This window comes from Lentzea sp. NPDC051213 (assembly GCF_044455585.1).
In the GTDB taxonomy this organism is placed as follows: domain Bacteria; phylum Actinomycetota; class Actinomycetes; order Mycobacteriales; family Pseudonocardiaceae; genus Lentzea.
Genome location: NZ_JBITEX010000006.1, coordinates 1 through 55,492, shown reverse-complemented (window position 1 = coordinate 55,492; position 55,492 = coordinate 1). Strand labels below are relative to the sequence as shown.

Annotated in this window: 57 protein-coding genes and 1 rRNA gene (1 of these 58 cut by a window edge); 40 read left to right on the top strand and 18 right to left on the bottom strand. The window is 69.1% G+C overall.

Annotation, left to right across the window (positions count from 1 at the left end):
• The 8 genes from ACIA8G_RS26395 to ACIA8G_RS26360 all read left to right on the top strand — a co-directional run.
• Positions 1-704: the 3' portion of an acyl-CoA dehydrogenase family protein gene (locus tag ACIA8G_RS26395; RefSeq protein WP_396421336.1), read on the top strand. 442 nt of this gene lie to the left of the window's left edge; the window shows 704 of its 1,146 coding nt (coding positions 443-1,146); the start codon falls outside the window, past its left edge; its stop codon occupies positions 702-704.
• A 10-nt stretch (positions 705-714) separates the two neighbouring features.
• On the top strand, positions 715-1,884 hold the full coding sequence (locus ACIA8G_RS26390; RefSeq protein WP_396421335.1) for an acyl-CoA dehydrogenase family protein: 1,170 nt from the start codon (positions 715-717) through the stop codon (positions 1,882-1,884).
• Positions 1,885-1,899: 15 nt separating this feature from the next.
• Complete coding sequence (locus ACIA8G_RS26385) at positions 1,900-2,613, top strand: MaoC/PaaZ C-terminal domain-containing protein (RefSeq protein WP_396421334.1); 714 nt, start codon at positions 1,900-1,902, stop codon at positions 2,611-2,613.
• 75 nt (positions 2,614-2,688) lie between these two features.
• Positions 2,689-4,251: a phytoene desaturase family protein gene (locus ACIA8G_RS26380; RefSeq protein WP_396421333.1), complete on the top strand. Its 1,563-nt coding sequence runs from the start codon at positions 2,689-2,691 to the stop codon at positions 4,249-4,251.
• A gap of 26 nt (positions 4,252-4,277) precedes the next feature.
• The gene (locus ACIA8G_RS26375) at positions 4,278-5,024 is read left to right on the top strand and encodes a tryptophan 2,3-dioxygenase family protein (RefSeq protein ID WP_396421332.1); all 747 of its coding nucleotides are present in this window, start codon (positions 4,278-4,280) and stop codon (positions 5,022-5,024) included.
• A complete protein-coding gene (locus ACIA8G_RS26370) occupies positions 5,011-6,108 on the top strand; it encodes an aminotransferase class V-fold PLP-dependent enzyme (protein ID WP_396421331.1) in 1,098 nt (365 codons plus the stop codon). Before ACIA8G_RS26375 ends, ACIA8G_RS26370 begins: the two co-directional genes overlap by 14 nt.
• Positions 6,105-7,079 (top strand): methyltransferase, encoded by a 975-nt coding sequence (locus ACIA8G_RS26365; RefSeq protein WP_396421330.1) that lies wholly within the window; start codon positions 6,105-6,107, stop codon positions 7,077-7,079. Before ACIA8G_RS26370 ends, ACIA8G_RS26365 begins: the two co-directional genes overlap by 4 nt.
• 61 nt (positions 7,080-7,140) lie before the next feature.
• The gene (locus tag ACIA8G_RS26360; RefSeq protein ID WP_396421329.1) at positions 7,141-7,524 is read left to right on the top strand and encodes an SsgA family sporulation/cell division regulator; all 384 of its coding nucleotides are present in this window, start codon (positions 7,141-7,143) and stop codon (positions 7,522-7,524) included.
• Here ACIA8G_RS26360 and ACIA8G_RS26355 read toward each other — a convergent pair.
• Entirely contained in the window at positions 7,417-8,169 is a 753-nt protein-coding gene (locus tag ACIA8G_RS26355) for a GntR family transcriptional regulator (RefSeq protein WP_396421328.1), read from the bottom strand. The two genes, ACIA8G_RS26360 and ACIA8G_RS26355, sit on opposite strands and share 108 nt — an antisense overlap.
• A 117-nt stretch (positions 8,170-8,286) precedes the next feature.
• Here ACIA8G_RS26355 and ACIA8G_RS26350 point away from each other — a divergent pair, with 117 nt between their 5' ends.
• The 9 genes from ACIA8G_RS26350 to ACIA8G_RS26310 all read left to right on the top strand — a co-directional run bounded on the left by ACIA8G_RS26350 (position 8,287) and on the right by ACIA8G_RS26310 (position 17,816).
• Complete coding sequence (locus tag ACIA8G_RS26350; protein ID WP_396421327.1) at positions 8,287-9,240, top strand: asparaginase; 954 nt, start codon at positions 8,287-8,289, stop codon at positions 9,238-9,240.
• Positions 9,241-9,668: 428 nt separating this feature from the next.
• On the top strand, positions 9,669-9,959 hold the full coding sequence (locus ACIA8G_RS26345) for a hypothetical protein (RefSeq protein WP_396421326.1): 291 nt from the start codon (positions 9,669-9,671) through the stop codon (positions 9,957-9,959).
• A gap of 145 nt (positions 9,960-10,104) precedes the next feature.
• On the top strand, positions 10,105-10,527 hold the full coding sequence (gene msrB / locus ACIA8G_RS26340) for a peptide-methionine (R)-S-oxide reductase MsrB (protein WP_396421325.1): 423 nt from the start codon (positions 10,105-10,107) through the stop codon (positions 10,525-10,527).
• A 246-nt stretch (positions 10,528-10,773) separates the two neighbouring features.
• On the top strand, positions 10,774-11,649 hold the full coding sequence (locus ACIA8G_RS26335) for a TIGR04222 domain-containing membrane protein (protein ID WP_396421324.1): 876 nt from the start codon (positions 10,774-10,776) through the stop codon (positions 11,647-11,649).
• A 90-nt stretch (positions 11,650-11,739) separates the two neighbouring features.
• Entirely contained in the window at positions 11,740-12,591 is an 852-nt protein-coding gene (locus tag ACIA8G_RS26330; protein WP_396421323.1) for a TIGR04222 domain-containing membrane protein, read from the top strand.
• Positions 12,592-12,614: 23 nt separating this feature from the next.
• Positions 12,615-13,385, top strand: a complete 771-nt coding sequence (locus tag ACIA8G_RS26325) for a TIGR04222 domain-containing membrane protein (RefSeq protein WP_396421322.1) — start codon at positions 12,615-12,617, stop codon at positions 13,383-13,385.
• Positions 13,385-14,203 carry a DUF692 domain-containing protein gene (locus ACIA8G_RS26320; protein WP_396421321.1) on the top strand — a complete coding sequence of 273 codons (819 nt, stop codon included), beginning with the start codon at positions 13,385-13,387 and terminating at the stop codon, positions 14,201-14,203. The genes ACIA8G_RS26325 and ACIA8G_RS26320 overlap by 1 nt, the downstream gene beginning before the upstream one ends.
• A gap of 1 nt (position 14,204) precedes the next feature.
• Positions 14,205-14,567, top strand: a complete 363-nt coding sequence (locus tag ACIA8G_RS26315) for a hypothetical protein (protein ID WP_396421320.1) — start codon at positions 14,205-14,207, stop codon at positions 14,565-14,567.
• A 165-nt stretch (positions 14,568-14,732) separates the two neighbouring features.
• On the top strand, positions 14,733-17,816 hold the full coding sequence (locus ACIA8G_RS26310) for a S8 family serine peptidase (RefSeq protein ID WP_396421319.1): 3,084 nt from the start codon (positions 14,733-14,735) through the stop codon (positions 17,814-17,816).
• A gap of 3 nt (positions 17,817-17,819) precedes the next feature.
• Here ACIA8G_RS26310 and hemQ read toward each other — a convergent pair whose 3' ends face one another.
• From hemQ to hemE, 3 genes are read right to left on the bottom strand one after another with little or no spacing between them, the layout of a single operon-like run.
• Positions 17,820-18,512: a hydrogen peroxide-dependent heme synthase gene (gene hemQ, locus ACIA8G_RS26305; protein ID WP_396421318.1), complete on the bottom strand. Its 693-nt coding sequence runs from the start codon at positions 18,510-18,512 to the stop codon at positions 17,820-17,822.
• Positions 18,513-18,535: 23 nt separating this feature from the next.
• Positions 18,536-19,963, bottom strand: a complete 1,428-nt coding sequence (gene hemG, locus ACIA8G_RS26300) for a protoporphyrinogen oxidase (RefSeq protein WP_396421317.1) — start codon at positions 19,961-19,963, stop codon at positions 18,536-18,538.
• The gene (hemE, locus tag ACIA8G_RS26295) at positions 19,963-20,997 is read right to left on the bottom strand and encodes a uroporphyrinogen decarboxylase (protein ID WP_396421316.1); all 1,035 of its coding nucleotides are present in this window, start codon (positions 20,995-20,997) and stop codon (positions 19,963-19,965) included. Before hemE ends, hemG begins: the two co-directional genes overlap by 1 nt.
• 72 nt (positions 20,998-21,069) lie before the next feature.
• Here hemE and ACIA8G_RS26290 point away from each other — a divergent pair, with 72 nt between their 5' ends.
• A complete protein-coding gene (locus ACIA8G_RS26290; RefSeq protein WP_396421315.1) occupies positions 21,070-21,612 on the top strand; it encodes a DUF3000 domain-containing protein in 543 nt (180 codons plus the stop codon).
• Positions 21,613-21,804: 192 nt separating this feature from the next.
• Here ACIA8G_RS26290 and ACIA8G_RS26285 read toward each other — a convergent pair whose 3' ends face one another.
• Positions 21,805-22,944, bottom strand: coding sequence for a dipeptidase (locus ACIA8G_RS26285; protein WP_396421314.1), 1,140 nt, complete (start codon positions 22,942-22,944; stop codon positions 21,805-21,807).
• A 318-nt stretch (positions 22,945-23,262) separates the two neighbouring features.
• Here ACIA8G_RS26285 and ACIA8G_RS26280 point away from each other — a divergent pair, with 318 nt between their 5' ends.
• The 3 genes from ACIA8G_RS26280 (at position 23,263) to ACIA8G_RS26270 (ending at position 25,846) form a co-directional block, all read left to right on the top strand.
• Positions 23,263-23,916: a response regulator transcription factor gene (locus tag ACIA8G_RS26280; protein WP_181320591.1), complete on the top strand. Its 654-nt coding sequence runs from the start codon at positions 23,263-23,265 to the stop codon at positions 23,914-23,916.
• A gap of 70 nt (positions 23,917-23,986) precedes the next feature.
• Positions 23,987-25,237 (top strand): HRDC domain-containing protein, encoded by a 1,251-nt coding sequence (locus tag ACIA8G_RS26275; protein ID WP_396421313.1) that lies wholly within the window; start codon positions 23,987-23,989, stop codon positions 25,235-25,237.
• 111 nt (positions 25,238-25,348) lie between these two features.
• Entirely contained in the window at positions 25,349-25,846 is a 498-nt protein-coding gene (locus ACIA8G_RS26270) for a GNAT family N-acetyltransferase (protein WP_396421312.1), read from the top strand.
• Between the two features lie 90 nt (positions 25,847-25,936).
• On the opposite strand, the gene ACIA8G_RS26265 is transcribed toward ACIA8G_RS26270, so the two are convergent.
• Positions 25,937-26,425, bottom strand: coding sequence for an HIT family protein (locus tag ACIA8G_RS26265; RefSeq protein WP_396421311.1), 489 nt, complete (start codon positions 26,423-26,425; stop codon positions 25,937-25,939).
• Between the two features lie 109 nt (positions 26,426-26,534).
• Between ACIA8G_RS26265 and ACIA8G_RS26260 the strand changes: the two genes are divergently transcribed.
• A complete protein-coding gene (locus ACIA8G_RS26260) occupies positions 26,535-29,717 on the top strand; it encodes a S8 family serine peptidase (RefSeq protein ID WP_396421310.1) in 3,183 nt (1,060 codons plus the stop codon).
• A 51-nt stretch (positions 29,718-29,768) separates the two neighbouring features.
• Here ACIA8G_RS26260 and ACIA8G_RS26255 read toward each other — a convergent pair whose 3' ends face one another.
• The 3 genes from ACIA8G_RS26255 to ACIA8G_RS26245 are packed head-to-tail and all read right to left on the bottom strand — an operon-like array spanning position 29,769 to position 31,761.
• Positions 29,769-30,554 (bottom strand): hypothetical protein, encoded by a 786-nt coding sequence (locus tag ACIA8G_RS26255; RefSeq protein WP_396421309.1) that lies wholly within the window; start codon positions 30,552-30,554, stop codon positions 29,769-29,771.
• Positions 30,551-31,057 carry an RNA polymerase sigma factor gene (locus tag ACIA8G_RS26250; protein ID WP_396421308.1) on the bottom strand — a complete coding sequence of 169 codons (507 nt, stop codon included), beginning with the start codon at positions 31,055-31,057 and terminating at the stop codon, positions 30,551-30,553. The genes ACIA8G_RS26255 and ACIA8G_RS26250 overlap by 4 nt, the downstream gene beginning before the upstream one ends.
• A 41-nt stretch (positions 31,058-31,098) precedes the next feature.
• On the bottom strand, positions 31,099-31,761 hold the full coding sequence (locus ACIA8G_RS26245) for a MerR family transcriptional regulator (RefSeq protein WP_396421307.1): 663 nt from the start codon (positions 31,759-31,761) through the stop codon (positions 31,099-31,101).
• Between the two features lie 104 nt (positions 31,762-31,865).
• Between ACIA8G_RS26245 and ACIA8G_RS26240 the strand changes: the two genes are divergently transcribed.
• From ACIA8G_RS26240 to ACIA8G_RS26225, 4 genes are all read left to right on the top strand, one after another.
• The gene (locus tag ACIA8G_RS26240; protein WP_396421306.1) at positions 31,866-32,711 is read left to right on the top strand and encodes a hypothetical protein; all 846 of its coding nucleotides are present in this window, start codon (positions 31,866-31,868) and stop codon (positions 32,709-32,711) included.
• Entirely contained in the window at positions 32,708-33,157 is a 450-nt protein-coding gene (locus ACIA8G_RS26235) for an ABA4-like family protein (protein ID WP_396421305.1), read from the top strand. Before ACIA8G_RS26240 ends, ACIA8G_RS26235 begins: the two co-directional genes overlap by 4 nt.
• A 92-nt stretch (positions 33,158-33,249) precedes the next feature.
• Positions 33,250-34,464, top strand: a complete 1,215-nt coding sequence (locus ACIA8G_RS26230) for a thiolase family protein (RefSeq protein ID WP_396421304.1) — start codon at positions 33,250-33,252, stop codon at positions 34,462-34,464.
• Positions 34,461-36,569: a 3-hydroxyacyl-CoA dehydrogenase NAD-binding domain-containing protein gene (locus ACIA8G_RS26225; protein ID WP_396421303.1), complete on the top strand. Its 2,109-nt coding sequence runs from the start codon at positions 34,461-34,463 to the stop codon at positions 36,567-36,569. The genes ACIA8G_RS26230 and ACIA8G_RS26225 overlap by 4 nt, the downstream gene beginning before the upstream one ends.
• 45 nt (positions 36,570-36,614) lie before the next feature.
• Here ACIA8G_RS26225 and ACIA8G_RS26220 read toward each other — a convergent pair whose 3' ends face one another.
• On the bottom strand, positions 36,615-36,932 hold the full coding sequence (locus tag ACIA8G_RS26220) for a hypothetical protein (RefSeq protein ID WP_396421302.1): 318 nt from the start codon (positions 36,930-36,932) through the stop codon (positions 36,615-36,617).
• 59 nt (positions 36,933-36,991) lie between these two features.
• Here ACIA8G_RS26220 and ACIA8G_RS26215 point away from each other — a divergent pair, with 59 nt between their 5' ends.
• Positions 36,992-37,534, top strand: a complete 543-nt coding sequence (locus ACIA8G_RS26215) for an HAD domain-containing protein (protein ID WP_396421301.1) — start codon at positions 36,992-36,994, stop codon at positions 37,532-37,534.
• On the opposite strand, the gene ACIA8G_RS26210 is transcribed toward ACIA8G_RS26215, so the two are convergent.
• Genes ACIA8G_RS26210 through ACIA8G_RS26200 form a run of 3 tightly spaced genes read right to left on the bottom strand, consistent with a single transcriptional unit; the run spans position 37,485 to position 38,692 of the window.
• Positions 37,485-37,988 (bottom strand): DUF2199 domain-containing protein, encoded by a 504-nt coding sequence (locus ACIA8G_RS26210; RefSeq protein ID WP_396421300.1) that lies wholly within the window; start codon positions 37,986-37,988, stop codon positions 37,485-37,487. The two genes, ACIA8G_RS26215 and ACIA8G_RS26210, sit on opposite strands and share 50 nt — an antisense overlap.
• A gap of 18 nt (positions 37,989-38,006) precedes the next feature.
• Positions 38,007-38,417: a type II toxin-antitoxin system VapC family toxin gene (locus ACIA8G_RS26205; RefSeq protein ID WP_396421299.1), complete on the bottom strand. Its 411-nt coding sequence runs from the start codon at positions 38,415-38,417 to the stop codon at positions 38,007-38,009.
• The gene (locus tag ACIA8G_RS26200) at positions 38,405-38,692 is read right to left on the bottom strand and encodes a type II toxin-antitoxin system Phd/YefM family antitoxin (protein WP_396421298.1); all 288 of its coding nucleotides are present in this window, start codon (positions 38,690-38,692) and stop codon (positions 38,405-38,407) included. Before ACIA8G_RS26200 ends, ACIA8G_RS26205 begins: the two co-directional genes overlap by 13 nt.
• Positions 38,693-38,826: 134 nt before the next feature.
• Between ACIA8G_RS26200 and ACIA8G_RS26195 the strand changes: the two genes are divergently transcribed.
• Entirely contained in the window at positions 38,827-40,521 is a 1,695-nt protein-coding gene (locus tag ACIA8G_RS26195) for a glycoside hydrolase family 5 protein (protein WP_396421297.1), read from the top strand.
• On the opposite strand, the gene ACIA8G_RS26190 is transcribed toward ACIA8G_RS26195, so the two are convergent.
• Positions 40,476-41,210, bottom strand: a complete 735-nt coding sequence (locus ACIA8G_RS26190) for an arylamine N-acetyltransferase (protein WP_396421296.1) — start codon at positions 41,208-41,210, stop codon at positions 40,476-40,478. The two genes, ACIA8G_RS26195 and ACIA8G_RS26190, sit on opposite strands and share 46 nt — an antisense overlap.
• Positions 41,211-41,227: 17 nt before the next feature.
• Between ACIA8G_RS26190 and ACIA8G_RS26185 the strand changes: the two genes are divergently transcribed.
• From ACIA8G_RS26185 to ACIA8G_RS26160, 6 genes are all read left to right on the top strand, one after another.
• Positions 41,228-42,052 (top strand): DUF72 domain-containing protein, encoded by an 825-nt coding sequence (locus ACIA8G_RS26185; protein WP_396421295.1) that lies wholly within the window; start codon positions 41,228-41,230, stop codon positions 42,050-42,052.
• Between the two features lie 39 nt (positions 42,053-42,091).
• Complete coding sequence (locus ACIA8G_RS26180; protein ID WP_396421294.1) at positions 42,092-42,448, top strand: peptidase inhibitor family I36 protein; 357 nt, start codon at positions 42,092-42,094, stop codon at positions 42,446-42,448.
• A gap of 119 nt (positions 42,449-42,567) precedes the next feature.
• Positions 42,568-44,970 (top strand): AAA family ATPase, encoded by a 2,403-nt coding sequence (locus ACIA8G_RS26175; RefSeq protein WP_396421293.1) that lies wholly within the window; start codon positions 42,568-42,570, stop codon positions 44,968-44,970.
• Positions 44,967-45,353, top strand: coding sequence for a hypothetical protein (locus ACIA8G_RS26170; RefSeq protein WP_396421292.1), 387 nt, complete (start codon positions 44,967-44,969; stop codon positions 45,351-45,353). Before ACIA8G_RS26175 ends, ACIA8G_RS26170 begins: the two co-directional genes overlap by 4 nt.
• An 8-nt stretch (positions 45,354-45,361) precedes the next feature.
• Positions 45,362-46,201, top strand: a complete 840-nt coding sequence (locus ACIA8G_RS26165; RefSeq protein WP_396421291.1) for an exonuclease SbcCD subunit D — start codon at positions 45,362-45,364, stop codon at positions 46,199-46,201.
• Positions 46,198-48,822, top strand: a complete 2,625-nt coding sequence (locus ACIA8G_RS26160) for an AAA family ATPase (RefSeq protein ID WP_396421290.1) — start codon at positions 46,198-46,200, stop codon at positions 48,820-48,822. Before ACIA8G_RS26165 ends, ACIA8G_RS26160 begins: the two co-directional genes overlap by 4 nt.
• Here ACIA8G_RS26160 and ACIA8G_RS26155 read toward each other — a convergent pair.
• Entirely contained in the window at positions 48,803-49,258 is a 456-nt protein-coding gene (locus ACIA8G_RS26155) for a very short patch repair endonuclease (RefSeq protein WP_396421289.1), read from the bottom strand. The genes ACIA8G_RS26160 and ACIA8G_RS26155 overlap by 20 nt on opposite strands.
• A 49-nt stretch (positions 49,259-49,307) precedes the next feature.
• Between ACIA8G_RS26155 and ACIA8G_RS26150 the strand changes: the two genes are divergently transcribed.
• From ACIA8G_RS26150 to ACIA8G_RS26135, 4 genes are all read left to right on the top strand, one after another.
• Positions 49,308-49,940 (top strand): hypothetical protein, encoded by a 633-nt coding sequence (locus tag ACIA8G_RS26150; RefSeq protein ID WP_396421288.1) that lies wholly within the window; start codon positions 49,308-49,310, stop codon positions 49,938-49,940.
• Between the two features lie 285 nt (positions 49,941-50,225).
• On the top strand, positions 50,226-51,119 hold the full coding sequence (locus tag ACIA8G_RS26145) for an ImmA/IrrE family metallo-endopeptidase (RefSeq protein ID WP_396421287.1): 894 nt from the start codon (positions 50,226-50,228) through the stop codon (positions 51,117-51,119).
• A gap of 21 nt (positions 51,120-51,140) precedes the next feature.
• Positions 51,141-52,274 carry a hypothetical protein gene (locus ACIA8G_RS26140; protein ID WP_396421286.1) on the top strand — a complete coding sequence of 378 codons (1,134 nt, stop codon included), beginning with the start codon at positions 51,141-51,143 and terminating at the stop codon, positions 52,272-52,274.
• A gap of 62 nt (positions 52,275-52,336) precedes the next feature.
• Positions 52,337-53,257, top strand: a complete 921-nt coding sequence (locus tag ACIA8G_RS26135; RefSeq protein ID WP_396421285.1) for a hypothetical protein — start codon at positions 52,337-52,339, stop codon at positions 53,255-53,257.
• Here the strand turns inward: ACIA8G_RS26135 and ACIA8G_RS26130 are convergent.
• Positions 53,230-54,030, bottom strand: coding sequence for an SDR family NAD(P)-dependent oxidoreductase (locus ACIA8G_RS26130; protein WP_396421284.1), 801 nt, complete (start codon positions 54,028-54,030; stop codon positions 53,230-53,232). The genes ACIA8G_RS26135 and ACIA8G_RS26130 overlap by 28 nt on opposite strands.
• 98 nt (positions 54,031-54,128) lie before the next feature.
• On the opposite strand from ACIA8G_RS26130, the gene ACIA8G_RS26125 reads away from it, so the two are divergent.
• Positions 54,129-54,500, top strand: coding sequence for a nucleotide pyrophosphohydrolase (locus ACIA8G_RS26125; RefSeq protein WP_396421283.1), 372 nt, complete (start codon positions 54,129-54,131; stop codon positions 54,498-54,500).
• Entirely contained in the window at positions 54,497-55,087 is a 591-nt protein-coding gene (locus ACIA8G_RS26120; protein WP_396421282.1) for a hypothetical protein, read from the top strand. The genes ACIA8G_RS26125 and ACIA8G_RS26120 overlap by 4 nt, the downstream gene beginning before the upstream one ends.
• Here ACIA8G_RS26120 and ACIA8G_RS26115 read toward each other — a convergent pair.
• Both ACIA8G_RS26115 and rrf read right to left on the bottom strand, forming a co-directional pair.
• The gene (locus tag ACIA8G_RS26115) at positions 55,084-55,248 is read right to left on the bottom strand and encodes a hypothetical protein (protein ID WP_158102645.1); all 165 of its coding nucleotides are present in this window, start codon (positions 55,246-55,248) and stop codon (positions 55,084-55,086) included. The genes ACIA8G_RS26120 and ACIA8G_RS26115 overlap by 4 nt on opposite strands.
• A 152-nt stretch (positions 55,249-55,400) precedes the next feature.
• Positions 55,401-55,492: ribosomal RNA gene (gene rrf, locus ACIA8G_RS26110) — 5S ribosomal RNA — on the bottom strand; the annotation flags it as partial.

Below are 55,492 nucleotides of genomic sequence, written 5' to 3'. Positions count from 1 at the left end.
GGGTGATCAACGGCCGCAAGGTCTTCATCACCAACGGCACGTGGGCCGACGTCGCGCTGGTGTTCGCGCGCACCGGCGGTCCCGGCCCCAGGGGCATCAGCGCGTTCCTCGTCCCCACCGGCACCGCCGGCTTCACCGCCACCGAGATCAAGGGCAAGCTCGGCATGCGCGGCCAGGCCACCGCCGAGATCACCCTCGAGGACGTCGAGGTGCCGGACGACGCCCTGCTGAGCGAGGAGGGCTTCAAGCTCGCGATGGGCTCGCTCGACAAGGGCCGCATGTCCGTGGCCGCCGGATGCGTCGGCGCCGCCAGGGGTGCGTTCGAAGCCGCGCTCAAGTACGCCAAGGAACGCGAGCAGTTCGGCAAGCCCATCGCGGGCTTCCAGCTCGTCCAGGAACTCCTGGCGGACATGGCCGTGGAAACCGACGCCGCCAGGCTGCTGACCTGGCGTGTCGCCGACCTCGCCGACAGGAACCAGCCGTTCAGCACCGAAGCGAGCATGGCCAAGCTCTACGCCAGCGAGGCGGCCGTCAAGGTCGCGAACAGCGCCATCCAGGTCTTCGGCGGCTACGGCTACATCGACGAGTACCCGGTGGGCAAGTACCTGCGGGACACCCGCGTCACCACCCTCTACGAGGGCACCAGCCAGATCCAGAAGTTGCTCATCGGTCGCGCGCTGACCGGCATCAACGCGTTCCAGTAAAGGAAAAGACATGGACTTCACGCTCGACGAGGAGCAGAAGGAAATCCGCGACTGGGTCCGGACCTTCGTGCGCAAGGAGATCATCCCGCTCGAGCCGGAGGTGCTGCGCCGCGAACGCGCCGGCCAGCCCGGTCTGCCGAAGGAGGAGCTGAAGGCCCTCCAGGACAAGGCGAAGCAGGCCGGCTTCTTCGGGGTGCTGACGCCGCAGGAGTACGGCGGCATGGGCCTCGGCGCGATGATGACCGCGCTCATCGAGGCCGAGCTCGGCCGCAGCTTCGTGCCGTTCCGGTTCGGCGGGTACGCGGACAACATCCTGTTCCACGGCAACGAGGAGCAGAAGCAGCGCTACCTGCTGCCGACGATCTCCGGCGAGCGCGTGTCGTGCTTCGCGATCACCGAGCCCGGCGCCGGCAGTGACGCCAAGGCCATCCGCACGTCCGCCGTCAAGGACGGCGACGAGTGGGTGATCAACGGCGAGAAGACGTTCATCACGCAGGGCAACGAGGCCGACTTCGTGATGGTCTTCGCCATCACCGACAAGGAGAAGGGCGCCGACGGCGGCGTCACGTGCTTCCTCGTCGACCGCGACATGGGCTGGAAGTCCGAGCCCATCCCGACCATGGGCCAGTGGGGTCCGGCGGCGCTGGTGTTCGACAACGTCCGGGTGCCGCACGAGAACATCCTCGGCGAGGAGGGCAAGGGCTTCCACCTCGCGATGCAGTGGATCGGCCAGGGCCGCTACCTGCTGCCCGCCCGCGCGCTGGGAAGTGTCGAGCGGCTCGTGGAGATGTCGATCGAGCAGGCCAAGAACCGCGTCACGTTCGGCCAGCCCATCGCCGAGTACCAGGCCATCCAGTGGATGATCGCCGACTCCGCGGTCGAGATCGAGGCGCTGCGCTGGCTCGTGCTGCACGCCGCGTGGCTCGTCGACCAGAAGCAGGACTCGCGGCAGGCGCAGTCCATCGCGAAGCTCTACGGCGGCATCAAGGCCAACGAGATCGTCGACCGCGTCCTGCAGATCCACGGCGGCATGGGCTACACCCGCGAGCTGCCGATCGAGCGCTGGTACCGCGAGCTGCGGCTGCTGCGCATCTACGAGGGCACCGACGAGATCCAGCGCCGCACGATCGCCCGCAACCTGCTCAAGGGTCACGCGAACGTTCGCGGCACACTCGGATAGAACTAGGTTGGGGTGGTGCTCAGCCACGACATCCTCGGCGTCGTCGAACGACAGGTCCGCACCTGGTCGGCCGACGACGCCGAGGTGTACGCGGCGGCGGTCGGCGGCTACTCCCCCGCGTTCGCCATCCCGCTGCTCCAGCACGGCGGCCCGCAGCTGGGATTGACCGGCGCCGACATGACCCAGGTCCTGCACGCCGAGCAGTCGCTGTGGCTGCACCAGCCGTTGCCCATGAGCGGATCGGCGGTCGTCACCAAGACCGTGACGGACATCTGCGACAAGGGATCCGGCGCGCTCGTCGTGAGCACCTGGGAGTCGGCATACGCGTCGACGCGGTCGTCGTGCTTCGTCAAAGGCGAGGGCGGATTCGGTGGCCCGCGCGGGGAAACCCGGAAATTCGCCGTGCCGGACGCGGAGCCGCGGGTGAGCTTCTTTCGCACAGCGCCGAACCAGGCGTTGCGTTATCGGGAGACCGGCGACGTGAACCCGATGCACGACGACCCGGAATTCGCGCGGAGAGCAGGCTTCCCAACGCCTATCCTGCACGGCCTCTGCACGCTCGGAATCACCTTGCGCGGCAAGGACTTCACCGAGCTGCACGTTCGCTTCACCGCCCCCGTCACGCCCGGCGACGAGCTGCGGATCGAGCATTGGGACAGCGGCGAGTTCCGCGCCTCCGTCGGCGACCGGTTCGTGCTGATCGGCGTCAGCTCAAATACGTTCGGATAAGAACGAGATTCGCATTCGAGTTCCGATGAACGGAATTCAACCTATCGAGCGCACGTATGTGGCTACTTTGAAAATGTGAGCACTTATGACGCGGTTGTGGTGGGTGGAGGGCACAACGCGCTCGTAACGGCTGCGTGCCTGGCACGGGCCGGCCGGAGTGTGGTGGTCCTCGAAACCAATGACAGGGTCGGTGGGTTCGTCCGCACCGACGAGTTGACACTGCCGGGTTTCCGGCACGACACCTATGCGACGGCCATGCCGTTGTTCCTTTCCGGTGCCGCGTGGGCGGATCTCGGCACGGATCTCACGGCGGTGGGACTGGAGTTCCGCAACACGACCAAACCGACCGGCGTCTCGCTGCCGGACGGTTCGGCGACCTTTCTCTCGACCGACGTCGAGGCGACGATCGCCGAGTTCGAACGGCTCGCCCCCGGTGACGGCGCGGCCCTCGCGGCGTTGCTGGACGAGTTCGCGCCGCTGGCCGGACCGGTGTTCGGGCTCTTCGCCCAGGACCTGGCGGGGGCGCAGCCCCAGATCCGGGAATTGATGGGCGGCGACAACGGGTTCTCCGAGTTCGCGCACCTGTTCACGATGTCCGCGCGGCACCTGCTGGAGGAGCGCTTCCGCTCACCGCTCGTGCGCGCGATGTTCGCGCCGTGGGCGACGCATCTCGGCCGCGGTGTCGACGACGCGAACAGCGGCCTCTGGGTGATCCTGGTGCTGCTCGCGCTCCAGGCGGCGGGCATGCCGACCCCGGCGGGCGGCGCCGAGCAGCTCGCCCTCTCCCTGGGTGCGCTGATCACCAAGAACGGCGGCGAGATCCGCACCGGCACGACCGTCCGCAAGATCGTTCTGGCGCACGGCCGCGCGACCGGGGTGGAGACCGAGGACGGCGAGTTCATCGGCGCCACGACGGTGGTCGCGAGCGTGAACCCCGACCAGCTCTACCTGAAGCTCCTCGCGCACGAGCCGGACGCGGTGCCGCCGCTGATCCGCACGCAGGCGCAGCGGTACCGGTACGGGCTGGGAGCGGTGCAGGTGCATCTCGCGCTCTCCGAACCACCCTGCTACCCCGAACCGCTGGCCGGCGTCGGGCAACCGCACTTCACCACCGGGCTCAACGGGGTGTCCAAGGCCATCAACGAGGCCGTGCGCGGCCTGCTGCCCGCGTCGCCGACGATCTCCTTCGACTCGCCGTCAGAGCTCGACCCGTCCCGCTGCCCCGAGGGCAAAGCCGTGGCACGGCTGCAGATCCTGGAGGTGCCGGCTGTGCCGCGCGGTGACGCGGCCGACGAGATCGGCGTCGACGGCGAGTGGACCGAGGACGTGAAGAACCGCTTCGCGGACCGGGTCGTCGAGATCGCCGGGCAGCACGTGCCGAACCTGCCCGACGTGGTGCTCGGCCGGTACGTCATCTCGCCCAGGGAACTGGCGGCGCACAACGTGAACAGCGGCCCCGGCGCACCGTACGGCGGCATTCACGACCTCGCCGGGAGCTACGTGTTCCGGCCGTTGCCCGGCCAGCCCAGTCACACGACGACGGTGCCCAACGTGCACCTCGTCGGCGCGGGAACCTGGCCGGGTCACGGCGTGAACGGCGGTTCCGGCCACATCGTGGCCCGCAAGCTGCTCGACTGACCCCGTTCCTGGGAAGGAGCGTGCCCATGTCCCCAGCCGGCGATCTGCGCGACGCACTGACCGGCCCGCTGTTCAACCAGGTGCTCAAGAAGTGGGTCGGCGAAGGCAACACCGACTACGAGAGATACCTGCGCACCAGCGAACTGCTGGCGCTGCAAGGCGAACCCGACGAGCTGTCGCACCCCGACGAGCTGATGTTCCAGGTCGTGCACCAGGCGCAGGAGCTCTGGCTCAAGCTGCTGACGCAGGAGCTCGCCGGGGTGGTCGAGGACCTGGACCGCGACGCGCTGTGGGAGGTCGTCACCAGGCTGGACCGGGTGGTGCGGATCATGACCTGCCTGCACCAGGAGATGGGCGTGCTGGAAACCATGCCGCCGCAGGCGTTCCAGGTCGTCCGGCACAACCTCGGCGAGGGCAGCGGCCAGGAGTCGCCCGGCTTCAACGCCGTGCTGACCGCGGCCGGGTACGTCAACGACGCGCTCGGCCGGCTGCTCGCGCGCCGGGAGGTGAAGCTGATCAACGTCTACGGCGGCGCGGCCGACCTCACCACGATCTGCGAGCGGCTGCTGGACTTCGACGAGGGGTTCCAGCGCTGGCTGATCGCGCACTACCTGCTGGTGCGGCGCACGATCGGTGTCGGCCGCGAGACGGTGTCGCTCGACGGCATGCCCGCGCGGGTGCTGCTGGGCCGCATGACCAAGCCGCTGTTCCGCGAGCTGTGGACCGTGCGGGACGAGATGACGGCGGGCTGGAGGCCTCGTGCTGCGCGATGAGTTCCCGTTGCTCGGCACGTGCGTCTACCTGAACAGCAACTCGACCGGCGCCCAGCCGCGCGGGGTCAGGCAGGTGCTGGACGACTACTGGGCGACGATCACGTCGTGGCGCGACTCGGCGTGGGGCGGGTGGCTGGAGGCGATGGCGGGCTACCGCGACGCGCTGGCGGATTTCCTCGGCGCGCCAAGGGGAACCGTCGTCACGGACGTCAACACCTCGACGTTGCTCGGCCGGGTCGGCACGTGTCTCGACTTCACCGGGCGCAACCGGGTGGTGCTGAGTCACCTGGAGTTCCCGTCGATGCCGTTCCTGTGGCGGGGTTTCGCCCGCTACGGCGCCGAGGTCGTGGTCGCGGGCGGGCCGGGTCCGGCGTTCGACGAGGACGCACTGGTGGCCGCGATCGACGAACAGACCCGGATCGTGTGCGTGTCGCACGGCAGCTACACGACCGGCGCGCTGATCGACGTGACGCGGATCGTGGCGCGGGCAAAGGAAGTCGGCGCGCTCGTGCTGCTGGACGCGTTCCAGACCGTCGGTGTCGTTCCGGTCGACCTGGCCGCGTCAGGCGTGGACTTCGCGGTGGGCGGTGCACACAAGTGGCTTTGTGGTGCGCACACGGCGTTCCTCTACGCCCGCCAGGATCTCCTGCCGGAACTGCGACCGGCCGCGACGGGCTGGTTCGCCTCGGAGTCACCGCTGTCGTGGGCGCCGCCGACGCAGTGGGCACCGGACGCGCAACGGCTGGCGAGCGGGATGCCGGTGCCGTTGACCGCGATGATGTCGCGGGTCGGGCTCGACCTCTTCGCGTCCGTCGGTGTCGCGCAGATCCGGGCGCATTCCCTGCGCTGCACGGACCGGATCATCGAACGGGCCGACGAGGCCGGGATCGCCGTCGTGACGCCGCGGGAGGAGACGCGCCGCGGCGGGGTGGTCGTGCTGAGCTTCCCCGGCGACCAGGCCGTGCACACGCGCCTCGACGCGGCCGGGATGGTGTGCAGCTACCGCGGCGGTCTGCGGATCGCCCCGCACGTCTACAACACCCTCGACGAGGTCGACCGGTTCATGGACGAGGTGGTCGCATGACGCCGCGCGCGTTGCTGAGCCTGCTGTTCAACGGCTCGAAGGCGGTCGACGTCGTCAGGACCGCGCTGGACCTGGGTGTGCTGGCCGCCGTCACACCGGGCCCGGTGACGCTGGCCGAGGTGGCCCGCGACCTCGGCCTGGTGCCGCTGCGGCTCTACAAGCTGATGGACTGCCTCGAGTCCCTCGGTTTCGTGACGCGACAGCAGACCTCGGCCTCGACCCTCGACACCGTCTACCGCGCCGCCGACGGAGCCCTGGAGGCCGCGCGCGAGGTGTTCGGGCCGGGTTCGCAGGAGCTGGACCGCGACACTTACGACTGGCGCGCCCTGCAGGGCCGAATACCCGAATTGCTGCGCGGCGAATGGAGTACACCGAATGAGGTGTTCAGCTGGCCGCCTGATGACGTAGCGGGCTTCGAACAAAGCATGCGGGCAGGCATCGGGCCATTCATCGAGACCTTCCGCGCCGCGAAGTTCTTTCGGGATTCTGTCAGGTGGCTCGACGTCGGTGGCGGTGATGGCACGCTTGCCGCGGCAGTGGTGACGGAAATGCCCGGATTGCGAGCGGACGTCTACAACTTGCCCGAGGTCGGGCCGCTGGTGGACACCTCGGCCGGAGTGGGGTTCGTGCCCGGCGACTTCCTGGCGGACTCCTTGCCGTCCGGCTACGACGTGCTGTCGTTCGTCCGGGTGCTGCACGACTGGCCCGCCGAGACGGCCGAGTTGTTGTTGCGCAAAGCATTCACAGCTCTCCCACCGGGCGGCGCGGTGGTCGTCTGCGAGGAGTTCCGCGACTCGGAACGCCTGGCCAGGCAGTTCTTCTGGTCGTACTTCCTGATCGGCGTCGACAGCTGTACGAGCATGCTCCGCGAAACCGCTTGGTACGAACGGGCTATGGCCGAGGTGGGGTTCACCGGCATCCAGGTTCTCCCAGGTCCCGTGGAATTGGTAATCGCAACGCGCCCGGCGTGAACCATTTCGGTGCCAATTGCGTGAGTACTGCTGAACACCGGCGAACACCAAGGGAGAACTGATGCGGGTCGCATCGCGCACCGTCTTCGACTTCGTCCGACCGAACGGCACCACCGCTCCGGTGGAGACCGAGCTGGTCTACCAGTCGGACGACCCGTTCGCGGTGACGATGAACTTCCACGCCGGCGGCGCGGTGGCGACCTGGATCATGGGCAGGGACCTGCTCGCCGAGGGCCTGGGCGGCCCGGCGGGCGCGGGTGACGTGCGGATGCGGCCCTACGCGGGCCGCGTGCTGGTGCTGGAACTGGTCTCCGACCGGCACCTCACGGTGTTCCGGTTACCGCTGGCGACGCTGCGGAAGTTCCTCGACGCCACCTACCGGCTCGTGGCGCCCGGCACCGAGGTGTTCGACGCCGACGCGTTCCTCAGCGCGGTCCTGCGCTGACAGGCTCGTCAGCATCTGCGCGCACACCCGCGAGAGGTGCCGCCGCATCACCGACGACGCGAGCGCCGCATCGCCGTCCGCGATCGCGCGGACCAGTTCGTCGTGGTCGTCCATCGACGCGTGCTGGTGCGGCGGGTCGTCCTCCATCGCGCTGCGCAACAACACCACTCGCTGCTGCACGAGCCGCACCTGCTCGGTGATGCGCGGACTGCGGGCCGCGTCCAGCAGCGCCTGGTGGAACGCGAGGTCCAGCCGGTACGGGAACTGCTGCCCCGCCTTGTAGTTGCGCCGGCTCTCCGCGCACACCTGCTGCAGCCGCACCAGGTCGACGTCGGTGCGCCGGGACGCCGCCAGCTCCGCCGCCGCGCACTCCAGCGCTGTGCGCAGCTCGAACAGGGCCCGGACGTCGTCGGCGTCGCACTCAGGCACGAACGCACCCCGGTGCGGCACGAGCGTGAGCAGGCCTTCGGACGCCAGGTGCCGGATCGCCTCGCGCAACGGGCCACGGCTGATGCCGAGCTTCTGCGCGACCTCGACCTCGTTCACCCGCGAGCCTGGAGGAATCGCCCCGGTCAGCACCTGCTCACGCAGAACGTCGACGGCCTGTCCGGCCAGACTGAGGTGCAGCGGAGTCGGAGGTGTCACGTTCGTCTCCCGATCTGGACGGCACCGGCCGCCCTCCCGCTAAACTAGCGAACATGTCAACTGTCGACAGTTGGCAGTTAGTCGACAGGTTCGAACCGGAGCAGCGGGAGGGGCGACATGGGTCACGAGGTTGTGGCAGAGGTCTGGCGCGGCGACTTCCTGGAGTCCGTGCACCACGGCACCGTCGTCGCGACGGACGCAGCCGGTTCCCCCACGCTGACCGTGGGCCGGCCGGGCGACGTCGCGTTCCCGCGCTCGTCCAACAAGCCCCTCCAGGCCCTCGCCATGCTGCGCAGCGGCCTCGACCTCGACGGCGAGCTGCTCGCGCTGGCCTGCGCCTCGCACTCCGGCGAGGACTTCCACGTCGAGGGCGCGCTGCGCATCCTGGCTCAGGCCGGTCTGGACGAGGACGCCCTGCAGTGCACGCCCGACCTGCCGCTCGGTGACGAGGCCCGCGCCCAGCACCTCGCCCGCGGCCTCTCCCCCGCGCCGAAGTACATGAACTGCTCCGGCAAGCACGCCGCCATGCTCGCCACCTGCGTCGCGAACGGCTGGCCGACCGAGAACTACCTCGACCCGACCCACCCGCTGCAGGTCGCCACCCGCGCCACCATCGAGGACGTCGCGGGCGAGCCCGTCGCCCAGGTCGGCGTCGACGGCTGCGGCGCCCCCATCTTCGCCATCAGCCTGACCGGCCTGGCCAGGGCGTTCGGCCGACTGGCCAGCGCGCCCGAGGGCACCCTCGAACACCGCGTGGCCGCCGCCATGAACGCCTACCCGCAGTGGGTCGGCGGCACTGGCCGCGACGTCACCGTGCTGATGGACGCCCTGCCCGGCGTCGTCGCCAAGGACGGCGCCGAAGGCGTCTACGCCGTGGGCCTGCCGACCGGTGAAGGCGTCGCCCTGAAGATCGCGGACGGCTCGTCGCGGGCCCGCGCGGTCGTCATCGTCGCGGTGCTCAAGCGACTCGGCGTGGACGTCGGCAAGGTCGAGGACCTCGCCACCGTGCCCGTCCTGGGCCACGGGCGCACTGTCGGCGCCGTCAAGCCCGCACTCGCCCTGGCTGGGTGACCGCACGCGGGTTGATCCGAGGTTGACTGGTCCACCTGCGTGTTGACTGGTCAACATGTGTACGGACTGGTCAACATGTTGATTCCAGTCAACATGCCAATCAACATGTCCACCTCGGCGTCAACATGTCCTGTACACACGTTGACGCTCCACCTGGCCGTCAACATGGACACCCGACCGTCAACATGGACACCCGGCCGTCAACGTGGACTCCACACCGTCAACGTGGACAGCCCCGTCAACGTGGACTCCACACCGTCAACGTGGACAGCCCCGTCAACGTGGACTCCACACCGTCAACGTGGACAGCCCCGTCAACGTGGACAGCACGCCGTCAAGCCCGCAGTCGCGTTGGCGGGTTGACCGGTCGCCCGGCGTCAACACCTCGTTCACTTCGATCCCAAGTCCCTGGCGATAAGCTGGGGGTTATGGGCGATTCGAAGGACGAGCGCGAGAAGTTCCGGGAGGAACTGATCGGCCTCGACCCCCACGATCCCGAGACGAAGGCGTTCGCCGAGCACCTCGGCCGGATGCAGCGGCAGCGCCCCGGTTACACCGTCGAGGGCTACCTGGAGGGCGTGCAGGACTTCGCGGACTCCGCGAACCGCACGACCGGGCACCGGCGGCTGGTCGCCGTCCTCGTGGTCGGGCTGATCCTGCTCGGCGTTCTGCTGACGGTCTGGTTCGCGCTGGGCGACATTCTCGTGCTCATCTTCTGAGCTCACCTTCTGCGCACATCTCCGAGATCAACTCCGGGGATTTCTTCTGCCCCAAACGAAAACGACTCCTTAACGGGGTCTTACGGCGAGGCGCGCACCGCGGCCGCCGGGAAGCCCAGCGCCGGAACCGGCGTTATAAAGGGTCATGGAACCTGTTGTCGGCGCCACCCCCAAAGTCGTGCGTTCCGAAGAGGAATGGCGCGCCCAGCTGAACCCCGCCGAGTACGCGGTGCTGCGCCAGGCAGGCACCGAGCGTCCGTGGGTGGGCGAGTACACCGAGACCAAGACCGAAGGCGTCTACGAGTGCCGTGCGTGCGGTGCGGAGCTGTTCCGCAGTGACACCAAGTTCGACTCGCACTGCGGCTGGCCGTCCTTCTTCTCGCCCCTGGCCGGAGACTCGGTCATCCTGCGTGAGGACCGCGCGCTCGGCATGGCCCGCGTGGAGGTGCTCTGCGCCACATGCCACAGCCACCTCGGGCATGTTTTCGAAGGTGAGGGGTATCCCACGCCGACAGACCAGCGGTACTGCATCAACTCCGTCTCCTTGAAACTCGTTCCGTCCGAATAGGAGACTGGGTCCTAGTCCGGCCGGTCGGGCTGGACGAACCTGGGAGGCAACAATGATCTTCTTCGGAACCGACGGTGAAGGCTCCGGCGGAGTCGACGGCGGCTCGTCCAGCTGAGCCCCAACCGCCAGAAGATGGCAAAAAGCGGACAACCCTAAGGCTTCGTCAACAAGCCTTGTGAGGCTGTGGCCCGCACCACACCATTGACGCACCAAGCAGGTACTTGGGGCAGTCAGGGGGTGGGTCGCATGAGGCCTTGGGGATTGTCCGGACCGGAGTTCCTTCAGCTGTACTGGATCGGGCTGGCACTCGCAGTGGTGGTCGCGATCATCGTTCGGGTACGCGTGCGGGCGGGTCACAGCAACCAGCCCGTGCGCTCCCTCGACATGGACGAGCTCGCCTATCTCTCCGGCGGGCCGCGGCGGGTCGTCGAGACGGCCGTCGCACGCTTGCTCACCGCTGGTGAGCTGCGGACTTCACGCCGTGGCGCCGTTCAGGCCACGGCCAACTCGCAGTCGGTCAACCCGGTGGACCGGGCCGTCATGGCCGACAGTCAGCGCTACTCCACGCGCACGGTGAACGTGATGATCCCGTCTGTCGCCACGGACACCGCGGTCACCTCGATCGGGCAACGCCTCGAGGACATGGGCCTCGTGGTCAACCCGGACATGGCGAAAAGCGCTCTGCGCAAGGGATCCATCGCGTTGTGGGTACTGTTCGCGATCGGTCTCGCACGCTGGGTGAACGGCATCGCCCTCAGCGCCAACGTCGGATGGCTGACGCTGCAGCTCGTCCTCACCGCGGTGCTGATCTTCCTGCTCACCCGGCGCGGCAAGCTCGTGCGCACGACCAAGGGGGATCGTGTGCTCGACGCCGCCCGCGACTCGGGGAGCAGGACGACGGACCAGGGCGTGCTCGTGGGCGCGGCCGGACTGGTCGCACTCGGTGGCCTCGCCGTCTACCCGGACCTGGAGGTGCGCAGTTCGCTGCTCGCCTCGTACGCGGGCTCTTCCACGTATTCCAGTGGCACCGCGTGTTCGGTGGGCTCCTCGTCGTGTTCGGGCGGAAGCAGCTGCGGCGGAGGGGGCGGCGGCTGCGGCGGAGGGTGCGGCGGCGGAAGCTGACCCGCTCACCGGTCCGTTTCACGTAACAGGAGGAACCCGGGGGTAGATCTCACGTCGAAGATGCACTGGCACCAGTGAAGGGGAGTGCTGATGGCCAAGTCTTCGACGACCACGGGGTTGTCCGTGGAAGAGATCGGGTTCCTCGCAGGGGGACCGGGCAGGGCGGCGGAAGCCGCGCTGGCCCGGCTGATGGACGGCGGTCTCGTGCGCGTTTCCCGCGAGGGACTCGTGACCGCCGTCTACCAGAACGGATACGGCGCCACGACCGCGATCGAGGCCTACCTCCTCGCCGGGATCAACGGCTCGAGCCGTCCGATCAGTCAGGTGGTGCGGGCCGCGGCCGGCAGCCAGGAGATGGGTTCGCTGCGACGCGGTCTCGTCGACCGCGCGATGGTGCGCCGCCAGTGGGGCAAAGCACGCGGTGGCGCGAACGCGTTCCGCACGCTGTTGTTCCTCCTGGCCGTCGCCTCGGCGGTCGCGGGCGGTGTGTTCGACAAGAACCTCTGGGCGCTCTCGGCGGTCCTGGTCTTCTTCGTGTTCCTGATGCGGGACAAGGGCATGCTCACGCCGATCGGCAACGGCGCATTGAAGTACGCGGCCAGGAACGTGCGTGGACGGGTGGACGCGGTGGCGGTGCACGGCCTGCGCGGAACGACCCGCGGCCAGCGGATCTCCGACCTGTACGGCCTGCCGGCCAACGTGATCCACTTCGCCCCGCCGGCGCACGGCAAGATGAAGTCCACTTCGAACGGCTGCAGCACCGTGTACGAGCACCACCACTACAACTGCGGTGGCACCTCGTCGTCCTGCTCCAGCAGCAGTTGTTCGAGCAGCAGCAGTTGCGGCAGCAGCTCCAGCAGTTGTTCGAGCAGCAGCAGCAGCAGTTGCAGCAGCTCGAGTTGTAGTAGCAGTAGTAGTAGCTGCAGCAGTTCCAGCAGTTGAGGGGGAAACCGATGGTCACACCGATGACCGCGCAGGGGACGCAGTTGTCGCCGGAACAGATCGGCTACCTGGCCGCCGGACCCGGCCGGGCCGCCGAGACCGCGCTGGCCAGGCTGCTCGACGCCGGCCTGGCGCGGGTGGGCCGCGACGGGCGGGTGTCCGCCGTGCACCAGAACAACTACGGCGCGACCACGCGGGTCGAGACGCGCATGCTCACCTACCTGCGGAACCCGGTCCGGTTCGACTCGGCCGTGAAGACCGCCGCGAACGGCTTGGAGATGCAGTCGCTGCACCAGCAACTGCTCGACCAGAAGCTCATGCGGAGCCCGCGACGCCGCCACATGTTCTGGTGGATCTGGCTCGTGTTCGCGGGTGGCCTGTGCGTTCTCGCCATCGGACTGCCAGGGGCCCTCATCGGCGCGCTGGGCTTCCTGCTCCTGGCGCTGTGGTTGCGCGGCCGGGGCCCGATCACCAAGGCGGGCCGGGAGGCGCTGCGGCCTGTGGCCGCGAGCGACCGGGTGCTCGCGGTGGCGCTGTACGGCTTCCGCGGCAAGATCGCGAGCCAGCACGTCGGCGATCTCTTCGAACTCCCCCAGAGCGTCGTCAAGATGATTCCGCTCAAACGCAAGAGGAAGTCCTCTTCGGACGGTGCCGGGTGCGGGGCGGCGATCGCCGCGTGCAGCAGCTGCGGCAGCGGATGTGGTAGCGGTGGTTGTGCGTCGAGCAGCAGCTGTTCGTCCGGTGGCAGCAGCTGCGGTGGTGGCGGAGGCTGTGGCGGCGGAGGAGGCGACTGATGGCGGGAATCACGGACCTGGGCGTCGGCATCGGCTGGCGCTCGGAGATCGACCTGACCGTGGAACGGCTGACCGGCGTGGACTTCGTCGAGGTCGTCGCCGAGAACCTCCACATCGGACACCTGCCGGAGTCGGTGACGATCCTGCGCGAGCGCGGCGTCCCGGTGCTCCCCCACGCCGTCTCGCTGTCGCTGGGCGGTGCCGAGAAGGTCGACCTCACCCGCGTCGAGCACCTCGGCAGGATCGCCGAGGCGGTGGACGCGCCGATGGTGAGCGACCACGTGTGCTTCGTCCGCGCGGGCGGGCTCGACTCCGGCCACCTGATGCCGGTGCCGCGCACCAAGGACGCGCTCGACGTGCTCGTCGCGAACGTCAAGCTCGCCCAGCAGAACCTGCCCGTGCCGCTCGCGCTGGAGAACGTCGCCGCGCTGCTGGAGTGGCCGGACGGCGAGCTGTCCGAGGGCCAGTTCCTCGCCGAGCTCGTCGACCGCACCGACTGCTGGCTGCTGGTCGACGTCGCGAACCTCTACGCGAACGCCCGCAACATCGGCACGGATCCGGAACGGTTCCTTGACGAGATTCCGCTGGAGCGATTGGCTTACGTGCACGTGGCCGGTGGCGTCGACAACGGCGCCGTCTACCACGACACACATGCCCACGCCGTGTTGCCGGAAGTGCTCGGCGTACTCGACGAACTGTGTTCCCGCGTCACACCGCCCGGCGTTCTGCTGGAACGCGACGACAACTACCCGTCCGACACCGAAATCGCGTCCGAACTGGCCGCGATCCGCGCCGTCGTGGACAAACATCGTGACTGAAATGACCGGCGGGAATGATCCTTCAGCGGCCCGCGAAAGGCTTGCCGCCCGTCAGGCAGAGCTGCTGAATGCTTTGCTCGCGAAAGGACCTGTCCCGGCGGGATTCGACGAACAACGCTTCGACGTCGAGCGTCGCGCGTTGCTGTCGAAACGCCGCGGCATCGCGCGGACGCTGGGCCCGGAGGTCGCCGACGAGCTCGGCGACCGGTTCCGGCCGCTCTTCGACGCCTACGCGGTCGACCATCCGCGCCGTTCAGGCTCCCGCGCGCGCGAGGATGCGGCCGCGTTCGCGGAATGGTGCCGTGCCTCCGGAGAACTGTCAGCGAAACGCAAGGCGCGCTGGAAGTTCTGGCAGTCGAACTGACGGGCGAACAAAAGTCCACCAAGAATCCCCCATTCAGCCCTGTGTGACCCCCGCCACCATCGATACGTTCAAAAGTGTCGGGGGACCTTTTTAACATTGCCGTAGAAGGCCTTCCGGCCTGCGCGGACCACAGCGCGCAGAAATTCGAACCATGAGGGGATTCGAATGCGCGGTAAATCCACAATGCTGGGCGCCGCCTTCACGGCGCTCGCACTGACCGCGGTACCGCCGACACTGGCGTCAGCGGCACCACAGGCGAACACGATCCAGAAGGCGGTCGACGAGGTCACACTCGTGACCGGCGACAAGGTCCTGGTAGGACAGGACAGGCAGGTCATCGCCATCCAGCCCGGTGAGGGCCGCAAGGGCATGACCTTCAAGACCCACCGCGGTGCCGACGGGCACACGATGGTCGTTCCGAAGGACGCGTTCGGGCCGTTGGCGGCGGACCGGCTCGACCGCAGACTCTTCGACGTCACCACGTTGCTCGAGTTCGGCTACCGGGACCGGATGCCGTTGATCGTGGACGGTCAGGCCAGACTCGGCGCCCGCTCGGCGAACGACTGGAACGCTCTCAAAGCGACGACCGACTCCGGTGAGAAGGTCTGGCTCGACGGCATCCGCAAGCCGAGCCTGGACCGCAGCGTCGCGCAGATCGGCGCACCGGCCGCGCACCAGCGCGGCATCACCGGCACAGGCATCAAGGTCGCCGTCGTCGACACCGGCATCGACCAGAACCACCCCGATCTCAAGGGCAGGGAGATCGCGGAGAAGAACTTCACCAGCGACCCGGACAACACCGACAACGTCGGTCACGGCACGCACGTCGGCTCGACCATCGCGAGCGTCGGGTCGCGCTACGGCGGCGTCGCCCCCGGCTCGCAGCTGCTCGACGCGAAGGTCTGCGTCGAGTTCGGCTGCCAGGAGTCGTGGATCCTCGACGGCATGCGCTGGGCGGCGGAGCAGGGCGCCCAGGTCGTCAACATGAGCCTCGGCGGCGGTGACGGCCCGGAGATCGACCCGCTCGAGCAGGCCGTCAACGACCTGACCGCGAAGCACGGCACGCTGTTCGTCATCGCGGCGGGCAACGCGGGTGCGACGGGCTCGGTCAGCTCGCCCAGCACGGCGGAGGCCGCGTTGTCGGTCGGCGCCGTGGACCGCGACGACAAGCTCGCTCCGTTCTCCAGCAAGGGCCCTCGCGTCGGGGACAGCGGCCTCAAGCCCGAGGTGACCGCACCCGGCGTCGGCATCGTCGCCGCCAAGGCCGGCACCACCGAGCACTTCGCGGCCAGCGGCACGTCGATGGCGACCCCGCACGTGGCGGGCGCCGCGGCCCTGCTGCGCCAGCAGCACCCGGAGTGGACGCCCGCACAGCTCAAGTCGGTGCTGGCCACCACGGCCAAGCCGACGCCGGGCGTGAGCGCGTTCGACCAGGGCGCCGGCCGCATCGACGTGGCCAAGGCGATCAACCAGGTGCTGACCGCCGACGTCGTCGCGGTCAACCTCGGCCTGCACGAGTGGCCGCACGGTGACGACAAGCCGGAGACCAAGTCGATCACCTACAGCAACCCGACCGACGCGGCGGTCACGCTCGACCTCGCGCTCAGCACCAGCGCGCCGTCGGGCATGTTCTCGCTGGGCGCCTCGAAGGTCACCGTGCCGGCCAAGGGCACCGCGGCCGTCAAGGTCACCGGTGACAGCCGCGTCGGCACCCTGGACGCCGCGTACTCGGGCGAGGTCGTCGCCACGTCGGGTACGCACACCGTCCGCACGCTCGTCGGCATCGACCGCGAGGTGGAGAGCTACGACCTCACGATCGACATGACCGACCGCGCCGGGCAGGACCCGGAGAGCTCGCTGACGTTCATCGACGGCCTGGACAGCCGGTCGTTCAAGGTGATCTTCAGTGCGGGCGACCAGAAGATCCGCATGCCCAAGGGCCTCTACGCGCTCGACACGACGATCCCCAACGGCCAGGGCGCGGACATGCTGTTCCAGCCCACGGTGAAGCTGACCGGCAACCTGACGATCAAGCAGGACGCCCGCCTGGCGCAGCCGTTGTCGGTGCAGGCGCCGGAGCCCCACGGCGACTTCACCGTCGGTGTACTCAGCTGGAAGCGCACGCACAACGGGCAGTCGATGCAGGCCGCGGTCATCAGGTTCGGCGGCTTCGACGGGCTGGCCGCCGCGCAGATCGGCGGACCGCTCTCACCGAAGGAACTGGCTTCGCTCGCGGTGCTGCACGCCAACACCACGGCCGATCCGCACACGTTCTACCGGCTGGCCTACCCGGTGGCAGGCAGTCTGCCGAACGGGCTGACGCGCGCGCCGAGCAAGAACGAACTGGCCCGCGTCGAAGCCACCATCGGTGGTCTCAAGCCGGACAGCCTGGCGTCCAAGGGCGAGCTGCCGTTGTCCGAGCACGGCCTGAGCGGTGGCACGGCCCTCTACCCGGTCGCGGTGGGCGCCAAGGCGGTCGATTACGTGACGACCGAAGACATGCGCTGGCAGTCCGTCCTGAGCATCCGCCACGGCAGTGGCGCCCAGGAACGCCAGGTCTCCGGGCTCCGCACGTACGAGGCGGGCAAGACCCACCAGGAGAACCTGAACCGGCCGGTGTTCTCACCGGGTCTGCCCGAGGGTCCGTACCCGTTCGCCGAGCGGTTCGGCACCCAGCTCTACCTCGGGGTGCCGCTGTTGAGCGACTCGACCCACGGCGACGGAGCGTCCACTGTGGACGTCGCCAGGTCCGCCCTGTACCGCAACGGCGCGTTGATCGGTGAAGCGGCCGCTCCCGCTGCCGTCTTCAACAACGTGCCGCTGGCCGAGGGCGACTACCGCGCCGAGATGAGTCTCGACCGGAGCTCGCAGTTCGAGTTCAGCACCAAGGTGTCCGGGACGTGGACCTTCAAGTCCAAGGGCACCGAGGGCAAGCTCGACACGTTGCCGCTTTCGGTCGTGCGCTTCGAACCGAAGCTCGACGGGAACGGCGCGGTGCCCGCGGGCACGTTGCAGCGCGTCGGTCTGCTCACCCAGTCCCAGGGCGACACGGGCAAGGTGCGCGTCACCGGGGTCGAGTACTCGCACGACGACGGCAAGTCGTGGCGCCGTGCGGGTGTGGTCGGCAACAGCGCGTTGATCTACCACCCGGCGAACGCGCAGTGGACCTCGTTGAAGGCCACTGCGACGGACGCCAAGGGGAACACCGTTGAACTGACGGTGATCCGGGCCTACAAGGTCGGTGCCTGATTTCTAGGGCAGGTTGGTAACCAGCTCGGCGGCCGGGACGCGGGTGCCCGTGTAGAAGGGGATCTCCTCACGCACGTGCAGCCGCGCCTCGGTGCCGCGCAGGTGCCGCATCAGGTCGACGATGCGGTGCAGCTCGTCGGCCTCGAACGCGAGCATCCACTCGTAGTCGCCGAGCGCGAACGACGCCACGGTGTTCGCGCGCACGTCCGGGTAGTCGCGGGCCTCCTTGCCGTGGTCCGCCAGCATCTTGCGGCGGTCCTCCTCCGGCAGCAGGTACCACTCGTAGGACCGCACGAACGGGTAGACGCAGACGTACTTGCGCGCCTCTTCACCCGCGAGGAACGCGGGGATGTGGCTGCGGTTGAACTCCGCGGGCCGGTGCAGCGCGACCTGCGACCAGACCGGCGTCGAGACCTTGCCGAGCGGGGTGCGGCGGAAGCCCGTGTAGGCGGCCTGCACCTGCTCGATCTCCTCGGCGTGCCACCAGATCATGTAGTCCGCGTCGGCCCGCAGACCGGCCACGTCGTAGACGCCGCGGACGACGACGCCCTTGCCCTCCAACGCGTCCAGGTAGTTCTGGGTCTCCGAGGCGGCGGCCGAACGGTCCTCCGGCAGCTTGCCGGGTTCGACCCGGAACACCGACCACATCGTGTAGCGGATGGTGTCGTTGAGCTCGTTGTAGTTCAGGCGCGCCATAGGTCCATCTTGGCACGACCGGTTCAGCGGCGAACGCGGCCCAGCAGGTGGGCTGCGACACGGGCGGCGGCCGCGTCGGCGGTGGCGATGCACGCGGGCACGCCCACGCCGTGCAGCGTGGCGCCGGCCACGGCTAACCCCGGCACGTCGCCGATGCCCTTCTCGATGGTGTCCACCAGGTCGACGTGCCCGACGCCGTACTGCGGCAGCCCGCCGCCCCACCGCTGCACCACGTAGTCGATCGGCGCGGCCTTGACGCCCGTCAGCTCGAGCAGGTCGTTGCGCACGGCCTTGACCAGGTCAGCGTCGCTGCGCTGCAGCAACGCCGTCTCGCCGTGCCGCCCGACCGAACCGCGCACCAGCACGGGTTCCCCGTAGTGGGCCCACTTGCGGCTGGAGAAGGTGAACGCCTTGGCGGTGAACGCGGTGATGCGGTCGCTGTAGCGCTCCCCCTCGGCGATCAGCACCCCGGAGCGGTCCGGCAGCGCGGTACCCGGCGGCAGCGCCAGCGCGACCACGGCCATCGAGGCGACCTCGACCTTGCCGTACGCGGCGGACACCTGCGGCGCGATCTCCGACAGCAGCTTGCGGGCGCTCGGTGCGGGGACGGCGAGCACCACGCCGTCGCACTCGAGGTACTCCGGCGTCGCGGCCGAGCCGATCTCCAGGCGCCAGCCGGCGCCCAGCCACGTCAGCACGCGGACGGGCAGCCCCAGGCGGATCTCCGGCTTCGCGACCTCGGCGAGCCGGTCGACGAGCGCCGAGACACCGTCGTTCAGCGTGGCGAACACGGGCGGACGGGCCGCGCGTGGTTGCGGCGGCGCGGGCATCATCATCGCCGCGGCCGCCAGCAGTGAGCCGACGCCCTTGTCCAGCAACGTCGCGATCTGCGGCATGGTGGCGCGCAGGCCCAGCTCGTCCGCGCGGCCCGCGTAGACGCCGCCCAGCAGCGGGCTCACCAGGCGGTCGGCGACCTCCGGGCCGAACCTGTCCTTCATCAGCCCGCCGACGGCGACGTCGCCGCCCCTGAGCTCGATCGGCGGCAGCGTCGGTTCCATCTCGACCCGCAGCGCGCCCTCGGACGACAGCATGTGCCGCACGGTCTCGACCGACGCCGGGATGCCCATGAACGTGTGCGCGGGCAGCTGGTGCGTGCGCCCCGCCGCGTGCACCGAGGCCTTCGCGGACGTCGGGTGCACGACGTGGCCGGTGAGCCCGACCTCCTCGATCAGCTCCTGCGCCTCCGGCTTGCGGTGCAGGAACGCCTCCGCGCCCACGTCGAACCGCACGCCGGCCAGCTCGACCGTGCGCAGCTTGCCGCCGAGGCGGTCGGACTGCTCGATCACGGTGATCCGCGCCGCCGGCCCGAGCAGCATCCGCAACCTGTGCGCGGCAGCCAGGCCGGAGATGCCTCCTCCGACAACAGCGACGTGCGGCGCTCTTCCGTGCATTACAAGCTGTGGATCAGTTCGACGGTCCGGGTGATGATCTCCGGATCGGTGTCGGGCAGCACGCCGTGGCCGAGGTTGAAGATGTGGCCGGCGGCGGCCTTGCCCTCGGCGTGGATGCGGCGGACCTCGGGTTCGAGGGCCTCGAAGCCCGCGAAGAACAGCGCCGGGTCGAGGTTGCCCTGCACGACCGGCTTCGGCAGCTCGGGAGCGGCCTGTTCGAGCCGCGCGACCGCCACGTCGAGGGGGACGCGCCAGTCGACGCCGACGACGTCCGCGCCGGCCTCGCGCATCGCGGGCAGCAGTTCGCCGGTGCCGACGCCGAAGTGGATGCGCGGCACCGTCGTGATCGTCTCGAGGACGCGCTTCGAGTGCGGCAGCACGAACTCGCGGTAGTCGCGCTCGGACAGCGCGCCCGCCCACGAGTCGAACAGCTGGACCGCCTGCACGCCCGCGCCGAGCTGCGCGTGCAGGAAGGCCGCCGTGACGTCGGCGATCTTGGCGAGCAGCGCGTGCCACAGCTCGGGGTTGCCGTGCATGAGCGCCTTGGTGCGCTCGTGGTTCTTGCTCGGCCCGCCCTCGACCAGGTAGCTCGCCAGCGTGAACGGCGCTCCGGCGAACCCGATCAGCGCGACCTGCTGCGGGAGTTCCTTCAGCAGCAACCCGATCGCGTCCGCGACCGGCTGGACCTGCTCGGCGTGCAGCTCGGGGAGCCTCTGCACGTCTTCGAGCGTCCGCACCGGGTTCGCGACGACCGGGCCGGTGCCCGCGACGATGTCGAGGTCGACACCGGCGGCCTTGAGCGGCACCACGATGTCGGAGAAGAGGATCGCGCCGTCGACGCCGTGCCGCCGGACGGGCTGCATGGTGATCTCGCAGACCATCTCCGGGTCCATGCAGGCGTCGAGCATCGCGGTGCCCTGACGAAGTGCCCGGTACTCGGGCAACGACCGTCCCGCCTGCCGCATGAACCAGACAGGGGTGTGCGACGGGGTGCCGCCACTTGCGGCCACGAGGAGGGGTGCTTGGTTCGTCATCTCTCTTTCATGGTCCCACGTCTCGGCGTGCCGCCATCACTCGGCCGGATTGCGAGGCATACAGTCAGTTGCGTGACCGAGCCGGAAATCTTCCGCCGGGCGGTGGGGACGCTCAAGTCGGTTCGCACCAGGCCCGAGATCGAACTCACCGAGGTTCGCCCACCGCAGCGGCTCGCGCCGTGGGCGTACGCGCTGACGGCTGAGGTCACCGGCCCGTCGGACGAGCTGTCGACCGGGAGGCTCGTGCTGCTGCACGACCCGGACGGCGACGAGGCGTGGGGCGGTGTCCTGCGCGTTGTGGCGTACGTGCGCGTCGAACTGGACCACGAGCTGGCGTCCGATCCGCTGCTGCCCGAGGTCGGGTGGTCGTGGCTGACGGAGGCGCTCGAGCAGTCCGGTGCCGGGTTCACCGCGCTGGGCGGGACCGTGACGCAGACGTCGTCGGCCCGGTTCGGCGACATCGCCGGGCCCGCGCGGACGGACGACCTGGAGCTGCGCGCGTCGTGGACGGCGCTCGACGGTGAGCTGGCCGAGCACGGCACGGCCTTCTACGAGCTGATGGCGACCGCGGTGGGTCTGCCGCCGGTGGGGGTCACGCTCTTCGGACAGCGCTAGTGGTGTGGCGCGAAACGTTGCCGGTGAATTCGCGGTCAGACGGACGCATCGTGGTGCCGCCCCCGCGTCCTCATACTGGATGTATGGGGGCGCGGGGGCGGTGCCGCGAGGCGCCCTGCTGAGCGTGAATACACCGCCAACGTTTCGGGCCGCACCACTAGCCGTCCTGGGGTGACCCCCCCTCCGGCCGTCCTAGTCCGCGTCGCGGAGCACTCGCAGGATGTTCGCGCCCGCGAGCTTGGTGCAGTCGTCCTCCGACCAGCCCTTGTCGAGCAGCGCGCCGATGAGGTTCGGGTAGGTAGAGACGTCCTCGAGCCCCTGCGGGAGCTCCTTCACGCCGTCGTAGTCGCCGCCGAGCCCGAGGTGGTCGATGCCGACGACCTCGCGCGCGTGGTCGAGGTGGGCGACGACGTCGTCGATCGTGACGGCCGGCTTCGGCTCGCCGGTCCACGCCTCCACGAACTTCTTCCTGGCGTCCAGGTCAGCGTGCTTCTCACCGGCGGCCGTCATCGCGTCACGAAGGGCTGCGTCCCATTCAGCGACACGGGGTGACACGAAGTCTGGGACAAATGTGATCATGGCCACACCGCCGTTGGACTTCAGCCTCACCAGGACGTCGTCGGGAATGTTGCGCGGGTGATCCGCAACGTGGCGGCACGACGAGTGGCTGAAGATGACGGGCTTGACGCTCGTGTCGAGCGCGGCGTGCATCGTGCTCGGCGCGACGTGGCTCAGGTCGACGAGCATGCCGATGCGGTTCATCTCGCGCACGACCTCGTGGCCGAACTCGGTGAGCCCGCCGTGTTCTGGCTGGTCAGTGGCGCTGTCGGCCCACGGCGTGTTGTCGTTGTGGGTGAGCGTCATGTAGCGGACACCCAGCCGGCGCAGTGCGCGCAGCACACCGAGTGAAGAGTTGATGGAATGTCCGCCCTCGGCCCCGAGGAGGGAGGCGACACGCCCGGACGCGAAAACTTTTTCAGCCTCTGCGGCACTGGTCGCGATGCCGAGGTGATCCGGGTACCGCTCGGCGAGCTCGTAGACCAGTTCGACCTGCTCCAGCACCGCCGTGACAGCGCCGTCGGAAGACAGCCGGCACGGAATCCAGACGGACCAGAACTGCATGCCGAGGCCGCCCTCGCGCATTTTCACGATGTCCGTGTGCAAGCTGGGATGACGTTCCGTGAGATCGATCTTCGCGGCGGTCGTGTAGACGTCTTCGGCTGTTCCGTCGCCGAACTCGCGCAGAGCCCACGGCAGGTCGTTGTGGCCGTCGACGAGGGGAACACGCTGCAACAACGCCCGTGCTCGACCGAGACCGGTACTGCTGGACACAACCAACTCCTAGATGTCGTTCTGAGAGGGGCTCGTGTTACTCCCCCTATCTAGTTGTCATCCGATCGTGTGACACATGGGGCCATCTGTCACAACTCAATAGGGATAGATACCCGATTGATCGTCCCGTAGACCCGCATGGGCGGCTACGCTGCCCCAGACGACACCACTTTCGGTCGATCAGTGGCGCGGCTGATTGGACGAAAGTCTCCGGTGCCGGTCGGGGGGCACGACCGACTCCAGGGAGGTAGTGACGTGGCTGCCGTCGGCTTAGGTCAGGCCGTTCGTACCACGCCAGCCGGCTCGTTGCCGGCGAACATGGTCCCGCACCCGCGGGAAGAGCTTTTTTCAGTGCTGGTGGTCGACGACCACCCACTGCTGAGGGAGGCGATATCAGCTCGGCTCACACAAATGGGAGCCGGGACAGTGCATGAGGCCGCATCGGTGGCGGAGGCTCGGGCGCGGGCACTCGCTACCGGACCGTGCGACCTCGCGATTCTCGATCTGGGCCTGCCGGATGGCACCGGCATCGACCTGGTCACGGAACTCCGTGCTCAGGGCTGGCCCCGCATCGTGGTCCTCGCATCCTCCGACGACCCCTACGCGGTCAGGTCGGCCTTCCAGGCGGGCGCCCAGGCGTACCTCCTGAAGTCCGCCTCTCCGATGGTGGTCACCGACGGGGTGCGCAGGGTTCTCGATGGTGGCGTTTACGCAGATCCGAGCGTGGCACCAGTACTCGCAGCGGGTACTCGGGTGCCGGGCACGGACAACACGCCGCGGGAACTTTCCGCGCGTGAGGTCGAGGTGCTCCAGCTGGTCGCCGATGGCCAGAGCAACAAGGAAATCGGCGAGGCTCTGAGCCTGTCCGCGTTGACGGTGAAGTCTCACCTGTCGCGGATCGGCCGGAAGCTGGGCACCGGTGATCGCGCTCAGATGGTCGCGCTGGCCATGCGTGCCGGCGTGATCCGTTAGATACCGGTTTGAAGCACTGAACCGGCCGAGAACACCTGTGGGTGGTGCGATCGTCGTAGGGTCATCCGCTGTGGATGTACCCGCCGACGAGCCAACCGCACCAACCGGACCAGATCCGGTACCGCTGACGGAACCTGCTGATGGGGTTCCGCCCGTGGTCGCCGATCCTGCTGCGCTCCGGCGAGCCGCTGACGCGCTCGCCGGGGCGAAGGGCCCGGTCGCGGTGGACACCGAGCGAGCCTCGGGCTACCGCTACTCACAGCGTGCCTATCTGGTGCAACTGCGCCGGGAAGGCGCCGGCACCTGGTTGGTCGATCCGATCGCTCTAGGCGGACGGCTGGACCCGCTGGTGCAGGCGCTGGATGGCACTGAGTGGGTGTTGCACGCGGCGTCTCAGGACCTGCCGTGCCTCGCCGAACTCGGGCTGCGACCCGGCGTGCTGTTCGACACCGAGCTGGCGGGCAGGCTGGCTGGGTTCGAACGCGTGGCATTGGGCACGCTGGTCGAGCGACTGCTCGGCTATCGGCTGGAGAAGGGGCACGGCGCGGCCGACTGGTCGCGCCGCCCCCTTCCTGCCGACTGGCTGACGTATGCCGCTCTGGACGTGGAGCTGCTCGTGCAGCTGCGCGACGTTCTCGAAGCCGAGCTGGAGCGCCAGGGCAAACTCGCCTGGGCGCTCGAGGAGTTCGAGGCGGTACGGACGGCGCCGTTGCCGCGCCCCCGTACCGACCCCTGGCGGCGCACGTCGGGAATCCACCGCGTGCGCAACCAGCGTCAGCTCGCCCTGGTCCGAGCGTTGTGGGAAGCCCGCGACGCCGTGGCCCGCGACCGCGACATCGCCCCCGGCCGAGTCCTCCCGGACTCCGCACTGATGGAGGCAGCCGCCCGCAACCCCGCTTCGGAAGCCGAACTCCTGGCGTTGCCGGTGTTCCGCGGCCGAGCCCAGCGCCGCATGTCCGGCGTCTGGATGAACGCCCTGCGCAAGGCAGGAGCACTGCCCAAGTCGGAGCTCCCCGAACCCGCCGGCCAGCACGACGGCCCGCCCCCGCCCAACCGCTGGGCGGACAAGGACCCGGACGCCGCAGCCCGCCTGGCCGCGGCCCGCACCGCGCTGGCGGCCATCGCCGAGGCCAACACCCTCCCGGTGGAGAACCTCCTGCTGCCCGACCTGGTGCGCCGCACCTGCTGGCAACCGCCAGAGGACCTCTCCCCCGAGTCCGTGGCCGCCGTGCTGCGCGAGTCCGGGGCCCGGTCGTGGCAGATCGACCTCGTCCTCGAAGGCATGGCCAAGGCTCTGACGGCGACAGCCCCGACGCCCTGACCGTCCAATATCCAATATATCAGTTCCGCTGACCTGCCCCTTAGCAATGACTCTTTGGACTTCGTCCGCAAAAGACTCGTTGCAAGGGGCAGTTTCGCGATGATCGGGGGCGTGACGGACGACATCGGCACCGACCGGCTGAACCTGCTGCCGCTGCGGGTCGAGCACGCCGCGGAGATGGCCGGGGTGCTGGCGGACCCCGCGCTGCACACGTACACCGGCGGCGCCCCGGCCACGCCGGAGGAACTGGACGCCCGGTACCGGCGGCTGGTCGCGGGTTCTCCCGATCCCGCGGTGCGCTGGCTGAACTGGGTGATCAGGCTGCGCGAGGAGGGCTGTCTCGTCGGCACCGTCCAGGCGACGATCACCTCGGCCGAGGCTCTGGCCGAGATCGCGTGGATCGTCGGCACGCCGTGGCAGGGCCGGGGCATCGCGGGCGAGGCGGCGAGAGGTCTCGTCGGGTGGCTCGGCACCCAGTCGGTGCGCACCGTTGTGGCGCACATCCATCCTGACCATCGCGCGTCCGCTGCCGTTGCCGCTTCTGCTGGGCTTGCCGCCACCGATGAGTGGCAGGATGGCGAGGTCCGGTGGCTGAAGCCCTTGCAATGATTCTTTTGCGGACGAAGTCCAAAGTCTCATTGCTAAAGCGCAGGTCACGAGGTGTTCCCAACCGATATATCAGTGGGACGCGCCGATATATCAGTTGGCCATGCGGTCGCCGAGGCGCCGGGCGAGGTCGGCCACCTCGTCGTCGGGCAGGTCGAGGTGGCCGCGAGAAGCCTCGAAGACGGCGATCTGCTGATCTTCGTAGGGCACTCCGGGCGGCAACGGCGCGAGGTGCCAGTGCACATGCCGGTTGGCCTGCTGGCTGCCGAGCGACAGCACGTAGAGCCGCTCGACGGGCACCAGCTCGCTCAGAGCGCTGCCCGCCCGGTGCACGACCCGCTGGATCGCCGCGTACTCGTCCGGGGTGAAGTCACCGAGGGCGTGCTCGCGGTGGTCGACCGGCGCCACGAGGAAGTGGCCGGCGACCGACGGGAACCTGCTCGCGAAGACGATGGCGACGTCGTCGCGGTAGGCGACGTGGTGCGGGTAGCCGGGGTTTCCGGCGAGCAGTTCGCAGATGAAGCAAGCGCGGCGAGCGAGTTCGAGGTAGCTGTCGGGATCCCACGGCACACGGGTCGTCATGCGCTCCACATGTACCCGGATCTTGACCGTTGCCTGATGCGAAATTTCGGGGCCCGGTGACGGACATATGCCCTCCGAGGAGCAGTCCGTCCCCAAGGAGAGGCCTCCGTTGACACAACATCGCCCCCTAGCCGTGCTCGGCCTGGTGCTGACCACGGCACTCGCCGGCATCACCCCCGCCACCGCGACCACGGCCGACACCAGCCGACCCACCGCGAGCCAGCCGACAGCCAGCCACTGGATCACCCTGATCACCGGTGACCAGGTCCGCACCGACGACAAGGGCAGGCCGGCCGAGTTCAAGCCGGCGCCCGGCCGCGAACGCATCCCCGTCGCCACCCGCGAGGACGGCACCCACCTGTATGCAGTGCCGGCCGACGTCGAAGGCATGATCAGCGAGGGCCGGCTGGACCGGCGCCTGTTCGACCTCGCCCTGCTGAGCCGCCCCGAGTACCTCAAGCGCAAGGGCCTCGGGCTGCTCGTGTCCGGCCATCGGCTGCAGGGAGCCCGCTCGTTCAGCCGCATCGGCGTCGACGCGGTCACGGTGACCGCCGACAACGCGCCGAACGTGTGGAAATCGCTGGCGGACAACCAGCGTGGTGCCAAGACCACGATCTGGCTGGACGCGGTGCACCAGGCCGCGCTCGACCGCAGCACCGCCCAGATCGGCGCCCCGCAGGCGTGGCAGGCCGGGTTCGACGGCAAGGGCGTGAAGATCGCCGTGCTGGACACCGGCGTCGACAACACCCACCCCGACCTCGCCACTCAGGAGGTCGCGGAGAAGAACTTCACCGACTCGCCGGACAACCAGGACCGCGTCGGGCACGGCACGCACGTCGCGTCCATCGCCGCCGGCACCGGGGCGAAGTCGGGCGGGAAGTTCAAGGGCGTCGCTCCGGGCGCGCGCGTCCTCGACGGCAAGGTGCTCGGCGACGACGGTTCCGGGTATGAGTCCGGGATCCTCGCGGGCATCGAGTGGGCGGTCGAACAGCAGGCCGACGTCGTCAACATGAGCCTTGGCGGGCACGACAGCCCGTTGCTCGACCCGATGGAGATCCTGATCAACAAGGTCTCCCAGGAGACCGGCACGCTGTTCGTGATCGCATCGGGCAACGCCGGCCCGAACTCGGTCGGCTCGCCCGGCAGCGCGGACGCCGCGCTCACCGTCGGTGCGGTGGACCGCGCCGACAAGCTCGCGAGCTTCTCCAGCACCGGGCCGCGCAACGGTGACGGCGCGATCAAGCCGGACATCACCGCGCCCGGCGTCGGCATCGGTGCGGCGGCCGCGGGCCGGCTCGGCGAGACCCAGCCCAAGCCCGCCGAGGGCTACGTCTCGCTCAGCGGCACGTCGATGGCCACCCCGCACGTCGCGGGCGCGGCGGCGATCCTGGCGCAGGTGCACCCGGACTGGCGCGGCGACCAGATCAAGGCCGGGCTGATGGCGAGTGCCAGGCCGGGCGCGTACAACCCGTTCGAGCAGGGCGCGGGCCGCACGGACGTCGCCAAGGCGATCAAGCAGACGGTGACCACGGGCTCGGTCTCGTTCGGCACGGCGCTGTGGCCGCACCACGACGACGTCCCGATCAAGCGCGATCTCGTCTACCGCAACGCAGGCGACCAGCCGGTCACCCTCGACCTCGCGATGAACACGGCCGCACCGCAGGGTTTCTTCACCCTCGGCGCGACCAAGCTGACCGTGCCCGCGCGCGGCACCGCGAGCACCACGCTCACCGCCGACACCAAGCTGGGCGGTGACGCCTCCGGCACGTTCAGCGCGTACATCAACGCGAGCGGCGGCGGGCAGACCGTCGTCACCCCGGCGGCAGTGACCCGCGAACCCGAGCGGTACAGCGTCACGGTCAAGGCGATCGGCCGCGACGGCAAGCCCGCCGCGGACTGGCGCACCGATCTGCAGGGCGTCACCGGCGAGGCCAAGAGCACGTACCACGAGCTCGGCACGGGCCTCGAGACCCTGCGCCTGCCCAAGGGCCGCTACCTGCTGAGCGGACGCCAGTGGGTCGGTCCCGAGCAGCCGAACCCGAACTACAACTGGTTCAACGGCACCAACATCGAGGTCAACGCCGACACCACGATCACGCTGGACGCGCGTCAGGCCAAGCCGGTCGACATCGCGCTGCCGGGCAACCCCGCCGAACGCCACTCGTACATCAGGGTGGGCCACAAGCTGCCCTCCATGGGGTACGGCTTCGGTCTGCTCGGCCTGCCCCTCAACGTCCTCAGCACCGCGCACGTCGGGCCGGAGGGCAAGTCCGGCGAGATGGACGAACTGGTCACCGCCTCCTACACCGCGGCCGACCGGGAGGAGTTCCACGTCATCGACCAGTCCACGACGCTCACGAAGTTCTGGACCGGCTACCGCAAGCACCTCAAGGCCAAGGACCTCGTCACCATCGCGGCCTCGGCCGGTGCGACCGCAGAGGGACGCACCGGGTTCCTCCACGCGGCCGCCGCCGTCGGTGACAGCGCGGTGTTCGGCGTGGCCTTCGGATACTCCTTGCCGCACACGCGAAAGCTCCACCTGTACTCCCCCAGGCACACCTGGGGCTTCCGCTTCGAGCAGGACAACGGCGACGACACCGAGGCGTACTGGACCGGCCCCGACGAGCAGTTCAAGCCGGGCCGCACCTACAAGAAGTCCTTCAACACCGGCGTTTTCGGCCCGGCGCTGACCAACGAGCGCCGCGTCGGCCTGTACCGCGACCGCGACATCCTCTTCGGCAGCCTGCCGTTCTTCACCGACGGCCAGGGCCGGAGCGGCGGCTCGGTGGTGGACTCCGGGTCCACCGTGCTCAAGCAGGGCGGCAAGGTGATCGACTCGACCGACCGGCCGCTCGACCTGGAGACCTTCTTCTCCCTGCCCTCGGCACCGGGCCGGTACGAGCTGACCACCACGGCGAACCGGTCCGGCGTCGCCGCGATCAGCACGTCGGTCACCACGACCTGGGGCTTCGACTCGGCCACGACCGACGGCGTCGCGAAGGTGCCGCTGTCGATGGTGCGGTTCACGCCGGAGATCGGCCTGGACGGCACCCTTCCTGCCCTCCGGTACCAGCGGATTCCGCTCACCGTCCAGGGCGGGCAGACAAGGTCGCTGACCGCGCAGGTGTCCTTCGACAAGGGCGCCACGTGGCAGAAGGCGTGGGTCGTGGGCGGCGCGATGTTCGTGGCCAACCCGGCCAAGGGCGGGAGCGTCTCGCTGCGGGCCACCGCGGTGAGCAAGGGCGGTGACTCGGTCACCCAGACCGTGATCAACGCCTACCTGACCAAGTAGGAGAAACCGCGATGGGGGCCCGGCCAGGCCGGGCCCCCCATCGTCGTTCTCTCAGCGGCCGGGGAAGGCCTCGTCGTAGACCGCCCGCAGGCTGGGCTCGTCGAGACCGCTGTACCCGCAGCCCATGACGCGCAGGTCGGCCGCCGCGACGAGGTACCGCCTGCCGACCTCGGGATCGAACCCGGCCAGCACCGGCGAGTTGCCGGTGTTGCGGACCTCGACGAAATCGGCCTCGCCGGTCCAGGCGCGGTGCACCTGCAGCGTCACGACGTTGCCCTCGATCCGCAGCACGGTGGCCTCGAACGCCATGTGCGCCTCGGCGGCGAGCACCGCGGCTTCCGGCTTGCGGCACCGCACGTCGGGGTCCTGCTCGCCGTCCGTCAGCACCGCGACCGTGGTCTTGCGGCCGTCCGACGGGCTGGTGCTGACCGCAGGCGGCGTCACCGGCGGCGTCGAGGTACCCGGCTGCGGCCGGCCGCTGAGGGTCGGTCGTCCCCCGTTGCCGCCGGGATCGGGCGTGCCCGTTCCCATCCCCGGACCGGGCTGGGCCGACGACGGCATTGCGACGCCCGGATCCGGCTGCTGCCCGGACCCACCGGCCGTCCACACGACAACCCCGGCGGCCACCGCGATCGCCGCCGCAGCACCGACGAGCACCGGCCGCCGCATCAACGGACCGCGCGTGTGCTCGAACACCTTGCGCTCCAACGGGTGGGCGAGCACGGCACCGGCGACGAGCCGCCGCGCTTCCTCCTCCGGCAACGGGCGCAGCGAGGCCGCGGGATCGGCGCGGCGCATCCGGTCGCGCAGGTCGTCCCCTGTCGGTTCTCCGGTCATGGCCGCTCTCCTTCCGCCTGCTCGTCCAGCAGGGACTTCAACTTCCGGCGTGCCCGATGCAGGCGGATGCTGACCGCGTTGGCACTCATCCCGACCACCTGGGCGATCTCGGCGGGACCGAGCTCCTCCCACGCCCACAGCCGCAGCAGTTCGACGTCCACCACGGACAACCGGCCGAGCGCCCTGGCCAGTGCCGGATCGGGGTCGTCCCTGGCCGGGGCGTACTCGGGCGGTCTGGCCAGCTGCCAGATCCGCACGAGCAACCGGTCCTGCCTGCGCCGCGCGCGATCGGCGTTGGCGAGGCAGTTGCGCGCCACCGCGTATGCCCAGGCCAGCGGTTCGGCCGGCATCTCGTCACGGCGCCGCCACGCGACCAGCAGCGTCTCGGACAGCACGTCGTCCGCGGTCGCGGCGTCGGTCCGCCGGGCCAGGTACCGGCGCAGCGGCTCGATCAGCTCCTGTGCGACGGCTTCGAACTCAGTCTGGCGCGGTTCCACGTCCACCTGCTCCACCCCAGAACATGTCCGGCAGGACGTCCGCTCTTTCACTTCCCGCGAGGAATCTCCTGCCGGGGGTCGTCAGCGTCGCCGAGCACCTCACGCGACACCTGAGCGTGCGCGAGCCGTCGCACGGCCTTGATGACGGCGTCCCCGATGAGCGTGCCGACGACCATCGCCTCGATGACGGCATCCGCCGATCCGCGCCGCGCGATGTAGTCGATGTCGGCCTGAGCGATGATCTTCAGCCCGTCCAGGTAGGGGTCCAGCAGCTCGCGGAAGTCGTCATGACCGACCGACCGGGCCGCGGACAGGGCGGCGGCGAGCATGTGGGTCACGTTGCTCTCGGTGACGTCGACGCACTCGGTCTCGCCCTGGCGCTCGAAGAACGCCTGGACGTCCTCGATGGCGAGCGGGTCGAGCTCGACCGAGCCCGGCTGGCTGATGGCCTCCTGCACGGCCCCGAGCTTGTTGTGCAGCGAGTCGTCGTGGGTGTCGACCGCGCCCAGCACCTCCCGCACGGCCGCGATAGACAATCCGCCGACGTCCACCAGAGCCCGCACGAGCCGGAGCCTGCGCAGGTGCTCCTCGTCGTAGTGAGCCTGGTTCGGGCTGGTCAGCACGCCGGCGGGCAGCAGTCCCTCGCGCAGGTAGTACTTGATCGTCGGCACGGGAACGCCGCTTCGCTTCGACAGCTCGCCAACACGCATACGGATAGTGTAGCTTCCAGATAGTAGAGAGTGCCGATATCCATTCAGGGGGTAGAGAGATGCTTCGCACGTGGCACCGCCCATTAGTCATCTTCGGCTTGGCGATGATGCTGCTGATCCCGGTCGCGCTCGTCGGACTCCTCGTCGACGACCGGACGCTGGTCAACTCGCCGATCTGGCTCAAGCCGCTCAAGTTCGCCGTGTCGCTCGCGATCTACGCGTTCACGCTGGCGTGGCTGCTCACGTACCTGAAGAAGTTCCAGCGGGCCGGCTGGTGGGCGGGCACGGTGCTCGCGACCGCAGGTCTGCTGGAGATGATCGTGATCGTCGGCCAGGTCGTGCGCGGCAAGCGCAGCCACTTCAACTTCGAGACGCCGCTCGACGGCGTGTTGTTCTCGATCATGGGTTTGACGATCGTCGTGCTGTGGGTGACCCACGCGACCGTCGCGATCCTGTTGTGGCGCACGAAGATCGAGAACGAGGCGCTGACGTGGTCGATCCGGCTCGGGCTCGTCATCTCGTTCCTCGGCCTCGGCGTCGGGTTCCTGATGACGCAGCCGAAGCCCGGCCAGGCCCTCGACGGCGGCACCCTCGGCTCGCACACGGTCGGCGCACCCGACGGTGGCGCCTACATGGCGATCACCGGGTGGAGCACCGAGCACGGTGACCTGAGGGTCGCGCACTTCGTGGGCATGCACGCGCTGCAGGTGCTGCCGGTGGTCATCGCACTGCTCGGCCACCGCGCCGGCACGAGGCTCGCGTGGGTTCTCAGCGGATCGTTCCTGGGGATCTTCCTGCTCGTGACCTGGCAGGCGCTGCGCGGCCAGTCGCTGGTCCAGCCCGACAGCACGACCCTGCTCACGCTCGCCGGCATCGTCGTCGCCACCGCCCTGGGCGTGGTGTGGGCGCGCGGATCGAAGAAGACGAAGAAGGAGTACGCACTCGCATGACCGCCACCCTGTTCAGCCTGACGTTCCTGCTCATCGCGCCGTTCTGGCTGCTCATGATCTTCGCGCCGAAGTGGTCGTGGACGCAGCGGATCGCCGAGTCCTACCTGATCGTCCTGCCGCCGGTCGCGATCTACGTCGTGCTGATGATCCCGATGCTGCCCGAGCTGATCCCGCTGGTCACGCGACCCGAACTGGGCCCGCTGGCCGAGTTCATGGCCACCGACACGGGCGCGGCGCTGGTGTGGGCGCACATGATCGCGTGGGACCTGTTCGTCGGGCGCTGGATGTACCTCGAAGGCCGCCGGCTCAACGTCCACCCGCTGGTCATGGCACCCGTTCTGGTGATCACGATCCTGCTGGCCCCGGTCGGGTTGCCGCTGTTCCTGATCGTGCGCAAGGTGTGTGACACAACCAACAGGGGTGCCACAGTGGTTACTGGCCAGTAATAAGGGCTACAGTTGGCGTTACCGACCGGTAGGGATGTCGCGCAGCCCCGCCGGTAGTGGACAGAGTTGTCACCACAAGTGGAGGAGACGCCGTGGCCGCACCAGCAGCGCCGGCACGCGTTCGGAACGTGGTCTTCGTCGACGGCGTCCGGACGCCGTTCGGCAAGGCCGGCCCGAAGGGCATTTTCGCCGAGACCCGTGCAGACGACCTCATCGTGAAGGTCATCCGTGAGCTGCTGCGCAGGCACCCCGAGCTGCCGCCGGAGCGCGTCGACGAGGTCGCCATCGCGGCGACCACGCAGATCGGCGACCAGGGCCTCACGCTCGGCCGCACCGCCGCACTGCTCGCGGGCCTGCCGAAGTCGGTTCCCGGTTACTCCGTCGACCGCATGTGCGCGGGCGCGATGACCGCCGTGACCACCGCCGCGAGCGGTATCGCGTTCGGCGCGTACGACGTCGCCATCGCCGGTGGCGTCGAGCACATGGGCCGCCACCCGATGGGCGAGGGCGTCGACCCGAACCCGCGCTTCCTGTCGGACAAGATCGTCGACACCAGCGCGCTCGTGATGGGCCAGACCGCGGAGAACCTGCACGACCGGTTCCCGCACATCACCAAGGACCGCACGGACGCCTACGCGGCCGCTTCCCAGGCCAAGTACGCGGACGCGATCAAGAACGGCAAGATCGGCCCGGAGCTCGTGCCCGTCGCGACCCGTTCCGCGGAGCACGGCTGGGGCCTCGCGACGGCCGACGAGCCGCCGCGTCCCGGCACCACGGTCGACGACCTGGCGAAGCTCAAGACGCCGTTCCGCCCGCACGGCCGGATCACCGCGGGCAACGCGGCCGGTCTGAACGACGGCGCGACCGGCTGCATCCTCGCCGAGGAGGAGACCGCGCGCGAGCTCGGCCTGCCCGTCGGCATGCGGATGGTCGGCTACTCGTTCCTGGGCGTCGAGCCCGAGGTCATGGGCATCGGCCCGGTGCCCGCCACCGAGAAGGCTCTCGAGCGCGCCGGTCTGTCCATTGAGGACATCGGCCTGTTCGAGGTCAACGAGGCGTTCGCGATCCAGGTGCTCGCGTTCCTCGACCACTTCGGCATCGCCGACGACGACGCCCGCGTGAACCAGTGGGGCGGCGCGATCGCGACCGGCCACCCGCTGGCTTCCTCCGGCGTGCGCCTGATGACGCAGCTGTCGCGTCAGTTCGCCGAGCGTCCGGACGTCCGTTACGGCCTCACCACCATGTGCATCGGCATCGGCATGGGTGGAACGGTCATCTGGGAGAACCCGAACTGGAGTGGCAAGTGACCATCACCGCTGAGGAAGCAAAGGCGATCTTCCCCGACGAGGTCGTCACCGTTGCCAAGACTCGTCTGATCTCGGTGCCGGGCTTGGACAAGCCGGTCGCGTTCATCACGATCGACAACGGCCTGGACCACACCCGTCCGTCGACGTTCGGCCCGCAGTCGCTGGTGTCGCTCGGTGCGGCGTTCGACGAGGCCTACGCGGCCTCGCCGGCCGCGATCGCGGTGACCGGCAAGCCGTTCATCTTCGCCGTCGGCGCGGACCTGACCGCGGTCGAGAAGGCCACGGACCGCTCGCAGGGCCTGACGATCGGCCAGCTGGGCCACGACGTCTTCAAGAAGTTCACCGACTCGGACATCCCGACCTTCGCCTTCGTCAACGGCGCGGTCATGGGCGGCGGGCTCGAGCTCGCGCTGTCGTGCCACTACCGCACGCTGGCGTCGAACGCGGCCGCGATCGCGCTGCCCGAGGTGTTCCTGGGCCTGTTCCCGGGCTGGGGCGGCACGCAGCTGCTGCCGAACCTGATCGGCGCCAACGACGCCGTGACGGTGATCTTCGAGAACGCGTTGAACCAGAACAAGATGCTCAAGCCGAAGGAAGCTCTGGCCCTGGGCATCGCGGACGTGCTGTTCGACTCCGCGGACTACCTGGAGCAGTCGCTGCTGTGGCTGTCCGGTGTCGTGCGCGGCGAGATCACCGTGGCGCGCAAGGAGATCGACCGCGGCGAGGCGTGGGACGCCGCCGTCGCGCGTGCCAAGGCGATCGTCGCCGGCAAGACCAAGGGCGCGGCTCCCGGAGCGGAGAAGGCTCTGGCACTGCTGGAGCTGGCGCGCGAGAACGACCTGGTCAAGGGTTACGCCGCCGAGACCGAGGGCCTCGCGGACCTCGTCATGAGCGACGAGCTGCGCGCGGGTCTGTACTCGTTCAACCTGGTGCAGAAGCGTGCGAAGCGCCCGGCCGGTGCGCCGGACAAGTCGCTGGCGCGCAAGGTCACCAAGGTCGGCGTCGTCGGCGCGGGCCTGATGGCCTCGCAGATGGCGCTGCTGTTCATCCGCCGCCTGCACGTGCCGGTCGTGCTGACCGACATCGACCAGGCGCGCGTGGACAAGGGCGTCGGCTACGTCCACAGCGAGATCGACAAGCTGGCCGGCAAGAAGCGCATCTCGCCGGACGAGGCGAACCGCCTGAAGGCGCTCGTGTCCGGTTCCCTGGACAAGGCCGCGTTCTCCGACGCCGACTTCGTGATCGAGGCCGTGTTCGAGGACCTCGCCGTGAAGCAGCAGGTGTTCGCCGAGGTCGAGGAGCACGTCTCCCCCGAGGCCATCCTCGCCACGAACACCTCGTCGCTGTCCATCACGGACATGGCGTCGAAGCTCAAGCACCCCGAGCGGGTCGTGGGCTTCCACTTCTTCAACCCGGTCGCGGTCATGCCGCTGCTGGAGATCGTGCGCGCCGAGCAGACCGACGACGCCACCCTGGCGACGGCGTTCTCGGTCGGCAAGCAGCTGAAGAAGTCCTCGGTCCTGGTGAAGGACGCGCCCGCGTTCGTCGTGAACCGCCTGCTGACCCGCTTCATGGGCGAGGTCATCAAGTCGGTCGACGAGGGCACCTCCTTCGAGGTCGCCGACAAGGCCACCGAGCCGCTCGGCCTGCCGATGTCGCCGATGATCCTGCTGCAGCTGGTCGGTTCCGCCGTCGCGCTGCACGTGTCGGAGACGATGCACGGCGCGTTCCCCGACCGCTTCTCGGTGTCGGAGAACATGAAGAAGTTCGTTGCCGCCGGCAAGGGTGCCGTCTGGCAGTGGGACTCCACCGGCAAGCAGACCGTCGACCCCGAGGTCCAGGCGCTGTGGGAGTTCGGCTCCTCACCGCTGACGGGCGAAGAGGTCAAGACGCGCGCGCTGGAGGCGTTGGCCGAGGAGATCCGCATCATGCTCGACGAGGGCGTGGTCGCGGAGGCGCAGGACATCGACCTGTGCATGCTCCTGGGTGCCGGGTGGCCGTTCTGGCTGGGCGGCATCACGCCGTACCTGGACCGCTCCGGCATCTCGGAGAAGGTCACGGGCAAGCGTTTCCTGGCGCCGGGCGTGGCGTCCGTGCCTGCCTGACGTTGCGATAGCTGAAACCCCGGCTCCCTCGACGGAGCCGGGGTTTCACTCTGTTTCGGGCTGGTACTGCTCCGCCGAGCCGTCCTTGCGGATGAAGTAGGCCTCGATGTTCGTCGCGCGCAACGTCACCTCGGACCCGGCCACCAGGTCCCGGAAGCGCAGCAGGTCAGGCAGCCCGATGGCGACGACGTCGAACGGGTGCTTCTGCCGCAGCATCAACGACCGCCGCAACGCCTCGCTGAACGCCCTGCGCGGCGAGTCGTCGTCATCGGGGACCTCCACCAGCGCGCCTTCGAGATGACGTTCGAGCGCGGCCCGCACGTGGTCCGCCGTGCACCACGTCGCGATCTCCGTGAGAGTCATGTGTCCCGTATCGGGAAAAATCACGCGATCATTAGCCGTCCGGATGTTTCGATCCTGTCATGTTGTCCCGGCCCGCGATCCTGGTCGACGTCGACGGCCCGCTGAACCCGTACCTGGCGAAGCCGACCCGGCGCCCGGCCGGCTACTCCACGCACCGCATCCGGCCTGCGGGTTTCTTTCGGCCGCTGCGCGTGTGGCTGGACCCCTCGCACGGCCCGTGGCTGCTCTCGCTGGCCGCCGCGACGGGCGCGGATCTGGTGTGGGCGACGACGTGGGAACACGAGGCGAACGAGTTCATCGGGCCGGTTCTGGGTCTGCCGGAGCTGGAGTGGATCGACTTCGGCGGGCGCGGCGCCGACCACCGCGACGGTCACCACGGCAAGGTCGCGGCGATCACCGAGTGGGCGGGCACGCGGCCGATCGCCTGGCTGGACGACGAGTTCCAGAAGCGCGATCCGGAGTGGGCGGCGGCCCGGCCGGGGACGCTGCTGGTGCCGGTCGACGCCCGCAAAGGCATCGGCATCAGCCACCTGGACCGGATCCAGGCGTTCTTCACTGGTGCAGCGCTAGCTCCGCGATCTCCTGGACGCGTGCGACCGTGATGCCCTCGCGCTGCTCGACCGCGAGCGGGTGGTCAGTGGGCTCGAGCTCGATCAACGGCCGGATGCCGAGCTCCTGCGTGTGCAGGTTGGTCTTGAGGTTGAGCGTCGTGGGCGCGTAGCCGGGCAGGATGACCGACAGCCACCCGAAGTACGGCGGCTCGTTCACGCGGGCCGGGTCCGCGAAGACCTCGGCCATGCGCAGGAAGTTCTCCTCCGAGAGAGACACCCACGCACCCCACTCGAAGTCCTCGTCGGCGTCGTGCACCGGCAGCACGATGCGGCCGCGCACGAAGTGGTGCTCATCGTCGATCACGCACTGCTCGTCACCGAGCACGTTGCCGGGACTCCCGGCGAGGCCCGGGTTCCAGTAGACCGGCGCGGCCATCGAGTAGCCGAACGGCAGGCCGTCGTGTTCCTGACCGCAGCACGTGCAGGTGAATCCCCCAGAGATCATGCCGAGCAGCCTAGGGGTTCAGACCTGACGGATCGGCACGACCTCGACGAGCCGGTCGAGGTCCTTGAAGTCCTTCACGTTCATGGTCAGCACGGGCATCCCCGCGACCGCCGCGGTGGCCGCGATCTGCAGGTCCATCCTGCGCGGCCGCGGGCTGCGGCCCGCCCTCCGGACCAGTGAGGCCATCTGTCCGTAGATCTTGGCTTCCTCCAGCCCGAACGGCAGCACCTCGAACTGCTGCTGCGCGGCGTAGAACCGCTCGGTGCGCGCGAACCGCTCGACCGGGTCGTCCGTGTCGATCCCGAACGCCAGCTCCGCGATCGTCACGGCGCTGAGGAACGGCTGCGCGTGCACGTACGGACCGAGCTGGACGTGCTCGAGGCGGATCACCACGCACGTGTCGAGCAGGATGCGGCTCAGCTCTGCCACGGGTCTTCCAGCGGGTCGTCCGCACCGAAGACCTCATCGGCCGCGCGCTGGTCGGCTTCCCAGCGGTCGGCGTCCACGGACGGCAGCCGGCTGAACGCCAGTTGCACGTCACCGAGCTCCGGCAGCCGGGGCGCGGCGTCGGCGCGGTACGGCAGGAGCTGGGCGACCGGTTTGTTGTTGCGGGTGACCACGAAGCTCTCACCCGCCTCGACACGCCTCATGATCTCCGCGTTGTCGTTGCGGAGCTCGCGCTGTCCGATGGCAGTAAGCGACATAGCACCAAGGTAGCACTCTTCCCTAAAAAGTGCTACGGAGTAGCTACGCGATCCATCCGAGCCGAAAACAATTCCGGCACGCTGCGAGGGCTGTCGCGCGGCTAGCCTGTTCAGATATGAGAACGATTCGCGTCTTGGCTCCCCTGCTCCTGGCCGCGAGTCTCGTGGCACCCGCGCAAGCGGAAGCGGCGACCTGGACCGGCCCCCTCAGCACCCGCGGCCGGTGGATCGTCGACGCCCACGGCGACCGCTTCAAGCTCAAGTCCGGCAACTGGCACGGTGCGAGCGGCACCTACAACGGTTCCGGCGACATCAACGACCCCGCCAACCACCACGCCGGCGAGAAGGCCGACCAGGTCCCCCTGGGCCTGAACCGCGCGACGATGCAGCAGATCATCAGCGGCTTCAAGGAGATCGGCGTCAACAGCGTCCGGCTGCCGTTCTCCAACCAGATGATCAAGGACACGAACCCGGTCAACGGCCTGAAGGACGCGCAGCTCAACGGCAAGCGGCCGCTCGAGATCTACGACGCCGTCGTGGCCGAGCTGACCGGCAACGACGTCGCCGTCATCCTCAACAACCACACCGCGACCTCCAGGTGGTGCTGCGGCGTCGACGGCAACGAGCGGTGGAACACCAGCCAGAGCACCGACCAGTGGGTCAACGACTGGGCGTTCATGGCCGACCGCTACAAGTCCAACAAGCGCGTGGTCGGCGCCGACCTCTACAACGAGGTGCGCCGCAACGTCTGGGACGACCCGAACTGGGGCTGGGGCAACGACCACGACTGGCACAAGGCGTCCCAGCAGGCCGCGGACCGCATCCAACAGGCGGCACCGGACCTGCTGGTCATCGTGGAGGGCATCAACTGGACCGGCATCCCGGCCGACGGCTTCGCGCACGGCCGGCCGACGCTGGAACCGGTCCGCTACCTCAGCCACACCCTCGCCAACCCGGACAAGCTCGTCTACTCCGCCCACTTCTACGGCTACACCGGCCCGAACCACAGCGGCGCCACCGGCATGGGCGAAACGAGCGACCCGCGGTACCAGGACCTCTCCCCGCAGGAACTGACAGCCGTCCTGCAGCGCCAGGCCTTCTTCATCACCGAGGCGCAGAAGCACTTCACCGCACCGTTGTGGATCAGCGAGTTCGGCGTCGGCGGCCGCGAGGAGAGCAACCCCAAGGCACGCGACTGGTTCGAGCGGTTCGTGAACCAGCTGATCGCGAACGACACCGACTTCGCGTACTGGCCGCTGGTCGGATTCCACACCAACCGAAGCGGCAACGGCTGGGCACTTCTGCACTGGGATGCCGCCGGAAACCGCATGGGCGTCAACGACGGCGACGACTGGCGCGCCGGCGCGTGGAACCGGCTCGTCAACGCACCGAGCCGCACCGGCCAGATCCCGCGCGAGACCCGGTGGAACATGCTGCTCAAGGAATCGTGCCCGCAGAACGAGAAGCTCGTCGGCATCAGCCACTCGGGCAACCGCGGCCTGTGCGTCAGCGGTCCACAGTGGAGCAACACCACCAGGGTCACCAACGAGCAGCACGTGACCAACGACTGGGCATCCGGCTACTCGAAACTCCAGTGCCCGCCTAACAACGCCGCAGTCGGGTACGCGAACTTCAACCTGATCTGCGCGCCGATCGCCCAGGGCAACTCGACCCGCGTCATCTGGTTCGACCGCGGCGACAACCGGCCGGACCAGGGCGGTGACTGGGCCAACGGGCACTACAAGGGCCAGTGCGCGCAGGACGAGCACGTCGCCGGCGTCGCCTACAACTGGCGCAGGACCCCGGACGCGTTGCTCTGCCGGAAGTAGAGGTCGAAGTGCTCGCGGAACGCGGCTTCCGGGTCGGTCACCGGAATCTCGGTCTTGCCGCCGCGTTTCGTGAGCACCCACTTCTTGTCCGTCACGGTCATCCGCCCGTCCGGCGTCGCGATGGTCGCCATGGGCCCCTTGCAAAACGCCGACTCCGGCGCGGTCTGCTGCCACCAGCACGTCGACGCGAAGTCCGCCAGCTCGCGCGGACGCCGTTCCACCCGGAACCGCGGCAGGTCGCCGTGGTGCACGTCCACGTCGTCACCGTGGTCGATGAGCCTGAAGAACCCCGCCGGGTCTTCCTGCTCCTCGCGCGAGTCCCACCTCAGCGGGTGCAGCGAGAGCGCTCCGAACCCGACATCGCACAGCCACGTGCCGTCCACCAGCAACGTCAGGTGGTCGAACGGCGGCCCGAGCTGGCCGTCCTTTCCGAACGTCCGCGCCGCCAGCAGGTCGACGTGATGTCCCAGGTGCCGCAACAGCTCCGCGAACAGGCCGTTGAGCTCGTAGCAGAACCCGCCGCGGCGCTGCACCACGACCTTGTCGTGCAGCCACGGGATCTCCAGCACGATCCGGATGTCCATGTGGGTGTAGAGGTTCTCGAACGGGACGCTCAGCAGGTGCCGCTCCTGCAGCTCCGTCAACGACGACGAGCGGGTAGCGCCGATGCGCTGTAGGTAGGCGTCCACCGTGCCACGATAACCACATGGGCCAGGTCAGGGTCGGTACTTCGGGGTGGGTCTACCCACCCTGGCGCGGCACGTTCTACCCCAAGGGCGTCACGCAGAAGCGCGAGCTGGCCTACCTGAGTGAGCGGCTCGGCTCGGTGGAGATCAACGGCTCCTTCTACTCGCTTCAACGCCCGTCGAGCTACGTGAAATGGGCCGCCGAGACGCCGGCGGACTTCGTGTTCTCCGTCAAGGGAAGCCGCTTCATCACGCACATGAAGCGCCTCAAAGACGGCCACGAGCTGCTCGCCAACTACCTCGCGTCCGGCGTGCTGGCACTGGGTCCCAAGCTCGGCCCGATCCTCTGGCAGCTCCCGCCCACGCTCCAGTTCGACGCCGGCCTGCTCACGGACTTCTTCGAGGCACTCCCCCGCACCACCGCGGCTGCCGCCGAGGTGGCGAAACGGCACGACCACCGCGTCGACCCGGCGCACACCACCACCGACGCCGACCGTCCGCTGCGGTACGCCCTCGAGATCAGGCACCCCAGCTACGTGACACCGGCGTTCACCGATCTCCTCGAACGCCACGGCATCGCGCTCGTCGTCGCTGACGCGGCGGGCAAGTACCCGTTGATCGAAGAGGTCACCAGCGACTTCACCTACGTCCGCCTGCACGGCCACGACGAGCTCTACGTCAGCGGCTACACCGACGAGGGCCTCGACCAGTGGGCCGAGAAGGTCCGCGGCTGGGCGAAACAGGGCGACGTGTTCGTCTACTTCGACAACGATGCCAAGGCTTATGCCCCGCGTGACGCGGTGAAGCTTCAAGATTTGCTGGTTCAAGATCGTCTGGCCGATTGATCCAAACGGTCGCACACTCGTTGCCACGGAGGTGCGCCCATGTCGACGAAGAGCCTCATCGCCGCGTTGGTGATCACTGCAGGGGCGGTTGCCTCCAGTGGGATCGCCGTAGCGCAGAGTGACAAGACCTGCGACAAGGGCGAGTTCTGCGTGTGGGCCGGGCCCGACTACACGGGCGCGGTGCAGCGCCTCGACCTGGAGTCCGCGAACCCGGACGAATGCATCCCGCTCACCGTGACCGGCCGGTCGTTCGTCAACCGCCTGAGCAGGGACGCGAGCGTGTACCAGCGGGAGAACTGCTCGACAGAGGCCGAGTTCACCACCTACCCCAAGCACGGGACGTACGTGCCGGACGCGTACTTCGTGATCCGGGCGCTGGAAGTGTGGGGGCCATAACGACGGCGAACTACTTTAGTCACCCTATGTAACACCACCCGATCGTGTGAGTACTCACCAGTAGGTCTCATTTGGTCCTTAGGTTGCCGCCCTATCGAGTGGTGGCAGCTGGAGGAAATGTGACCGTGGCGGGTGAAGCCGGGTTACTCGAACTGATGGCCGGGCGACTGGCCAAAGACGATCTCACCTCACGTGCGGCGGAACTGGTGCTGGCGGCGTGCCGTGGAGAAGCCGCGTTGGAACGCGCTCTCGACGGCGCGCCCACGAGAGATGAAGCGCCGCGAGAGCGGACGGACGGTCCTGGCCAGGGCATTTTCGTGTCGGAGATCCGGGTGCGCGGCTTCCGGGGCATCGGCCCCGAGGTACACCTGCCGCTGGCACCGGGTCCCGGCCTGACCGTCGTGACCGGGCGCAACGGTTCCGGCAAGTCGAGCTTCGCCGAGGCCGCGGAACTGGCGCTGACCGGTTACAACGCCCGCTGGACCCGTGCGCGGCACGACGTGTGGCGGCAGGGCTGGCGCAACCTGCACCAGAACGACACCGCCGTCGAACTCGATCTCGTCCAGGCCGGGCAGACGGACAAGACCACGATCCAACGGCGCTGGGCGACCGGCGACGACCTGGCGCAGGGCGAGTGGACGCAGGACAACAGGCCGTTCGACGGCCGCCGGTGGCACGACGCGCTGGAGACCTACCGGCCGTTTCTGCCCTACAGCGAGCTGGGGACCGTTCTCGACGCACAGCCGGAGGATCTCTACGAGGCGTTGCACCGTCTCCTCGGGCTGGAGGCGATCACGGAGGCCCAGCAGTCGCTCGCCGAGCACCGCAAACGCCTTGCTGAGATCGTCGCCCGCCCCTACGACCGGCGGGAACGCGTACGTGCGGAACTGGCGGCGTCGCCGGACGAACGGGCACGGCGCGCCGCCGAACTGCTCGGCAGCGACTCCCCCGACCTCGACGCGATCGCGGACCTCGCGCTCGGCGCGGAGGTCGGCAGCGGAACGGGCCTGCTGCACCACATCGTGGACCTGCCGCTGCCGCCGGAGGACGAGCTCGACCGGTGCCGCGAGACGCTCGACCTGGCCCTCGGCACGGTGACGCTGCTCGCGACCGACAACGCGCAGGACTCGTTGCGGTGCAGCGAGATCCTGCGACTCGCGATCCAGCTCCAGGAGTCCGGCGGCAACCAGGCGTGCCCGGTGTGCGATCTGGGCCGGCTCGACGGGCTGTGGCTGTCGAAGGCCAAGGACCGGGCCGAACACCTCGCCAAGGCCGCCGCGGAGCTGCACGAGGCCGCGGACCGGCTGGACGTGGCGGTCGCGGCCGCGCGGGCGTTGTGCCTGCCGGCGCCGGACGTGCTGCGGGAGGCGCAGGGCATCCTCGACACGACGGCCGCGCTGCAGGCGTGGCAGGCGTGGGAGGACTGCGTCTCGATCGACGACCCGGTGCGGCTGCGGCAGGAGCTCTTCGACCGCTACGCCGACCTCGTCGGGGCCGTGGAGCAGCTGAAGTCCGTGGCGCGCGAGCAGATCGACCGGCGCGACCTGGTGTGGCGGCCGATGGCGATCGCGTTGTTCGAGTGGCATTCCCAGGCGCAGCAAGCGCTTGCGGACGCCGAGGTGCTCGCCGACGTGACCGAGGCGGAGAACTGGATCCGCAAGACCACGACCACCCTGCGTTCCGAGCGCATCGCGCCGTTCGCCAAGGAGTCGCAGCGGATCTGGCAGCGGTTGCGGCAGCAGAGCAACGTCGACCTGGGCGCGGTCCGGCTCGGCGGCACCCGCAACGTCGAGCTGGACGTGTCCGTCGACGGCGTCTCGAACTCGGCGCTGGCGGTGATGAGCCAGGGCGAGCTGCACTCGCTGGGGCTCGCGTTGTTCCTGCCGCGCGCGATGGTGGACGAGAGCCCGTTCCGGTTCGTGGTGATCGACGACCCGGTGCAGGCGATGGATCCGTCCAAAGTGGATGGACTCGCGCAGGTGCTCGCCGATGTCGGGCTGACCCGCCAGGTCGTGGTCTTCACCCACGACGAACGGCTGGTGGAGGCACTGCGCCGGCTGCGGCTCCAGGCCACGGTCTGGGAGGTGTGCCGCGGCGAGGAGTCCGTCGTGCGGGTGCGGATGTCGGACGATCCGGTCGGGCGGTGCCTCAACGACGCCCGCGCGATGCGGATCGACGAGGACCTGCCTGAGGCGTTGCGGGCCGAACTGGTGTCGTCGTGCTGCCGGGCGGCTCTGGAAGCGGCGTCGCACGCCCGGTTCCGGCGCGAGCGGCTCGGCCGCGGGATGGCGCATTCTGAGGTGGAACGCGTGCTCGAATGCGCGCTGACGACCAGGCAGAAGCTCGCGCTGGCCGTGCTCGACGACCTCAGTGAGTCCGCGAAGCTGCTGGCGCACCTCGAGGACGTCGTCGGGTCGTGGGCGGTCGACCTGCTGCAGGCGTGCCGGGTCGGCGGCGACGGCGGCGATCTGGACGTGCTGATCCGGGACACCGAACTGCTCGCGGGGTGGTTGCAGCGATGAACGTGCCCTCGGACGTGCAGGACCGGCTGACCTGCGTGGCGAACCTGCTGGCGCGGCCGGACCAGCTCGACGGCGTGCGGATCCGGTGCTGCGCAGAGCTGTTGCGCACGGCGGTGGAACGCTCGGTCGCCCGTGCGTGCGGCGCCGAGAACACCGAACAGCCCGTGCACGCACTGCTGATCAGCCTTCCGTCCCATGTGGACGCCGACGTGGCACACGACACCTCGCAGCTCTGGCACTCGTTGAGCCGCGCGATCCGGCACCACGGCTACGAGCTGAACCCGACCGTCACGGAGCTGCGCGGCTGGCACGCCGACACCGCGTCCGTCGTCGAGGCGCTCCAGCCGACCCTGACCCTGTCCGGCACCATCGACCTCACCTGAAGGCACCGGTGAAACTGCTGCTGTTCGCGGATCTGCACCTGGACACGCGCTTCTCCAGCGCGGGCCCCGCCCGCCGCCACGCGTTGCGCGACACGCTGGGCCGCATCGTGGACCTGGCGCAAGAAGAGAACGTCGACGCCGTGTTGTGCGGCGGTGACCTCTACGAGCAGGACCGCTGCTCGCCCTCCACGGCTTCCTTCCTGCAGACGACGTTCGACTGCTCGTTGCCGGTGTTCCTGGCTCCGGGCAACGACGACTGGTACGGGCCGCAGTCGGTCTACCAGCAGGTGGACTGGACGCCGAACGTGCACGTGTTCTCCGACAACTGCCTGACGCCGGTGGAACTCGCCGACGGCGTGACGCTGTGGGGCGCCGCGCACGTCGGGCCAGGCCCGGCGCGGGACTTCCTGGACGGCTTCGCAGTGAACCGGACCGGTGTGAACCTGGCCCTGTGCCACGGTTCCGCGCCGGAGGACGTCACGATCACCGGGCTGGACCACGCGTTCCTCGGGCACGTGCACACCCCGGAGCACGCCGTGCACTACACGTTCCCCGGCAACCCCGATCCGCTGACGCCGGACGAGACCGGCGAGCGCGGCGCCGTGCTGTGCACCGTGCACGAGGACGGCACGGTGTCACGCGAGGTGTTCGACGTGTCGGCGTCGCGGTCACTCGGCCTGGTGGCGGAGGCCACGTCGGCTTTTCCGTTGCTGGACTTCGATTCCGTCGCCGCGGAACGGACCGTGCGCGGCCAGTTCGTGCGCGACGTCCTCGCGGATCCAGGCTTGGACACGACTGTGCGCGGCCGCGTGCTCGCGACCGGCCTGCGGGCGTTGGAGGAACGATGAAGATCGAGTCGGTGACCGCGCACGCCTTCGGGCCGCTGCACGACCGGACGTTGCCGTTGGCGCCGGGCCTGACCGTGGTGTCCGGCGTGAACGAGTCCGCGAAGTCCTCCTGGCACGCCGCGATCCGCGCGGCCCTGTGCGGCGAACCGTCGTCCCGGCACCGCCCGTGGCACGGCGAGTCCTGGCGCGTGGCGGCAACGGTGTCGCTCTCGTCGGGCGAGGTCGTGACGGTGAACCGCGACCTGAACGACGACGCCTGCGAGGACGTGTCGCGGCGCCTCGGCCTGGACCGCACGTCGTTCGCCGCCACCGCGTGCGTGGACCAGGCGCAGCTGCTGGCCGTGCTGGACGAGGCCGACGGCCTGCAGGACCACCTGCGCCGGGCCGCCGCCACCGCGGGCACGGACGGCACGGTGGAGCAGGCGTTGCAGCGGCTGAACGTGCCGGTGGACGCGTTGCGCGACGCCCAGAACCGGCTGCGAGAAGCCGAAACGGACCTCACCGTGGCCCGCCGCGAACACGACCGCTACCTGGAGCTGAGCGCCCAGGCCCGTGCCGCCGCGGCCGCCCGCGCCAGGCTGGCCGTGCAGGAGCATTCCGTTTCGCTGGAAGCACTTGCCGCTCGCGTGGCGCGCCTCCGCACGTTGCAGGAGCGCTTCGGCGACTCCCCACCGTCCGGCCTCGCCGCGCAGGAGGAGCTCACCCACGTGGTGAACCGCGCGCTGGCCGCGTGGCGCGCCGCCCCGACCCCGCGCGTGCTGACCGGCCCGTCCGCGACGACGCTGGAAGGCGAACTGGAAGCCCTCCCGGACGTCCCCGTCGGCGAAACCACCGTGGACGACGAACTCCGCGTCGTGGCAACCGCGTACGAGACCGCCGCAGCGGTCGCCGCCGCCCACGACGAGCGCCGGCCTTCCCCGTCCACCTCAGCCGAACCGTCGGCACTGCGGGGCCTCGCCACCCGCCTGGACCCGGCCAGCGGTGGCCGCCTGACCACCGCGGCGATCGAGGTGGACGGCGCCCGCCAGTTCCAGGACGAGGCCGCCGCCAACGCGGCCCGTGTCCAGGTCGAGGCCGACGTGGCGGCAGCGCGCGTCCAGGAGATCGCGCTGCCGAACCCGTTCCTGCGCATCACTTTGCTGGCACTGAGCTGCCTGACGACGCTGGTCGGCCTGCTGCTCTTCCTGACAGGCCAGCAACTCGCCGCCGCGGGCGTCGTGGTGGCCGCGCTGGTGGCCGGCATAGGCGGCGCCCTGGCCCGCGGCAACGGCCCCCAACGCGACGCCGCCGTGGCCTTCGCCGCCGAACGCGCCGCAGCCGCCGTACAAGCACGAAGCCTGCTCTTCGTCGCGGACCGCAACCTGGCAGAAGCCGAAGGCCAGCGCGCAGTCGCGTCAGAAGCCGTCCGCAGCCACGACGCGGCCACCGCCGAATGCGCCGCCCTAGGCGTGCCGGCGGACCGCGAAACCCTGTGGCGCCTGGCCACAAGAGCGGTCTGGGAGGCAGAACACGCCGACCTGGTCACCGAAGTGGCCCGCACCGAAAAGGCCGTCCGCGTGGAACTGGCAGCACGCGGCAAGGTGGACAACGCGATGACCGTCGCGGACCTGCTGATCGACTACGAAACCGACTGCAAGGTCCGCGCCCGCCAGGCCACGATGGCCGCCCAGCGCCCCCTCCTGGCCCAGGCACTGGCCGACCGCCTGCTGGCGGAAGCCACCGTCACCGAGGCCGCAACGGCCCACGCCCGAGCCCTCACGTTGCTACGCGAAGCCGTGACCGCGATCGGCCGCACCGGCGACCGCCCCGAGGACCTGCTCCGCGCGATAGCCGAGTGGCAGCGAGGCTGGGACCGCCAGCTGCGCGAAGCCGAGGAGGAACGCAACGCGTGGGCCGAACTGCAGGCGTTCACCGAAACCCTGGACGACCTGGAAGCCAGCCTGTCCGCCGCCCAGACCCACCACACAACGCTGCTGGAGGCCGCCCTCCGCTACGCCGCGACCGACCCGGTAGACCCCGTGCTGGCCGAGTCCTGCGACTCCCTGACCGCCACCGTCACCGAACTGGCGCGAGCACTACCCAGCGTCCCAGACGCCGAGGAGGCCCTGCAGGCCGCCCGTGAGGTCCTGACGGAGGTCACCGCGGAGGTCGAGGCCATCGACCTGGCCACCCGCTACCTCACGGCCGCCCGCGAGAAGGTCCACAGCACCATCGCCCCAGCCCTGGAGGAAACCCTCCGCGCGTGGCTGCCTTCCGTCACCGACGGCCGTTACGTGGACGCCGCCGTCGACGCCGCCACTCTGACCGTGCGCGTGTGCGCCGCTTCCGAGTCGTGGCACCAGGCCTCGCGTTTGTCGCTCGGTACTGCGGAACAGGTGTATCTGCTGCTGCGGGTGGCTCTCGCTCAGCACCTTGCCTCTGAGCCTTGTCCGTTGCTGCTCGATGATGTGACTGTGCAGGCTGACGATGCTCGTACTCGGGCTGTGCTGGATCTGTTGTTGCGGTTGTCGGCGGATCGGCAGATTGTGCTGTTCGCTCAGGAGACCTCGGTTGTTGAGTGGGCTCGGGAGCGGCTTGGGGAGCGTGACGTGCTGCATCAGCTCAGTCCTGTGGCGGCTTGAGCCTGGAGGCGACCAGCGCGGCGATCCGGTCGGAAGCTTCGTCCGGGTCGTCGTGCTCCCACACGCGGACGACGAGCCACCCAGCTGCTGTCAGTTGGACGTCGGTGTCCCGGTCGCGAACAACAACTCCGTGGAGTTTCACCCGCCACCACTCGCGGTTCGCCTTCGGCAGCTGACCGTGCTGGGGGCACGAGTGCCAGAAGCACCCGTCGACGAACACCGCGATTCGGGCCCCGCGCAACAGCACGTCGACCCGTCTGCGCCGATTAGTGCCGCGCGGCGCGACGTCGACGAGGAACCGCAGCCCGCGCCGGTGCAGCGCCCGCCGCAAGGCCAGCTCCGGCGCGGTGCCGGAGCGACGCGTTCGGCGCATCACCCGGGAGGTCGCCTCCGAGGTGGCTGCCGGAGCTGGGCCAGGTTCGACGTAGCGGTACACGAACTGCAGCTTCCCGGAAATGTCAGACCCCGTCGCTACCGTCGACCCCATGACCAACGCCGCCTTCCGCAAGCTCACCCCCACCACCGACGAGAGGCTCGCCGAGCTGGGCCTGCGCCTGTCCGTCCTTGACAGGGCCATCGCCGCCGGCATCGACGCGCGTGCCGCCTCGCCGCCGCACGGTCCGACGAACGCACCGGGCCTGCTCGACTGGATTCACCGGGTCGGCACGTTGCGGCAACTGCTGGCCGCGCAGGGGTGGCAGAAGCTCGACCACTGGAACGCGGGGCTGATCCGGCACCCGTCGCGGCCGATTCTGCTGGGCACGTTGCAGGGCAATCGCGGGACGGGGTCGCCGGACGCGCCGCTGCGCAGCGACTACGCGAAGGGGCCTGCCATCGCGGCGATGATGCGGGACAACGACCACGACCAGTTCGCGCTGTTCGAGAACGCGCGCAACGAGGGTCTGAAGTTGTGGTTCCTGGTGACGTATCCGTTGCAGGTGGACGACCGTCTCGTGGTGCTGCGCGAGGTGTCGCAGCCGGAGCCGACGCCGCAGAACCAGATCATCGAGCGGTGGGCGCATCGGATTCCGTTGCCGCCGATGGAGTTCCCGCACCTCAAGGCGCCCAATGTGGACGGTCCGGAGGAGGTGGACTTCCCGATCGCGCTGCGCCGCTGAACCCCTGTCGGGCCACGTCGAGTGCCACCTTGGCGAGGGCGCCGATCAGGAGTGCGAGGCTGAACGTGCCCATCGGGTCGCTGGTTCGTGGCTAGCCATGGCACGACGCTGGCGAGGGGTGCTGCCCAGACGACTTGCGGCCACCTGATCAGGCGAGCCGGACGGTGTCGATCTTGAGCACCACGCTCCGCCGAGCGGCGACGGGGCGCTGTCCACACCACCCGGCAGAACGACACCGGGGCCCGCGTGGCGTGGCGACGGGGCAGAGGTGAGAATGGCTGGATCATGCTCACCCCCGCGCGACTCACGCTCGCCCGCACCCGGCGCGGTCTCACCGCGGCCGAACTGGCGCGCAAGTCCGGGGTCTCGGCGCGGGCCATCGGCGAGTACGAACGCGGTCTGCGCAGGCCGATGCCCACGACGATCGAATCGCTGGCCGGCTCGCTCGGGTTTCCCGCGGCCTTCTTCACCGCGCCGGAACCGGCGAGGCTTCCCGGCGCTGCCACGGAGGCCACCGCGGCGGCTCAGCTGGCCATCGAGTTCAGCGGGTGGATGGAGCGCCTGTTCGTGCTCCCCCAGCCGAACCTGCCGCCGCCGAGGACGTCGCCGGACAGCACTCGCGATGCCTGGCGCCTCGACCACGGCCCGGTCCCGAACATGGTGCAGCTGCTGGAATCCAACGGCGTGCGGGTCTTCTCGTTGCCGGTCGACTGCGCGATGACGGCGGCGTTCTCGTGCTGGCACAACGGAACGCCGTTCGTGTTCCTCAGCCCGGCGGCCAGTCCGGAGCAGGCGCGGTTCGACGCGGCCGCGCAACTGGGAGTTCTGCTCGGGCACGACGACCCGCCGGAGTTCGCCGCCGAGTTCCTGATGCCGACGGAACACCTGCACGGCACCAGCCACCGACACTGGCACGTGGCCAAGGAGCAGTTCGAGACGCGGACGAACGACGTCACCTGGGCACAGGGCGGCATGGCGCGCCGGGAGACGTCGAAGCTGCTGACCAAGGTGTTCCGGGTGCTGCGCGAGAACGGCACCACGCCGCTGCACGTGGCGAAGGCGCTGAACCTCGGGCTGGAGGAGCTCAACGGCCTGGTGTTCGGGCTCGTCCTCACGGCGCTGCCAGGTGGCGGAGAACCAGGACCGAAAGGACGGGCACGCCTTACCCTGGTCAATTGATCATGACTTGGGGGGAAGGCAATGCTGTTGTTCTTGCGGTACCTGGTGGCCGCGCCGTTGCTCATGATGAGCATCGTCGGGGTACCGACCGGGTATCACGTGCTCTCGTCCTACCTGTACCGGCGTGAGCTGCGGGACGGGAAGTTCGACGTGGCCGCCGAGTTCCGGGAGTCCTTCACCGAGAACGTCGTGGGCTGGCCGATGGCGCTGGCCGTCGTGTTGCTCGTCGTGTTCTGGTGGATGACGACGGCGTGGCCGAAGATCGCGCTGGTGCCGTCTGTGCCGGCGGCTGTGGGCGGGGGCATCATCGGCCTGTTCGACGGGTGGGAGAACGCGGCGTCGGCCGCGACGGCGCCGTTTGTCGCTTGGGGGTTCGCGTGGCTTGCGTCGAAGGTTGTGTCGTGGCCGGTCTCCGAGGACGTGCGGCTCGGCGCGGTCGAGGTCGCGACTGGACTGCGCGGTGGCGGGCGGTTGCGGGTGCAGTCGCGGCGGTTGTTGCTCGACAAGCTGCCGCCGCCGAGGCACTTCATGAGCCCGATCGGGCGGGTCGCCATCCGGTTCGACCGGATCACCAGCGTCGAAGCCGGCGACGTGCGCACGCCCGCGCCGTGGCGGCTGGCCAACACCAGCGAACTCACGCTCATGCCCGGCCCGGTGCTGCGCGTCATCGGCGGTGGGCAGGAGTGGTTGCTGCCGGTCGACGACGCGGAGGCGCTCGCGCGCCTGGTCACGGATCGCGCGACGGTCAGGGCCAAGCCGGATCCGCGGCCGCCGTTGGAAAGCGAGCGATGGTTCCACGCCAAGCTCCTGTGGGACCTCGCCGATCAGGAGCCTCGGCGGCCCAACATCCAGAAGGTCAACCACGGCAACCGCTGGGCAGCGCTGATCATCTCCGCGCTCACCACGCCGATGGCGCTGTACTCGGTGTTTCACCTCTTCGCGGACGGCTGGAGCTGGGGCCGGCTCGTCGCGATCCTCTTCTTCGGGCTGACTGCGTGGATCGCGACGCACGTGTGGTTCCGGCAAGGGGTCGTCTACAAACTCACCGAAGAGAATCCGGTCTCGCCCACGGCCGGTGAACCCGATCCGCGTCGCATCCCGGTCACAGGCTGGAGTTCCCGGCCTGTTGTATTAGGCCAAACGAGCGATTTGTGAAACATATCGTCTTGCATCCCCGACACTGAGAGTGACGGTTAGCCGAGTCGTGAGGATGCCCCATGACGATGCAGCAACGAACAGAACCTTCGCCCGCCGCCATCCTGATCGCTGTCGCCGTGCTCGCGCTGGTTCTGACCGTTGCTTTCGGCCCACTGGGCTTCGTCATCGGGCTCGCGCTCTTCGCGTTGATGTTCATCGGCGCGAAGAAGAGAGGCGCGCCCGACGTGATCGGGCCGATGCGGACCCGCTCCCGCATCCGGCGCCTGTCCACGGCGGGGCGGATCGCGATCGTCGGCGAGTCGCACTACCAGGACGCCATCGCCGAGGTGGCGCGGCACGCCTCCGCGCACACCCTCGAGGACGCCATCCCCGCGACCGCGGTGCTCGTGCCGGAACCCGCCAACCGGCACGACCACCTGGCCGTGCGGGTCGACCTCCTGCGCGGCGACGGATCCGCCATCACCGCCGGCTATCTGCGCGGCGACCAGGCGGCCGATTACCAGCCGCTGCTCGTCGAGCTGGCCGAACGCGGTGAGGTCGGCTCGTGCCCGGCCCGCATCATGGGCGGTGGTCAGCGCTACTACGGCGTGCACCTGCATCTCGGCGTCCCGCGGCTGCTGCTGCTCGACCACGAGGCGCTCGGCACGGCGCCGACGATCCCCGCCGAACACCAGGTCACCGTCAACGGCGAAGACGCCCACCAGCTCGTGCTGCACCGCGTGGTCAACGGCCGCACGCCCGTCCACGTGATCGCGGAACTCCGCGACTGCCGCATCGGCAAAGGCACGCACACCGGCGAGCACACTCTCGAGGTGCTCCTGGAGGGCGAGCGCATCGGCCAGCTCACCTACGCGATGGGCCTGCGCTACTGCGACCTCGTGCAGGAGTGGCGCGCCCGCACGGGGCGCGCGCTCTGTGAAGCCGTCATCACCAACGAGGGCACGCGCGGTCTTCAGGCGAAGCTGCTGCTGCCCAAGTAGTCCGCAAACGTTCGCGGCCGGCGGCCGAGCACGCGCTGCACCCCGTCGGACAGGTGCGCCTCGGCTCCCGTGCGGATGCGCACGAGCAGCATGGTGACCAGGTCGGCGACCTCGTCCGGATACCCGAACCCGCGCAGTGAGGCGGTGAACTCCTCCGGCTCGACATCGGTGTAGAGGACGGGATCACCGGTCGCCGCGACGATCATGGCCAGCATCTCCGGGAACGACAACGACTCCGGCCCGCTCAGGTCGTAGGTCTGTCCCGCGTGACCGGGCTGGGTGAGGGCGGCGACGGCGACCTCGGCGATGTCGCGCACGTCGATGAACGGGTGGATGCCCTGACCCGCGGGCAGTGCCAGTTCGCCGTGCTGCACGGGCGCGGCGAACAGGTCCTCGTCGAAGTTCTGCATGAACCACGTCGGCCGCAGGATCGTCCAGTCGGCACCGGACTCCTTGATCGCCGCTTCGAACGGGTCGTCGTCCGGCGCGCCGCGCATGGACAGCAGCACGAGCCGGGTGACACCGGCCTTCACGGCCAGCGGCACGAACTCGGCGAGCAGCGCCGGGTTGTCCGGCGGCACGACGTAGGCCGCGGTCACGCCGGCGAGCGCCGGTTCCCAGGTGTCCGGGGTGGACCAGTCGAACCTGGTGGCGGACGACCGCGAGGCCGGACGCGCGGCGGAGCCGAGGAGGTCGGTGACGCGCCGGCCGGTCTTGCCGGTCGCGGCGAGCACGAGGATGGTGGACGACTTGATTCCGCTCAATGTTGACATGACTAGAGCCAATCAACATTGACGTGGACAATCCATGCTTGATTCGCCGTCACCCTTGCTCGTTCGTCCAGCCGGCGGCGCATGGTAGTTAGTGGGGCATGAGTCAGCACGATCTTGTCGACCTGAGGGACGCCCTGCGCGCGTTCGCCGCTGCCCGCGACTGGGACAGCTACCACACGCCGAAGAACCTGGTGATGGCGTTGTCCGCGGAGGTCGGCGAGCTCACCGACCTGTTCCAGTGGCTGACCCCCGAAGAGGCGGCAAGTGCAATGAAAGACCCAGAACTCGCCTGGAACGTGCGGGACGAGCTCGCGGACGTGATGCACTACCTCACCAGGCTGGCGGACAAGCTCGGCGTCGACCTCGTCGAGGCCGCGTTCGCCAAGATCGAGCGCAACGAGCGGCGGTTCCCGACCGGGAGCCTGACGCCGGTGCCCCTGGAAAAGTCACAGGAGAAGGGTGAGCCGTGAGTCTGCAGAGCGTGCAGGTCCTGCACGTGCACCAGAAGGTCACGTTCTTGACCAACCGTTACGAGGTCTTCGTCGACGACAACGGGGAGCCCGGCCCACTCGTCGGTTTCGCCGAGCAGAAGAAGTTCAAGATCAAGGAACGGATCACCGTCTACACGGACTCTTCGAAGGGTCAGGTGCTGTTCGAGTTCAACGCGCGCAAGGCGCTCGACCTCGGCAGCGGCTACGACGTGACCGATGCCGGCGGGCAGCCGATCGGGTTGTTCCGCAAGGACTTCGCGAAGTCGCTGCTGCGTTCGACCTGGCACCTGGAACAACCGGGCTGGGGCAAGACGACCGGTGCCGAGCGGAACAAGTGGTTCGCCGGCTTCCGCCGGTTGTGGCAGTGGATCCCCATCGTCGGAGACGCACCGTTCCCCATGCGGTATCACTTCGACTTCACCACGGAGAACGGCGCTCCCGTGTTCAGCGTCGACAAGAAGACCTGGGTTCGTGACCACTACCTGGTCCCGATCCAGGATCCTGGCGTCGACCGCCGGCTCGTGATCGCCCAGGCCGTGGCGCTCGACGCACTGCAGTCCCGCTAGAGGTAGGTCAGCAGGAGGAGGATCAGGCACACCAGCAGTACGACGCCGAGCACCGCGGGCAGGAACGACTGCGAGGACGGCGCGGGCTCGCGGGCGTGCCTGCCCCGCCTCCTGCGCGCTCGCCACCGCAAAGGTGCCTCCCCTGCCCACTGATCGTTCATGACGATCACGGTAGGGACGTACGACCCGAGCTTGACCCGCATCACCCGCTCGCCTTGGGCAAGTCACCCGGTCGGCCGCGCGCGAGAATACGGCGCACACGAAAAAGCCCTGCGGGGAGCGCTTGTGGCGCTCAACCCGCAGGGCAAATTAAGTTCGGCGGCGACCTACTCTCCCACACCGTAACCAGTGCAGTACCATCGGCGCAGAAGGGCTTAACTACCGGGTTCGGAATGGGACCGGGTG

Bases quoted from the DNA above. Each gene is read 5' to 3' on its own strand.
- ACIA8G_RS26390 (WP_396421335.1), top strand. From the start codon at position 715: ATGGACTTCACGCTCGACGAGGAGCAGAAGGAAATCCGCGACTGGGTC.
- ACIA8G_RS26375 (WP_396421332.1), top strand. From the start codon at position 4,278: ATGTCCCCAGCCGGCGATCTGCGCGACGCACTGACCGGCCCGCTGTTC.
- ACIA8G_RS26365 (WP_396421330.1), top strand. From the start codon at position 6,105: ATGACGCCGCGCGCGTTGCTGAGCCTGCTGTTCAACGGCTCGAAGGCG.
- ACIA8G_RS26360 (WP_396421329.1), top strand. From the start codon at position 7,141: ATGCGGGTCGCATCGCGCACCGTCTTCGACTTCGTCCGACCGAACGGC.
- ACIA8G_RS26350 (WP_396421327.1), top strand. From the start codon at position 8,287: ATGGGTCACGAGGTTGTGGCAGAGGTCTGGCGCGGCGACTTCCTGGAG.
- ACIA8G_RS26345 (WP_396421326.1), top strand. From the start codon at position 9,669: ATGGGCGATTCGAAGGACGAGCGCGAGAAGTTCCGGGAGGAACTGATC.
- msrB (WP_396421325.1), top strand. From the start codon at position 10,105: ATGGAACCTGTTGTCGGCGCCACCCCCAAAGTCGTGCGTTCCGAAGAG.
- ACIA8G_RS26335 (WP_396421324.1), top strand. From the start codon at position 10,774: ATGAGGCCTTGGGGATTGTCCGGACCGGAGTTCCTTCAGCTGTACTGG.
- ACIA8G_RS26330 (WP_396421323.1), top strand. From the start codon at position 11,740: ATGGCCAAGTCTTCGACGACCACGGGGTTGTCCGTGGAAGAGATCGGG.
- ACIA8G_RS26325 (WP_396421322.1), top strand. From the start codon at position 12,615: ATGACCGCGCAGGGGACGCAGTTGTCGCCGGAACAGATCGGCTACCTG.
- ACIA8G_RS26320 (WP_396421321.1), top strand. From the start codon at position 13,385: ATGGCGGGAATCACGGACCTGGGCGTCGGCATCGGCTGGCGCTCGGAG.
- ACIA8G_RS26315 (WP_396421320.1), top strand. From the start codon at position 14,205: ATGACCGGCGGGAATGATCCTTCAGCGGCCCGCGAAAGGCTTGCCGCC.
- ACIA8G_RS26310 (WP_396421319.1), top strand. From the start codon at position 14,733: ATGCGCGGTAAATCCACAATGCTGGGCGCCGCCTTCACGGCGCTCGCA.
- hemQ (WP_396421318.1), bottom strand. From the start codon at position 18,512: ATGGCGCGCCTGAACTACAACGAGCTCAACGACACCATCCGCTACACG.
- hemG (WP_396421317.1), bottom strand. From the start codon at position 19,963: ATGCACGGAAGAGCGCCGCACGTCGCTGTTGTCGGAGGAGGCATCTCC.
- hemE (WP_396421316.1), bottom strand. From the start codon at position 20,997: ATGACGAACCAAGCACCCCTCCTCGTGGCCGCAAGTGGCGGCACCCCG.
- ACIA8G_RS26280 (WP_181320591.1), top strand. From the start codon at position 23,263: ATGGTCCCGCACCCGCGGGAAGAGCTTTTTTCAGTGCTGGTGGTCGAC.
- ACIA8G_RS26265 (WP_396421311.1), bottom strand. From the start codon at position 26,425: ATGACGACCCGTGTGCCGTGGGATCCCGACAGCTACCTCGAACTCGCT.
- ACIA8G_RS26255 (WP_396421309.1), bottom strand. From the start codon at position 30,554: ATGACCGGAGAACCGACAGGGGACGACCTGCGCGACCGGATGCGCCGC.
- ACIA8G_RS26245 (WP_396421307.1), bottom strand. From the start codon at position 31,761: ATGCGTGTTGGCGAGCTGTCGAAGCGAAGCGGCGTTCCCGTGCCGACG.
- ACIA8G_RS26240 (WP_396421306.1), top strand. From the start codon at position 31,866: ATGATGCTGCTGATCCCGGTCGCGCTCGTCGGACTCCTCGTCGACGAC.
- ACIA8G_RS26235 (WP_396421305.1), top strand. From the start codon at position 32,708: ATGACCGCCACCCTGTTCAGCCTGACGTTCCTGCTCATCGCGCCGTTC.
- ACIA8G_RS26220 (WP_396421302.1), bottom strand. From the start codon at position 36,932: ATGACTCTCACGGAGATCGCGACGTGGTGCACGGCGGACCACGTGCGG.
- ACIA8G_RS26215 (WP_396421301.1), top strand. From the start codon at position 36,992: ATGTTGTCCCGGCCCGCGATCCTGGTCGACGTCGACGGCCCGCTGAAC.
- ACIA8G_RS26210 (WP_396421300.1), bottom strand. From the start codon at position 37,988: ATGATCTCTGGGGGATTCACCTGCACGTGCTGCGGTCAGGAACACGAC.
- ACIA8G_RS26200 (WP_396421298.1), bottom strand. From the start codon at position 38,692: ATGTCGCTTACTGCCATCGGACAGCGCGAGCTCCGCAACGACAACGCG.
- ACIA8G_RS26185 (WP_396421295.1), top strand. From the start codon at position 41,228: ATGGGCCAGGTCAGGGTCGGTACTTCGGGGTGGGTCTACCCACCCTGG.
- ACIA8G_RS26180 (WP_396421294.1), top strand. From the start codon at position 42,092: ATGTCGACGAAGAGCCTCATCGCCGCGTTGGTGATCACTGCAGGGGCG.
- ACIA8G_RS26170 (WP_396421292.1), top strand. From the start codon at position 44,967: ATGAACGTGCCCTCGGACGTGCAGGACCGGCTGACCTGCGTGGCGAAC.
- ACIA8G_RS26160 (WP_396421290.1), top strand. From the start codon at position 46,198: ATGAAGATCGAGTCGGTGACCGCGCACGCCTTCGGGCCGCTGCACGAC.
- ACIA8G_RS26150 (WP_396421288.1), top strand. From the start codon at position 49,308: ATGACCAACGCCGCCTTCCGCAAGCTCACCCCCACCACCGACGAGAGG.
- ACIA8G_RS26145 (WP_396421287.1), top strand. From the start codon at position 50,226: ATGCTCACCCCCGCGCGACTCACGCTCGCCCGCACCCGGCGCGGTCTC.
- ACIA8G_RS26140 (WP_396421286.1), top strand. From the start codon at position 51,141: ATGCTGTTGTTCTTGCGGTACCTGGTGGCCGCGCCGTTGCTCATGATG.
- ACIA8G_RS26135 (WP_396421285.1), top strand. From the start codon at position 52,337: ATGACGATGCAGCAACGAACAGAACCTTCGCCCGCCGCCATCCTGATC.
- ACIA8G_RS26130 (WP_396421284.1), bottom strand. From the start codon at position 54,030: ATGTCAACATTGAGCGGAATCAAGTCGTCCACCATCCTCGTGCTCGCC.
- ACIA8G_RS26125 (WP_396421283.1), top strand. From the start codon at position 54,129: ATGAGTCAGCACGATCTTGTCGACCTGAGGGACGCCCTGCGCGCGTTC.
- ACIA8G_RS26115 (WP_158102645.1), bottom strand. From the start codon at position 55,248: ATGAACGATCAGTGGGCAGGGGAGGCACCTTTGCGGTGGCGAGCGCGC.